Genomic DNA, 57,671 nt, shown 5'->3' with positions numbered 1-57,671 from the left:
TTGCCCGCCGCAAGCGCAAGACTGCGCTGGTGGTGGCCGCCCTGCTCGCCACGCTGAGCCTCACCGCCTGGGCCATCAACCGCGCCGTCAGCCCCAGTGTCGATGCCAGCAACGTCAGCATCGCCACCGTGCGGACCGGCGCCATCGCCAACACCATCAACGCATCCGGCATCGTGATTCCGGTGCACGAGGAACTGGTGTCGAGCCCGATCCAGACGCGCGTATCGAAAGTCCACGCCAAACTCGGCCAGCAGGTCGAGGCCGGCGAGCTGCTGCTGGAACTCGACAATCGCACCATCCAGCTGGCCATCGATTCGCTCAAGGAGCAGCTGGCGCAGCAGGAAAACCGCATCCTCGCGCTGACGCTGGAAATGGACCAGAAGCGCAAGCAGCTGAGCAGCGCCATCGAGCTGCTGGAGCTGGACCTGCAGGCCACCCGCGTCAAGCTGGGCCGCTATCAGACCCTGCGCAAGGCCGGCGGCGTTTCCGCCGAGGACCTGCTGACCGCTGAACTCAATGTCAAGCGCACCGAGATCCAGCTGCGCCAGCACCGCGAGCAGATCGAGGACAGCAAGCGCGTCACCAGCAGCAATATCGAAGGGGCGCGCCTGCAAAAGAGCATCCTGCAAAAGCAGCTGCACGAACAGCAGCAACTGCTGGCGCAAACCCAGGTGCGGGCGCCGTTTGCCGGCATGCTGACCTGGCTGCTGGCCGACGAAGGCGCCAGCGTCAACACCGGCCAGCTGGTGGCCAAGGTCTCCGAGCTGAACAACTACAAGGTGGAAGCCTCGCTGTCCGACTTCCACGCGCGCGCGCTAAGCGCCGGCCAGCAGGTGCTGGTGGAGCAAGGCAATGTCAAGCTGCAGGGCGAGGTGCAAACCGTGCTGCCGGAAATCCAGAACGGCACCGTCAAGCTGCTGGTGACGCTGGCCGAGCCGCACCACAGCATCCTGCGCAACAAGCTGCGGGTGGAGGTCAACATCATCACCGAGCAAAAGCCAAACACCCTGCTGGCCGACAACGGCCCCGCCTTTAACGGCCGCGGCCCGCAGGACATTTTCGTGGTGCGCGACGGCATCGCCCGCAAGACCACGCTCAACATCGGCGCCAGCGATGGCAAGGCCGTCGAGATCCTGTCCGGCGCGCGCGCCGGCGACCAGCTCATCATTTCCGATACCAGCCGCTACAAGGAGCGCGACAGCCTCCGCGTGGCCCAATAACCAGGGAGCCCTCAACCATGATCCGCCTGAACAAAGTCAGCAAAACCTACCAGACCGACAAGGTCGAAACCCTGGCCCTGAAGGACATCGACCTGCATGTCGAGAAAGCCGAATTCGTCAGCATCATGGGCCCCAGCGGCTGCGGCAAGAGCACCCTGCTGAATCTGATCGGCCTGCTCGATGAGCCTGGCTCGGGCTCGATCCAGGTGGCCGGCACGCCGGTGGCCTCGTACAAGGACAAATACGTGGCCAGGCTGCGCAACAACACCTTTGGCTTCATCTTCCAGAGCTTCCACCTGATTAACGACCTGCGCGTGATAGACAACGTCGAACTGCCGCTGTTGTACCGCGACCTCTCCAGCAAGAAGCGCCAGCGGCTGGCGCGCGAGGCGCTGGAAAAAGTCGGTCTCGGCGCGCGCATGGACCACTACCCGAATCAGCTGTCGGGCGGCCAGCAACAGCGCGTGGCGATCGCGCGCGCCATCGTCGGCCAGCCGCAAGTGCTGCTGGCCGACGAACCCACCGGCAACCTGGACAGCAAGATGGGCCAGGAAGTGATGGACATCCTGCTCAAGCTGCACAGCGAAGGCACCACCATCGTCATGGTCACCCACAACGAACAGGAGGCCAGGCAGGCCACCCGCATCGTGCGTGTGTTCGACGGCCAGCTGGTCGCCTGAGGAGCCGCCATGTTCCGCAATTATCTGCTGACCGCATGGAAAGTCTTCATGCGCCGCAAGCTGTTCACCGCGATCAACCTGCTGTGCATCGTGCTGACGCTGGTGGTGCTGATGGTGGTGACCGCCCTGCTGCAAAACACCTTCTACCCCACCGGCGTGGAAGGCAAGAGCGAGCGCTATCTGCAAATGATCATGGTGCAGTCCAGCCACACCGACAAGGGTGGACGGCGCAGCGGCACGCTGGGCTACAAGCTGATCGAGCAGTACCTCAAGCCGCTCAAGCACGCCGAGCTGGTGTCGGCCGCCACTTTCCCGATGTCGGTCTCGGTCTACCAGCAAAACCAGGTCAGCAGCCTGCTGATGCGCCATACCGACGCCGAGTACTGGAAGATCCTCGACTTTACCGTGCTGCAAGGCCGCCTGTACAACGCCGACGACGTGGCGCAAGGCCGCATGGTGGCGGTGCTCAACGCATCCACCGCGCGTCTGCTGTTCCCCGGTCAGCCCTACCTCGGGCAGAAGTTCAGCGCCGGCGGCCAGATCTTCACCGTGATCGGCGTGGTCAAGGATGAGATGCACGTCAACGCCTTTTCCGACATCTGGGCGCCGGTCACCTCGCAGCCCTCCACTGATTACAAGACCAAGCTGTTCGGCGGCTTTGTCGCCATCATGATGGCGCGCTCGCCGGAGGACCTGCCGGCGCTGCGCAAGGAAATCATGGCCGTGGCCAAGACCGTGCAGTATGACGATCCCAGCCTGTTCAACGTCACCCGCATGTGGGGCGACTCCAAGCTGGCCCTGTTCTCGCGCACCCTGCTGAACGACCAGACCGAAGACGGCGGCGCCGCCACGCTGCTGACCTGGATCATGGTGCTGATGCTGCTGTTCATGGCCCTGCCCGCGCTGAACCTGGTCAACCTGAACATCGGCCGCATCCTGGAGCGCAGCAGCGAGATCGGCGTGCGCAAGGCCTTTGGCGCCACCAGCCGCCAGCTGGTCGGCCAGCTGGTGATGGAAAACGTGCTGCTGTGCCTGATCGGCGGCGCCATCGGCCTGGTGCTGGCCGCCGGCGTGCTGTGGTGGCTGGAAGGGTCGGGCCTGATCCCTTACCTGCAGGTGCACCTCAACCTGGCCGTGTTCGGCTACGGCCTGCTGATTACGCTGGTGTTTGGCGTGCTGTCGGGCGTGATCCCGGCCTGGAAAATGTCGCGCCTGGCTCCGGTCCACGCGCTGAAAGGAAATGCATAATGCTGCGCCATTTTTTAAAACTGATCTGGAAGCGCAAGTCCCGCAACATGATGCTGAGCCTGGAGATTTTGCTGGCCTTCCTGGTGGTGTTTGCGATTGCCGCGTTTGGCCTGCGCTACTGGCAGCTGTTCCAGCTGCCGACCGGCCATGGCTGGAAAAACCAGTGGTCGGTCAGCATCCGCGCGGCGCAGGATCTGCCCAACGATCCCGTCATTTTCGAGAACATCCGGCGCAGCCTGCGTGACTTGCCGGAAGTCGAATCGGTGGCTTTCAGCTCGTTCGGCACCTACGAAATGTCGCGCTGGACCGAGGAATATGTTCTGCCCGACGGCAGCCAGCAACTGACCGTGGACGGCATGGGCGTGAGCGACGATTACTTTGCCACCATGGACATGCAGATCGCCCAGGGCCGCTTCTTCTCGAAGATGGACGACAACGCCGATGCCGCGCCGACCGTCATCAACCGCCGCCTGGCCGACAAATGGTTCGCCGGCAAGAATCCGATCGGCCAGGTTTTCGTGGTGAAAAAACGCGACAACACGCAAGGCCAGCGCTACCGCGTGGTCGGCGTGGTGGAGCAGTTCCGCTCGCATGGCGAGCTGATGGACCCGGTCTACTTCATGCTGCCGCGCTGGATACCGGGCGTCGGCGATCAGGCGGCCAACAACATCATGATCAAGGTGAAGCCGGGCACGCCGCGCATGTTTGAAACCCGGCTGAACGCCAGGCTCAAGCAGATCCGCAACGACTGGAACTTTGTCATCACGCCGCAGTCCGATGCGCGCGCCTCCATGCTCAAGACCCAGACCATGCCGCTGGTGATCCTGTCTGTGATTGCCGCCTTCCTGCTGGTGATGGTGGCGTTCGGCCTGTTTGGCGTGCTGTGGCAAAACACCACCCGGCGCATCCCGGAAATCGGCCTGCGCCGCGCGCTCGGCGCCAATGCCGGCGATATTTACCGCCAGATCATCTCCGAGCAATTCCTGCTCAGCAGCGGCGCCATGCTGATCGCGCTGGCGCTGCTGGTGCAGCTGCCGCTGACCGGCGTGTTTGGCGACGATCTGAACTGGGGCGTGTTTTTCGGCGCCACGCTGCTATCGGCAACTGTGATCTATCTGCTATCCTTGCTGTGTTCGCTCTACCCCGGCTGGCGCGCCGCGCGCCTGAGCCCGACCCAGGCGCTGCATTACGAATAAACCATGGACTCCACCCGCAAGCAACGCATTTTAATTATCGACGACGACAGCGCGGTGCAGGTATCGCTGGCCCTGCTGCTCAAGCAGTCCGGCTACGACGCGCTGTGCGCGGACGATCCAAAGCAGGCACTGGCGATGCTGGCCTCGCAGCCGGTCGAGCTGGTGTTACAGGACATGAATTTCTCGCTGCAGACCAGCGGCGAGGAAGGCTTGCAGCTGTTGGCCGACATCCGCACCGCCCAGCCTGCCCTGCCGGTGCTGCTGATGACGGCGTGGGGCTCGATTGCACTGGCGGTGCGCGGCATGCAGGCCGGCGCGGCCAACTTTTTCACCAAGCCCTGGGACAACACGCAGCTGGCGGAATTGATCCGCACCACGCTGGAGGCAGCCGCGCCGGCGGCGCGCTCGTCGCGCCAGGCGCTTGATGCGCAGTTCGATTTCAGCGGCATCGTCGGCGAGCATCCGCGCCTGCTCAAGGTGCTGAGCACCATCGGCCAGGTTGCCAACACGCGCGCCCCGGTGCTGATCCTGGGCGAAAGCGGCTGCGGCAAGGAGCTGATCGCGGACGCCATCCACCGCAACAGCGCGCGCGCCGGCCAGGCCATCGTCAAGATCAATATGGGCGCGATTACGCCCTCCCTGTTTGAAAGCGAAATGTTCGGCCACGTGCGCGGCGCCTTTACCGACGCCAAGAGCGACCGCAAGGGCCACGTCGCCAGCGCCCACGACGGCACGCTGTTCCTGGACGAAATTGGCGAACTGAACCGCTCGGACCAGGTCAAGCTGCTGCGCGTGCTGCAGGACCAGACCTATCAGCCGGTCGGCGCCAGCCGCAGCGAGAAAGCCGATGTGCGCGTGGTGTCAGCCACCAACCGTGAGCTGGCGGAGCTGGTGGCCAGCGGCGAGTTCCGCGAAGACCTGTTTTACCGCCTGAATCTGATCACCATCCGCTTGCCGCCCTTGCGCGAGCGGCGCAGCGATATTCCGCTGCTGGCGCGGCATATCCTCGGCGAGGTGTCGGCCAGTTACGGCCTGCCGGCGGCGACCATCACGCCGCAGGCGCTGGAGTGGCTGAGCGCGCAGCCTTGGCCGGGCAATATCCGCCAGTTGAAGCAGACGCTGGAGCGCACCCTGCTGCTGGTCGGCCGCAGCGAATTGCGGCAGGCCGATTTTATCGCGGTCGAACAGCATGAGCATGGCGGCGGGCCGGGCGCGGCCGGTGCGCGCCTGGGCGTGGACGGCATGACGCTGGAACAGGTTGAGCGCCACATGATCGTGCACGCGCTGGAACAACATCACGGCAACATCTCACGCGTGGCGAAAGCGCTGGGTCTGAGCCGCACCGCGCTGTATCGGCGTCTCGAACGCCATGGCCTCGGCAGCGCGCCCGACGCCACCGACGGCGGCAACCTGGCCCACGCCGCCGGCGCCGCACGCATGGGCGGCGGCTGGCGATGAGCTTGCGGCGGCGGCTGTACGCTTACCTGATCGCCGCCCATCTGCTGTTCCTGGCGATCACCGTGCTGCTGTTCCGCAGCCAGCCGGCGCTGATGCTGGGACTGGAAGCGGCTGTGCTGCTCAGTCTGGCGCTGGGCATCCGCCTGATCCGCCGCGCGCTGGAACCGCTCGGCTACACCCGCCACTTCCACGACCTGCTGCAAGACCAGCAATACGCCGCCCGCCTGCAAACCAGCAACGACGCCGAGCTCAACGAACTGATCCAGCTGTTCAACACCATGCTGGGCGCGCTCTACCAGGAGCGCCTGCAGATCGGCGAACAGCAAGGCTTCCTCGACCGTCTGCTGGAAGCCACGCCCAGCGCCGTCATCGTATTCGACTTCGACAGCCGCATCAGCCTGCTCAACGCCAGCGCCCAGGCCCTGCCCGGTCTGCAGGACGCCAGGGGCAAGACCCTGGCCGAATGTCCGCAAACTGAACTGCTGGCGCAGCTGAACGCCCTGCCGCTGGGCGACTCGCAGCTGCTGGCCGACGCCGACGGCCGGCGCTACCGCGGCCAGCGCGGCCAGTTCTACGACCGCGGCTTCGCCCGCCACTTCCTGCTGATCGAGGAACTGACCGAGGAACTGGAAAGCTCGGAAAAAGCCACTTACGAAAAACTGATCCGCGTGCTCGCGCACGAGGTCAACAACACCGTCGCCGCCACCGGCTCGGTGCTGGATTCGCTGCTCTACTACCGCAGCCAGCTGGCCGAGCGCGACGGCGAGGACTTCAGCACCGCCATCCTGGCCGTGCAGCGCCGCAACGCCAGCCTGGGTGAATTCATCGAGCGCTTCACGCGCGTGGTGAAGATGCCGGCGCCGGAATTGCGGCCCAACGCCGTGCGCGACATCATGGACGACATCCTCTACCTGTACCGCGAACAATGCCGCAGCCGCGGCATCCGCATCGCCTGGGAGCGTTGCGACGCGGTGCCGGCGATTGCCATGGACCGCCAGCTGATGGAGCAGGCGTTGCTGAATGTGGTGAAAAATGCGATGGAGGCGGCCGAGGCCGGCCACGGCGACGACCGGCGCATCGCCTTTGTGCTGGCCAGGGAAGAGGATGGTGTGCGGCTGTCGGTGATCGACAGCGGCAACCTGCTGGGCGAGGTGCCGGCGCGGCAGTTGTTCACGCCCTTCTTCACCACCAAGAAAGGCGGCCAGGGCATCGGCCTGCTGTTCGTGCGCGAGGTGCTGAACCGGCACGGCTTCCACTACCGGCTGGCCGCCACCGGCAACGGCGCGACCAGCTTCGATATCTGGTTCTGATTACTGCACGCGCTGCACTTTCGGATTGCGGTGCGCGCCTTCGATGTCGAGGAAGATCGCGCCCAGCAAACCGCGCTTGACGGTCACTTTCGGATTGTTCAGCTCCACCACGTCCTCGGTATCGTCCACCACTTTCCACACCTGGCCGTTGGCCAGGCGGATGCGCTGGCCGCGCACCCAGCCGTCAAACGGGCCGTTGATGCTGGTCTCGATCGAATTCAGGCGGGCCGATTTCAGGACTTCCGGTTCGCGGCCGAACATGGCCGCCATTTCCGCCTCGGTTGGCGCGGCCACGGTGGTATAAGCCGGCGCGGCGGTGCGCGCAGCGGCCGCTGCCGGGGCCGGCGCGGCCGGATTCACCACGATGGCGTTATAGCAGGCCAGGCGCACCGGGCCGTCTTCCAGTTGGCGGCATTTCAGCAGCGCCGCATCATCGGCCAGCGCCGCCGTTGAAACCAACATCAGGGCAAACAAGACTTTCATCGCGACTCATCCTTAAAGAGTGATACTGCCGCGATTATAGTCAGATTCAGAATTCTTCCCAATCACCTTCGCTTTTGGCCGGGGCGGTGCTGGCCAGGCGCTGCGGTTTGCGCGCCGGCGCTGCCGGCTTGACCGGCGCCAGGCGCGGCTTGGCCGGCGGCGCCGCCACCGCCGGTGCGCTGCTGCGCTGCATGCCATCGATGCGGAACACGCTCACCACGCGCTCCAGGTTGGCCGCCTGGTTCTGCATCGCCTCGGCCGCCGCAGCGGCTTCCTCCACCAGCGCGGCATTCTGTTGCGTCACCGTATCCATTTCGCTGACGGCCTGGTTGATCTGCTCGATGCCGGCGCTTTGCTCGTCGCCGGCGGTGGAAATCTCGGCCATGATGTCGGTCACGCGCTGCACGCTGGCCACCACCTCGTCCATGGTGTGGCCGGCCTGCTCCACCAGCTTGCTGCCGATCTCCACCTTCTCCACCGAGGTGCCGATCAATTCCTTGATCTCCTTGGCAGCCGAAGCCGACCGTTGCGCCAGCGTGCGCACTTCCGACGCCACCACCGCAAAGCCGCGGCCCTGCTCGCCGGCGCGCGCCGCCTCCACGGCGGCGTTCAGCGCCAGGATATTGGTCTGGAAGGCAATGCCGTCGATCACCGAAATAATGTCCACAATCTTGCGCGACGATGCGTTGATGGCGCCCATGGTATCCACCACCTGCGACACCACCGCGCCGCCCTGCTGCGCCACCGCCGACGCCGACTGCGCCAGCTGGTTGGCCTGGCGCGCATTGTCGTTATTGGCGCGCACCGCGCTGGTCAGTTCCTCCATCGAGGACGCGGTCTCCTCCAGCGAGCTGGCCTGCTGCTCGGTGCGCGAGGACAAGTCCTGGTTGCCGCTGGCGATCTGGGTCGAGGCCGAGGCAATGGTTTCAGTACCGGTACGCACCTCGGCCACGATGCGCGCCAGGGCATCGCGCATCATCTTCATGGCGTGCAGCATGCTGTGCTCGTCGTTACTGCGGGTATCGACCACCACCGTCAGGTCGCCGGCGGCGATGCGGCTGGCGATCGTCGCCGCGTAATCGGGTTCGCCGCCCAGCTGGCGCAGCAGGCCGCGGGCAATGCGCACGGCGGCAATCACGCCGACCGCGATCGCCGCGCCGCTCAGCACCAGCATCAGCAGACGCGCGCGCTCATAGGCGGCCTTCGCGGCTGCCGCGTCCATTTCATTGGTCTGTTTTTGCAGCGCCGCGTACTCATCCATCGCGTCCTGCCAGTTCTGGGTGTTGGGGCCGGCCTGCTTCATCAGGATGTCGGTGGCTTCCGCATCATTGTGGGCCAGCGCCAGTTCCAGCACCTTGTCGTTGAGCGGACGCGTCAATTTGGCCTGGGCGGCAATCCGGTCGCGGATTGCCACGCCCTTGGATGTGGCCGGCATGGCAGCCAAGGCTTCCACCGCCTTGTTGTAAACGGCGCGCGCACGGGTGACTTTTTCGATCTCCCGCTGAATGGCGGCAGTGTCGTTCAGCAGCACCACGCTGCGCGTCACGCGCGCCACGATGTGCACCGATTCCGACATATCATTGACCAGCTGGGTCTTGACCGCATTCTCGTTGACGATGCGGTCGAGCTTGGCATGGATCGTGCTCATGTTGAACACGCCGAGCATGGCGACCAGCAACAACAGCACCAACACGAGTCCGAAACCCAGGCTCAGCCGGGTGCCTACTTTCATCGTTGCCATACATGCTCCTTGCAAGTGGAATGCAGGAAATTGTAGCTCGCAACTAGCCGCCTGGCCTCACAAATTTCCGTTAGAAAACAACATACAACACTTTCATATATGAATTCTGTATAGGCATATAGCCAAATATTCGCTAAACCTCCTATGCGGCCCTATAAAATGCACGATCGGTTACAAATAAGTAGTAAAGGGTAAGCAATGACGATAAACGTGATCCTCAATCTGCTGGCGGCGCTGGCCTTCCTCGGCTTGTTGTACGCGCAACAGCGCAGGCATGCGTCGTTTTCGGTGCGCGTATTCACCGGCATGGGGCTGGGCGTGGTGCTGGGCGCGGCGCTGCAAGCGATCTACGGCGCCGGCGCAGCGGACATCAAGACCACCAGCGATTATCTTGACATCGTCGGCAGCGGCTACGTCAAGCTGCTGCAAATGATTGTGATGCCGCTGATTATGGTGTCCATCATTGCCGCCATCCTGAAGCTGAAGGGCATCAATTCGCTCGGCAAGATCAGCGCGCTCACCATCGGCACGCTGATGGCCACCACGCTGATCGCGGCCAGCATCGGCATCCTGATGGCCAAGGCCTTCAGCCTGAGTGCGGTCGGCCTGACCGCCTCGGCCGCCGACATCGCACGCGGCGTCTACCTGCAGGGCAAGGTGGAAGCGGCGCAAGCCATTTCGCTGCCCAGCATGCTGCTGAGCTTTATCCCGGCCAATCCCTTCCTCGACATGACCGGCGGGCGCAAGACGTCCACCATTGCGGTGGTGATTTTCTCGGTGTTCATCGGCATTGCCGCCACCGGCATTCACGACAAGAAACCGGAAATCTTCGCGTCCTTCGAGCGCTTCATCCAGGTGGCGCATGCGATCGTGATGCGCATCGTGACGCTGGTGCTGCGCCTGACGCCGTACGGCGTGTTCGCGCTGATGGCGCAGGTGGTGTCCACCTCCAGCTATACCGACATCCTGCGCCTGGTCGACTTTGTGCTGGCCTCGTACAGCGCGCTGCTGCTGATGTTCGTGGTGCACCTGCTGATCGTGTCCGGCCTCGGCCTGAACCCGCTGCGCTGGACCAAAAAGATCCTGCCGCTGCTGACCTTTGCCTTCACCTCGCGCAGCAGCGCCGGCGCCATTCCAATGAGCGTGCAGACCCAGACCACCCGCCTCGGCACCCCGGAAGGCATCGCCAACTTCGCCGCCTCGTTTGGCGCCACCATCGGCCAGAACGGCTGCGCCGGCATCTACCCGGCCATGCTGGCGGTGATGATCGCGCCGACCGTCGGCGTTGATCCGTTCACCATCGGCTTTATCGCACCGCTGCTGGCCATCATCACGATCGGTTCGGTGGGCGTGGCCGGCGTCGGCGGCGGCGCCACCTTTGCCGCGCTGATCGTGCTGTCGTCGATGAACCTGCCGGTGGCGCTGGCCGGCCTGCTGATTTCAATTGAACCTTTGATTGATATGGGCCGCACCGCGCTCAACGTCAGCGGCTCGGTCACGGCCGGCGCGGTTGCCAGCCGGGTGCTGGGCGAGACCGATCAGGCCGTCTTCAACAGCGACGCCGAGCCGCCGATCGACAGCGACCGCAAAGCTGCCTGACGCCGGGGCGGGAACCGCCGGCGCGCCGGCGCAGTCTAATCATTTCCCTTAACCGAAAGGAAAAATGATGATTATCCTGCCTCATATGACGAAAATCCTGCTGGGCGCGGCGCTGGCCGCGGCGCTGCTGGGGGCTTGCAACAAACGCCCGGCAGACCAGCCGCAATCGCCGGCCACGGCCACGCCGGACAGCACCACCACCCCAGCCACCACGCCCAGCGGCGGCACCGGCGCCACTGACGCCGGCGGTACGGGCACGGGCGCCAGCGGCACCGGCGCGACCGGCACTGGCACCAGCGGCACCAGCGGCACCGGCAACAACACCAACTCGCCGCCGCCCAACCAGCAACAAAACAATCCGCCGCCGACCACGCGCTGAAACGAAAAAAGGGCCCGAAGGCCCTTTGCTGCTACGCGTTCAACACTTAGAACTTGTAGTTATACGAGATACCGATCAGCGACAGGTGGGTCTGGTACAGGCCGCGGGTGGTTTCGCCGTTGCCGGTGCAGCTGGTGGCCAGCGGGTTGCACTGGTTGGTGTAGTTGATCTTGGCATCCTTGAAGTCCAGGAAGCTGTACGCCAGATCGATCGACGAACGTGGGCTCAGTTTCCAGTTGGCGCCGAAGGAATACTGCATGCGGTCGCTGTCCGGCAGTGCCGGATGGGTCAGCTCGGCGCTCTTGACTGGCGACTCGTCGTACGCCACGCCGGCGCGCAAGGTCAGGTTTTCGTTGTAGGCGTAGTTGCCGCCCAGCGAAACGCGCACCGTGTTTTTCCACTGCTGACGGATCACCTCATCGCCTTCGCCGGTGCCCGGGAATTCAATGTGCAGGTCACCCATGCGGTTGTTGCGGGTGAAGGTCACGTCCGCCATGCCGGCCCACTTCGAATTGAACTGGTGGAACACGTTGGCCGACAGGGTTTCCGGCGTGCGCAGACGCACCAGCGCCGCCGAGTTGACCTTGTGCGACGCCGCTTCCAGCACCTTGTTGACGATCGGATCGGTGGTCACTTGCGAGAAGTCCCACACCGTGCTGCCCTTCAGCTGATGCGAGATCGACGAGCGGTAAGCCAGGCCGAAACGGGTGTTCTGGTCCAGCGTGAACAGATAGCCCAGGTTAAAGCCCCAGCCCCAGTCCTGGCCATCGTTGGAGCCGTGCGCGTCGCCGGCGGTGCGCAGCAGCGCCGGATTGCCGCCCAGGGCAGCGATTTGCTTGATCAGTGCCGCGCCTTGCGCAGCGCCGGCACCGCTCGACAGCGCGGCGATCGAACCTGGCACGTCCACCGCCTGGCCCAGCTCGGCCTTCATGTGCTCGGCGTTGATGCCGAAGCCGAAGGCGTGGTGCTCATTCAGCTTCCACGATACCGACGGGTTCAGGGTGATGGCTTCCAGCTTGATGTTGGACAGCGCGTAGCGGCCGTTCCAGGTGTTGCCATAGTCCAGCTTGGCGCCATATGGCACGAACAGGCCCAGACCCACGGCCCACTGGTCATTCAGCTTCTTGCTGACGTACAGCGATGGCGCGGCCACCGCATCCGGTGCATAGTCCTTGGCAGCGGTGCCGCCGGTCGGGGCGCCGGTGAAGTGGGTCGAGCCGGTATCGTTGTAGGTCGAGTGCGGCACCACCACGGTGACGCCGGCGCTGATCTGCGTGCCGTCCAGGCGCGACAGGCCGGCCGGATTGTAGAAGATGGTCGACGCGTCGTTGGCTTCGGCGCCGTTGGCGTCAGCCGTGCCCTGGCCGGCCACGCTCTGCGAGCCGAAGCGGTAGCCCGAGGCTTGTGCGCCGAAGGAGGCTGCGCCCAGGGCGGCAGCAATGATCAGGGAGAGGTATTTGCGCTGCATGATGAAGGTCTCGCTTTATCAGATTTATAAGGGTCCGGTAACCAAAATTGGTACTGGAAGGCCAGCAGCATACACCAAAAAACGCCAAACCGAGCGAACGCTCTGCATTTCATTAATAAAAAAAGGGCCCGAAGGCCCTTTCTTGTGCTTAATTAAAAATACTTTTAAGCAATCTTGCGTTCTGGCTCCTGCGGCGCTGCCGGCGGTTGCTTGCGGCCCGTCAGCTTGCGCACGCCAGCCATGATCAGGCGGTAGATGAAGCGCACGAACACCAGGAACAGGATCGCTTCCACCACGATCGAGGCCACCGCGGCCACCATGCCGAAGCGCTCGGCGCGGCGGTGCATCTTGGCCAGGGCGCTGTCCTTCTTGATCTCGATACTGTCGTAGAAGGTCGGCACCATGAGCAGGGTCAGCAGGGTCGAGGTGATGGTGCCGCCGATAATCGCGATGGCCATCGGACGGTAGAACTCGCCGCCCTCGCCAAGGCCGATGGCCACCGGCAGCATGCCGGCGATCAGCGCAAAGGTGGTCATCAGGATAGGACGCAGACGCATGCGGCCGGCGTACATCAGCGCATCCTCGCGGCCAAAGCCCTCTTCCTCGCGCTTGCGCGCCGCATCCAGCAGCAGGATGGCGTTTTTCGCGACCAGGCCCATCAGCATGATCACACCGATCAGGCTCATCAGGTTGATGGTGCTGTTGGTGGCCAGCAGGCCCAGCACCACACCAATCAGCGACAGCGGCAGCGACAGCATCACCGCGATTGGCGCCGTGAACGAGCCGAACTGCATCACCAGGATCAGGTACATCAGGCCCACGCCAGCCACCAGCGCAATGCCCATGGCGCCAAACACTTCCTGCATGTCCTTGCCGGCGCCGCCCAGCGCCAGGCCATAGCCCGGCGGAAAGTCGATGTCCTTGACCAGCTTCATGGCGTCGGCGGTCACCTCGCCCGGCGAGCGGCCTTCGACGTTGGCGCTGACCGAAATCACGCGCTTGCCATCCTTGTGCTTGATGGTGGACGGGCCTTTGCCCATCGTCACCCGGGCGATCTGGTCCAGCGGCACCATCTGGCTGGTGCCGGAAACGGCGATCGGCAGGCGCTCGATGTTCTCGGCGCTGGTGCGGTCTTCCGGCGCCAGGCGCACCGCCACGTCGCGCGACTCGCCGGTCGGGTCGACCCAGTCGCCCACCTCGATACCGGCAAAGGCCACGCGCAGCGCTTGCGCGGCATCGCCGGCGGCAATGCCCATCGAGTTGGCCAGACCACGATTCAGCTCGATCTGCAGCTCGTCCTTCGGATCCATTTCCGACAGGCCGACGTCCACCGCGCCCGGCACCTTGCGCAGGCGGTCCATGAAGGCATTGGTGATTTCCATCAGCTTGCGCGAATCGGTGCCGGTGAATTCAATCTGCACCGGCTTGCGGGCGCCATTGCTCAGGTCGTCCAGCACGGTGTACTCGGCGCCCACCAGGCCGGCCAGCTTCTCGCGCAATTCCTTGGCGATCTCGATGGCGCCACGCTTGCGCTCGGTCTTCTTGCCGATGTCGACATAAATGCGGCCGCCGCTCAGGTTGACGTAGCTGTTGGTTTCCTTGGTTTCCTTGATGCCGCGGGCAATCACGGCCGCCTTTTCCAGCTTCAGGCGCGAGTATTCCAGCGAGCTCGACGACGGGGTCCGCACATCGATCGCGATGGTGCCCCAGTCCGAGGCCGGCACAAAGCTGGCGCCGCCGTATTTGCCCTGCAGCACCAGCGCGCCGACGAAGGTGGCCACCGCGATCACGCCCATCGAGCGGCGGTGATGCAGCGCCCATTCGATCACATTGCCGTAGCGGTCAGCCTGGTGGTCGAACCAGTGATTGAACTTGGCAAAATACTTTTCCAGCCCCTTGCGCGGCGCGTCGTGGTGGCCCGGCGGGTCGCCCCAGAAGGCCGACAGCATCGGGTCCAGCGTGAACGAGATCAGCAGCGATACCGCCACCGAGCAGGTCACGGTCAGCGCGAACGGACGGAACCATTCGCCGGTGATGCCCGGCATGAACGCCACCGGAATAAACACCGCCATGATGGAGAAGGTGGTGGCCGCCACCGCCATGCCGATCTCGGCCGTGCCTTTCAGCGCGGCGGTGCGGCGGTCGGCCCCCAGCTGCATGTGGCGCACAATGTTTTCGCGCACCACGATGGCATCGTCAATCAGCACGCCAATCGCCAGCGACAGGCCCAGCAGGGTCATGAAGTTCAGCGTGAAGCCGCACAGCCAGACGCCGATGAAGGCCGCCAGCACCGAGGTCGGCAGCGACAGCGCGGTGATCAGGGTCGAGCGCCACGAGTTGAGGAAGGCGTACACCACAAAGATGGTCAGGCCGGCGCCAAACACCAGCGCATGGATCACGTTGTCCAGGCTGCTCTCGGCATTCTCGCCGTCATCCTGGGTGATTTCCAGCTTGGTGCCGGCCGGCATTTCCTTCTGCATTTCCTCGGCCATGGCCTTGATCTTGCGGGCCACCGTCACGGTCGAGGCGTCGCGCGAGCGGGTCACCGAGATGCCGACGTTCGGCTTGCCGGAGCGCACGCTCAGGCTGTTCACCTCGGCAAAGCCGTCCTGGATGGTGGCCACCTGCGACAGGCGCACCAGCTCGTTGCCATTGCGCTTGACCACCACCTGCTGGAACTCTTCCGGACGCTCGATGCGGCCGACCAGGCGGATGCTTTTTTCATCGAGCTCGCCGCGCACCTTGCCGACCGGCGCGTTGGTGTTCTGGTTGCGCAGCGCGTTGACCACGTCGCCAATCGAGACGTTGTACTCGCGCAGCTTCTCGGCCTTCAGCAGCACGCTCAGCTCGCGCTTGAGCGAACCGTCGATGTTGACCGAGGCCACGCCATCGATGCCGCGGAAGCGGTCGGCCAGCTTGTCCTCGGCCAGGCGCGAAATCTCCGCATGGCTTTGCGAGCTGGACGACAGCGCCATCTGCATCACCGGCTGCGCCGACGGGTCGATGCGCACCAGGATCGGCTCGCGCATCTCGGTCGGCAGCTTGTAGCGCACCGCCGCGATGGCATTGCGGATCTCGTCCGAGGCCTCGATCAGGTTCTTGGTAAACGTGAACTTGATGAAGATGCTGGCCGAGCCTTCCGAGGCGGTGCTGTTGGTCTCGGTCACGCCGGTGATCGAGTTCAGCGATTTTTCCAGACGGTTGATGATCTCGCGCTCGACCGTCTCCGGCGAGGCGCCCGGATACGGAATATTGACCACGATGAACGGGACTTCCACGTCCGGGTTCTGGTTGACGCGCAACTTGCTCAGCGCCATCAAGCCCAGGCACATCATCGCGACGATCAGCACGATCGTGGCGATGGGCCGCTTAATACTGAAATCTGACAGGAACATGGCTGTTTATCCTTTTATTTTTCCGCGACCTTGCCTGCCGAGGCCGAAGCCACCGCCTTAGGCGCCGTCAATTCCACTTTCTGGCCATCCTTGAAACCGGAGGCCGGCACGCGCACCACCATGTCGCCGGCCTGCAAGCCGCTCAGCACCTGCAGGCGGCCGCTGCGCTCATCGCGCGCGCCCAGGGTCAGCGGCACCTTGGCCAGCACCCCGCCCTTCACGCGCCAGACATAATTGCTGTCGCCGGCCTGCACCAGCGCCGACGGCGGCACCATCAGCGACGAGGTGGTCTGCGATTCCACCCGGCCTTCGGCATACAGGCCGGCCACGCCCGGACGGGTGGCGTCGGCAAACTCCACCAGCACCTCGACCTGGCGCGTGACCGCGTTGGCGGCCGGGTCCACGCGCTTGATCTTGCCGTTGAAATTCTGGCCCTGGTAACCGTTCACGCGGAACAGCACCGGCTGGCCGACCTTGACCACGCCGATCTTGTCGGCCGAGACCATGCCCTCAAAGCGCATGCTGGTCGGATCGATCACCTTGATCAATTCCTTGCCCACCTGCGCGGTATCGCCGTTGGACACCTTGCGGTCGCTGACGATGCCGTCAAACGGCGCGCGCACCACGGTGCGGGTCAGTTGCTGGCGCGCCGCCACCGAACGCGAACGGGCCGCCGCCAGATCGCTCTGGGCATTGTTGCGGCGCACTTCGGCGTCTTCCATGGCGGTGGTCGAGACCATGCCGGAGGCCAGCAGGGTTTTCTGGCGCTCGTACATGCGCTGGGCCTGGGCCAGCGACTGTTCGGCGGCGCGGGTGGCCTCGTCGGCCGAGGTCAGGCTGTCGCGGATGGCGGTTTCGTCCAGGCGCAGCAGCACATCGCCTTTTTTAACCGTCTCGCCATTTTCCTTGAGTACCTGAACTACAACCGCGCTCACCTCGGCGCGCAGGTCGGCGCGGCGTTCCGGCTGGATCGAGCCGGTGATCACCGGGCCGGAGGCCAGCGCGTCGGACTGGACGGTCAGGGTATCTTCCGGCGACATCTGTAAAGTCACTTTCGGAGCGTCTTTACCTGCGGAAGCAGAGGCCGAAGCGCTGGCTCCGGCTTTTTCAGGCTCCTGGGCTGATTTGCCGCATGCAACCAGGGCAGAGGCAATGGCGAGAGCTAGAAGGGTTTTGCGCAACATAAAGTTCTCCGAGAAAGTGGCACGTGAGGTGCTTTTAGAATTAGCCAGACTACAGGGCGCAGAGTATCCGCGACCAGCGTTGTCAGGTCAATCACAGTGCGACGGACGGTAGAATTTGTGGCTGAAACGCCAAATACGGGGATGAACGGTAAACCGGGGATGTACGGAACCGGACATAATCCGGCCCCAAAGCGGACAGCGCGGACAGTCAGCCGCGGCCGAACACCGCGTTAATGATGTTACCCATCATGATGCCGGTGGTGAGGCCGCCGGCGATTTCCACCAGCGTATGGCCCATGCGCTCGCGCAGCCACTGGTGGCCGCTGTCGTCTTTGGCGATGCGGTTGATGGCGGCGGCCTGCTTGCCGACATGCTGGCGCAGGCTGTTGGCATCGATGATCACGATAAAGCACAGCGTCACCGCCACGCCAAAGGCCGGATGGCCGATGCCCTCGCGCAGCGCGATCAGGGTGGCCATGCTGGACACCACCGCGCTATGGTTGCTCGGGAAGCCGCCGTTGCCGACCAGATTGAAGGCCCACTTGCGCGCCCTGGCGCTGTTAATCAGGAATTTGATCGGCCCCACCGTGATCCAGGTAAGCAGCGGGGTGACGAGATAAGCGATATCCATTCGTGGCAGTCCTATGCATTTTTGTGGCGCCATTATGGCAGACGGCCCCCAGCGGCGGAAGCAAGTAATATAAAATTCAACTTGTTACCATCATTTCAAAAAAGATAACCATGCAGCACTTCCGCGTCTCCTTTGCCGTCACCTTCATCCTTATGGTCCTGGCCGGTTGGTGGGGCTACAACCATGGTGGCGTCAGCGGCCTGGCGCAAGCCTTGTGGATCACCGCCGTGCTGGGCGTGATGGAAGTGTCGCTGTCGTTTGACAACGCGGTGGTCAATGCCTCGGTGCTGCGCCACTGGAACGAATTCTGGCGCAAGCTGTTCCTGACGGTCGGCATCCTGATTGCCGTGTTTGGCATGCGCCTGGTCTTCCCGCTGCTGATCGTCTCCATGGCCACCGGCCTCGGCCTGCTGGAAGTGTGGCACATGGCCACCACCACGCCCGAGGAATATTCACGCTACCTGACCGGCGCCCACGCCGAGGTGGCGGCCTTTGGCGGCGCCTTCCTGCTGCTGGTATTCCTCAACTTCCTGTTCGACGACCAGAAAGAGCTGCACTGGCTGGGCTGGATCGAGGAAAAACTGGGCAAGCACGGCACCGAAAGCCTGGCCGTGCTGCTGGCGCTGGCGGCGGTGTTTGGCTGCGTCTCGCTGGTCGGCGGCGAGGAGCAGTACAAAGTGCTGGTGGCCGGCGTGGTTGGCGTCATCATCTACCTGGCGGTGGGCTGGATCAGCAGCCTGCTGGAAGAGGAGGAACCGGCGGAGGACGACGACGACACCACCGAAGCCGGCGTCGGCCCGGTGGTGGCCACGGTGGCCAGGGGCAGCTTTGGCGGCTTCCTGTACCTGGAAGTGCTGGATGCCTCGTTCAGCTTTGACGGCGTGATCGGCGCCTTTGCCATCACCACCGACGTGGTCATCATCATGCTGGGCCTGGCCATCGGCGCCATGTTCGTGCGCTCGCTGACCGTGTTCCTGGTGCACAAGGGCACGCTGGACGAATACGTCTATCTGGAGCATGGCGCGCACTACGCCATCGGCATCCTGGCCATCATCATGCTGGCCAGCGTGAAATACCATATTCCGGAGTGGTTTACCGGCCTGTCGGGCGTGGCCTTCATTGCCGTCTCGCTGTGGTCATCGGTGCGCCACAAACGCCTGCACGCGGCATGATAAGATACGCAACGTTGCCTAACTCAGAACTGCCATGACCACATCCAAACGCGTATTCCTGTACTGTGTCGGCCTGCTGGCCGTCGCCCTGCTGCTGCTGGCCGCCTACACCTGGGCCATGCTGCACATCTCGTATTCGGAAGGCGAGCGCGCCGGCTACCTGCAGAAATTCTCCACCCGCGGCTGGGTGTGCAAGACCTGGGAAGGCGAAATCCTGCTGACCTCGATGCCGGGCGCGATCCCGGAAAAGTTCGAGTTCAGCGTGCGCGATGAAAAGGTGGCCAAAGACCTGACCGCCGCCACCGGCAAGCGCGTCATCCTCAGCTACGCGCAGCACAAGGGCGTGCCGACCCAGTGCTTCGGAGAAACCGAGTATTACATCACCAAGGTCACAGTCCAGCAGTGAGGCCCGCCACTGCGCAGGCGTCAAGCGCTGTTTTTTGATTTCCGGTAGACTCAGCATTTTGCCGGAACTTCAAATATGCAACGTACCCTGTTCGCCGCTGCGGCGCTGGCCGTGGCGGGCATGACATCGGCGCAGGAAGTGACCGTTTATGGCGGCGCGCTGCGCGTCAAGGAAGCCGACGAAGCCACCTTCAGCGCTGGCGCTTCCTACTCCCATCCCCTCGGCGAGCATTTCGCGCTCAGCCTGGACTACCTGAACGAAGGCCATCCCCTGAGCCACCACCGCGACGGCGTGGCCAGCCAGCTGTGGGTGCGCAGCGGCAGCAATGCGCCGGGCTGGAGTTTCGGCGCCGGCATCGGCCAGTACTATTATTTCGACACCAGCGACCTGCACAGCACGACCGGCGCGCGCTACACCAACGACCACGGCTGGGCCAACATCTACAGCGTGCAGGCGACCTACCACTACCCGGACAGCCGCTGGTACAACCAGCTGCTGGTCACCCGCATCACGCCGTCGGGCAAAGACTCGACCACCTCGCTGATGCTGGGCGTGGGCTACCAGTTCAACGGCGTCAAAGGCGACAAACTGCATCTGGATGGCAGTTCCGCCGATGAAGCGATCACACTGATGGCGGGGCAAGGGATCACCAACAGCCTGCGTTCGGAAACGGCGGCGATCGCCGCGCTGGAATACCGGCGCGCGGTGGGGCGCTATGTGGACTGGACGGTGACGGCGCTATACGAGGGCAACAGCGCGCAGAGCAAGCGCAACGGCGTAGCCACGCAATTGTGGCTGATCCGTTCCCTGAATCAGAAAGTGGAACTGGGCATGGGTGCCGGCCCCTACTTCAACGCCCAGGTGCCGGACGGCGAAGGCCAGCGTTCGCACCGCGCCGGGCTGGTGACGGTAGGCGCGCGCTACCACATCGACCGGCGGGTGGTGGCGGAAGCCACGTGGAACCGCGTGGTGACCGACTACCACCGCGACGCCGACCTCTTCCTGATCGGCCTCGGCTACAGCTTCTAAACTCCGGGGTCAGGTCCGCCATTTCTACACGAACTCAGCCGTAGCGGTCGCTACGGCTGAGTTCGTGTAGAAATGGCGGACCTGACCCCGGAGTTTAGCGGGCGCGCCAGACGGCTTTGCCGGACTCGGCCGGCGCGGCCTGGCGTGCGGCTTCTTTGCGGGCGCGGGCGTCGTCAAGGGTGGCAACCACGGTGCCGCCCTCTGCCGCCAACGCTTCTTCCGCCGCGACTTTGGCCTGGACGGATGCCAGCACTTTCTGCGCGGCCGCCAGGCGCCGGGTTTCCAGTTCCAGCAATTTCTGCTTGGCCGCCGTCATCGCAGCCGTGGTGTCGGCCACCTTGCGCTGCATGGCGGCGTGCGCCTGGGCAGTTTCCAGCAGGGCTTTCTGCGCCGCCGCCTTGTCGGCCACCGCTTGCGCGGCTTCCTGTTCGGCCAGCTCGCGCTGACGCATGGCGTCCGCTTCCGCCTGTTCCTCATCCGCACGCCGACGGGCGCTGGCGGCCACATTCTTCTCCGCTTCCAGACGACCGGCAATCGCCTGCGAGGCACGCATTTCCGAGGCGGTGGTGATGCGCTGCTGCGTCAGCTTCTGGTCGATCAGCGCCAGCGACTTGCGCTCGGTGTCCACGAATTCGCGCTCGGCGGCCAGCAATTCTTCCGCCTTGGCGGCCTTTTCCTGCTCTACGCGGGCGCGCTCGGCATGCACCACGCCCAGCTCCACCGCCAGGTTGGCTTGCGCCGCCAGCGCCTGCGCGGCAATGGCTTTCTGCTCGGCTTCGGCCGACACCTGCGCCGCCATCACGCGCGCCGCTTCCGCTTCCTGATTGGCGGCAGCGCTCAGCCGGTGGTCGGCTTCGCGCTGCTGACGCAAGGCCTCGGTCTGCGCGCGCTCGGCAGCCACGCGCTGTTGCGCGGCTTCGGTGGCCAGTTGCTCGGCTTCCAGTTTTTCTTTGAGGGCGACGATGGCCTGCCGCTCGGCTTCGGCACGCGCCTGCTCGGCTTGCAGCAGCAGCGCCGCTTGTGCAGCGCGCTGCTCCGCCAGCGCGGTGGCGGCCGCTTGCACTTCCACCTGCTGTGCCAGGGTGGCGATTGCTTCCTGCTCGGCGGCGTTCTGGCTGGCCAGCAGCTCCGCGGCGGCACGCGACTTGGCGGCGCGCTCATCGGCCAGCCCGGCCGCGCGTTGTTGTTCCAGCTGGTCGGTGCGGGCCGCTTCGGCCGCGGCTTCATCCGCAGCCTGACGCAGCCTGGCCTGCTCCATGGCTTCGGCTTCGGCTTCTACCTTGGCCAGCGTGGCGATCTCGGCCTCCTCTTCCGCCTGTACGCGGGCCAGCGCCACGGCGCGCAGCTGATTGTCGACTTCGATGCGCGCCTCGGTGGCGGCAATGATGCGGGCGTCCGCTTCGCGGCGCGCCTGCGCCGCGGCGGCGGCCACGGCTTCCATGCGCTCGCGGTGGATTGCGGCATCGCGGATTTCTTTTTCGGTTTGCAGACGCAGGCGCAGCGATTGCGCGGCGCTGCGCTCGGACTCGGCCTTGGCCAGCGCGATCTGCTCGCGTTCCTGTTCCAGGTGCGCCAGCGCACGGGCCTCTTCCAGCGCGCGCACTTCGGCGGCGGAACGGTTGAAGGCCGATTCCAGCGCGATCTGGTCGGCGCGCTCGCGCTGCTTGGTCAGTTCCAGCGCTTCCGCTTCCGCTTCAGCCAGTTGCTGCGCAGTCTGGCGGGCGGCGGCGGCGTGGCGCTCGCGCTCCCGCGCCAGGGTGGCGACGCGGGCGTCGGCCGAGGCGATGCCCACCACTTCTTCCTTGGCCGCCTGCACGGCAGCCACGCGTTCCGCCGCTTGCAGGCGGGCTTGTTCGGTTTGCGCCTGCAGCTCGGCGGCGGCGCGCGACGCTTGCTCGGCCAGTTCCGCCTCGGTGGCGATTTGTTCGTGCGCCCGCTTGCGGCTTTCCTCTTCCGCCCGGGCGCGCTCCTCGGCGGCCTTGCGGATCTGGTTGTCGGCCTCGGCGCGGGCGCGCAGCTCGGCGGTTTCCTGTTTGACGGCATCCAGACGCGCCACGCTGGCCTGGGCGGCCGCGCGCAGCGATTCCAGCCGCTCCTGATTGGCCTTGATGGCCTCCTCGGCCGCCTGCGCATTCTGCAGCGCGACCGCGGCGGCGGCGGCATCCATGGCGGCGCGGTCCTCGGCCAGCGCGCGGGCACGGGCTTCGGCGTGGGCGCGGCTTTCGGCGGCGCACGCGGCCTTGGCTTCAGCTTCCACCCGGGCGATCGCTTCCTGGATGGCTTTCATTTCCATCGCGGCACGCGGCATGGCCGCAGGCTCCTCTGCCTCTTGCAGCGAGACCATGGGAATGGGAAGCAAAGCGTTATCGTTCATGAGAGTACTCGCTAAAGAGGATTTCCGAGCTCTCATTATCACGTGGCAGACAGGCAAGCCGAACCGCAAGAAGAGGCGGAAAAACCCGCCAATTCTGCGATTGCCGCCGCGCCGGCGCCGTCACTCCTGACGCAGCGCCAGTGCCGGCCGCGCGCCCTCCCAACCGCCGCCCAGCGCCCTGAACGCGGCGACGGCGGCGCGGGCGCTCTCGGCCTGCGCCTGGGCACGCGCATCGGTGGCGCGCAGCAGGCTGTCATCGGCCTGCAGCACCTCGATCAGGCTGACCACGCCTTTCTGATAAGCGGCAAACGCGGCGCTGCGGGCGCGGCCGAGCGCCTCCACGCCCTCGCTCAGCGCCGCCGTCTGCTGTTCCCGCCGCACCAGGGCGGAGTAGGCATTTTCCACATCTTCGGCAGCGCGCAGCACGACCAGCCGGTAGGCCGCCAGCGCTTCCGCCTCCTGCCCCCGGGCCTGGCCGATCTGCGCATTGATGCGGCCAAAGTCGAACAGCCGCCAGCGCAGCCCCAGCGCGGCCGAGGCCTGGCTGGCGCCGCCGCTGAACAGATTGCCGCCGGAGACCGTGGTGGCGCTGCCCACCAGGCCGCTCAGCGACAGCTTGGGGTAATACTCGGCAATCGCAACGCCGATGCGCGCATGGGCGGCGGCCAGCCGGCGCTCGGCCACGATCAGGTCCGGACGGCGCCGCAGCAGCTCGCCCGGCGTGCCGGCCGGCGCGATCTGCGGCGCGGCCGGAATCGCCACGGCCTCGGCCAGTTCGCCCCGGTGCGTACCCGGCAGCGTTCCCAGCATCACATCCAGCGCGTTCATGGCCGCATCCAGCCCCGCCTCCAGCACAGGAATCGAGGCGCGCACCTGCGCCAGCGCGCCTTCCGCTTGCCTGAGCTGCAGCTCCGCCGCCAGCCCCTTGCCATACAACAGCTTGACGGTGGACACCAGCTCCTGCTGCGTCTGCACTTGCTGGCGCGCGATCGCCAGACGGCTCTGCAAGCCACGGATGCTGATATAGGTGTCAGCCGTTTGCGCCGCCACCGCCAGGCGCGCGGCCGCCGCCCCCGCCTCCGAGGCCTGATACTCAGCCTGCGCCGCCTCCCGTCCACGGCGCAGCCCGCCGAACAGATCCAGTTCCCAGGCAGCGCCGGCATTCATCTCGTAAGCATTGCCATAACGATCAAAGCCGGGCGTTGCATTCAGCACCTTGCCCAGCGGCGTCTCCACCGACTGATAAGCCCTGGCCGCCTGGCCGGAGACATTCCCGGACGGCAGCAATGCGGCATCCGCCGCGCCCAGCCCGGCCCGGGCCTGGGCCACGCGCGCAGCCGCCTGCGCCAGATCGAGATTTTGTTCAAGCGCGCGCTCGACGTAGCGGCTTAGCAGCGGATCGGCAAACCCGGTCCACCAGACGGCCAGTTCGGCGCTGCCGGCGGCCTGGCGGCGCTCGACCGCAGCCTGGCCCTGGAACCGGTCCGGCATGGCGGTATCAGGGCGCACGTAATCGGGACCGACGGCGCAACCGGTGGCAAAACTGGCAACAATCAGCGCGGCAAAAGTAGATTTTGGCAACATGGGACGCTTTCATTAACGGTGGAATCGGTGACCATAATACCAAATGGTCACAAGTTGTCCAACCCTGGCGTTTTGGCGTATGCTGGCGCCTATGACAAATCCCAGCACCTACCCCACTCCGGCCCGCGGGCCGGCGGACCACGATGTCCGCGACCAGATCCTGGCAGCAGCAACCGAGCATTTCAGCCACTACGGCTATGCCAAAACCACGGTTTCCGACCTGGCCAAGTCGATCGGTTTTTCCAAGGCCTACATTTATAAATTCTTTGAATCCAAGCAGGCCATAGGCGAGGCGATCTGCTCCAACTGCCTGCGCCAGATCCAGGCCGAGGTCAGCGCCGCCGTGGCCGAGACCGACCAGCCGCCAGAGAAGCTGCGGCGCATGTTCAAGGCCTGCACCGAGGCCAGCCTGCGCCTGTTCTTCCAGGACCGCAAACTGTACGAAATTGCCGCCTCGGCCGCCACGGAGCGCTGGCAATCGGTGCTGGCCTACGAAGAAAGCGTGCGCAAGCTGCTGCAGGAAGTGCTGCAGGCCGGCCGCCAGTCCGGCGACTTCGAGCGCAAGACGCCGCTGGATGAAACCGCCATGTCGATCTATCTGGTGATGCGCCCCTACCTCAATCCCTTGCTGCTGCAGTACAGCTTTGACTACACGGAAGACGCCCCGGCACAATTGTCCAGCCTGGTGCTGCGCAGCCTGTCGCCGTGAAACTTGTCGCATGATTGTGACTGTTGACTAAATTGGTCACTGGAACCATAATGAGCACTCCTATCACTTTGCTCATGGGATGCTCATGTTCCGGCGATATCCAACCCCAGTCATTTATGCCCTGCTGCCGCTAACGCTGCTGGCCTGCAGCGAAAAACCCGCCACCGATCCGCGCACCGAGGCGCCGCTGGTGCGCGCCGCCCCGGTCGAACCAGCCGAGGCCGCCTCACGTTCATTCACCGGAACCGTCGCCGCCCGGGTCCAGAGCGACCTCGGTTTCCGCGTTGCCGGCAAGGTGCTGGAACGGCTGGTGGACGCCGGGCAAACCGTCAAGCGCGGCCAGCCCCTGATGCGCATCGATCCGGTCGACCTGAAGCTGGCCGCCCACGCCCAGCAGGAAGCCGTCAGCGCGGCCCGTGCGCGGGCCCGCCAGGCCAGCGAAGACGAGGCGCGCTACCGCGACCTGCGCGGCACCGGCGCCATCTCGGCCTCGGCCTACGACCAGGCCAAGGCCGCCGCCGATGCCGCCAAGGCCCAGCTCAGCGCGGCCGAGGCCCAGGCCGACGTCGCCCGCAACGCCAGCGGCTATGCGCTGCTGGTGGCCGACGGCGATGGCGTGGTGATGGAAACGCTGGCCGAACCCGGCCAGGTGGTCAGCGCCGGCCAGCCGGTGGTGCGCCTGGCCCATGCCGGCCGGCGCGAAGCGCTGGTCCAGCTGCCGGAAACACTGCGTCCCGCCCTCGGCTCCGCCGGCCAGGCCACCTTGTTTGGCAAGGACGATGTCAGCGTGGCCGCCAGGCTGCGCCAACTGTCGGACACCGCCGACCGCCTGACCCGCACCTTCGAGGCGCGCTATGTGCTGGAGGGCGAACTGGCCAACGCGCCGCTGGGCGCCACCGTCACCATTCGCATCCCCGACGGGCCGGCGGCGGCGCCCGGCGGCCTGCAAGTGCCGATCGGCGCCCTGTACGACGCCGGCAAGGGACCGGGCGTGTGGCTGATCAGCGGCAATCCGGCCAAGGTCAGCTGGCGCCCGGTCGCGGTGCAGCAACTCGATGAAGACCGCGCCCGTGTCAGCGGCAACCTGCAACAAGGCGACCGCATCGTCGCGCTGGGCGCCCATCTGCTGCGCGACGGCGCCCCGGTGCGCATTGCCGCCACCGCAGGAGCACGGCCGTGAGCGCGGGCCGTTTCAACCTGTCGGCGCTGGCGGTGCGCGAGCGCGCCGTCACGCTGTTCCTGATCTGCCTGATCTCGCTGGCCGGGGTCCTGTCCTTCTTCAAGCTGGGACGGGCGGAAGATCCGGCCTTCACGGTCAAGGTGATGACCATCGTCACCGCCTGGCCCGGCGCCAGCGCGCAGGAAATGCAGGACCAGGTCGCGGAAAAACTGGAAAAGCGCCTGCAGGAATTGCGCTGGTACGACCGCAGCGAGACCTATACCCGCCCCGGCCTCGCCTTCACCACCCTCACCCTGCTCGACAGCACGCCGCCCTCGGAGGTCAAGGAAGAGTTTTACCAGGCCCGCAAGAAAGTCGGTGACGAAGCCGCCAACCTGCCGGCTGGCGTGATCGGCCCGATGGTCAATGACGAGTATGCCGACGTCACCTTTGCCCTGTTTGCGCTCAAGGCCAGGGGCGAGCAGCAGCGCCTGCTGGTGCGCGACGCCGAAACGCTGCGTCAGCGCCTGCTGCGCGTGGCCGGCGTGAAAAAGGTCAACATCGTTGGCGAGCAATCGGAACGGATTTACATCGAGTTCTCGCACGCACGCCTGGCCACGCTGGGCATCAGCCCCCAGGACGTGTTTGCCGCCCTCAACGGCCAGAACATGCTGACGCCGGCCGGTTCGGTGGAAACCAGGGGCCCGCAAGTCTTCATCCGCCTGGATGGCGCCTTTGACCAGTTGCAGAAGATCCGCGACACGCCAGTCGTGGCGCAAGGCCGCACGCTGAAATTATCCGATGTCGCCACCGTCAAGCGCGGCTACGAAGACCCGGCCACCTTCATGATCCGCAACGGCGGCGAGCCGGCCCTGCTGCTGGGCGTCGTCATGCGCGAGGGCTGGAACGGCCTCGACCTGGGCAAGGCGCTGGACAGCGAAGTCGGCGCCATCAACGCCGAGCTGCCGCTGGGCATAAGCCTGAGCAAGGTGACCGACCAGGCCGTCAATATCAGCTCGGCGGTCGACGAGTTCATGGTCAAATTCTTTGTCGCCCTGCTGGTGGTGATGCTGGTGAGTTTTGTCAGCATGGGCTGGCGCGTCGGCATTGTGGTGGCGGCGGCCGTGCCGCTGACCCTGGCCGTGGTGTTTGTCATCATGGCCGCCACCGGCAAGAATTTCGACCGCATCACCCTCGGCTCGCTGATCCTGGCGCTGGGCCTGCTGGTGGACGACGCCATCATCGCCATCGAGATGATGGTGGTCAAGATGGAGGAAGGCTACGACCGCATTGCCGCCTCCGCCTACGCCTGGAGCCACACGGCGGCGCCCATGCTGTCCGGCACGCTGGTGACAGCGGTCGGCTTCATGCCCAACGGATTTGCCCGCTCCAGCGCCGGCGAGTACACCAGCAATATGTTCTGGATCGTCGGCATCGCGCTGATCGCCTCGTGGGTGGTGGCCGTGGTGTTCACGCCCTACCTGGGCGTCAAGCTGCTGCCGGAAATGAAGGCCGTCGCCGGCGGCCACGAGGCGCTGTACGACACGCCGCGCTACAACCGCTTCCGTCAGGTGCTGGGGCGCGTCATCGCCCGCAAATGGCTGGTGGCCGCTTCCGTGATCGGCTTGTTTGTGGCCGCCATCCTGGGCATGGCGCTGGTCAAGAAGCAGTTTTTCCCGATCTCCGACCGGCCGGAAGTGCTGGTGGAGGTGCAACTGCCATACGGCAGCGCGATTGCGCAAACCAGCGCTGCCGCCGCCAAAGTCGAAGCCTGGCTGAGCAAGCAGCCGGAAGCGAAAATCGTTACCGCCTACATCGGCCAGGGCGCACCGCGCTTTTACCTGGCGATGGGGCCGGAACTGCCCGATCCTTCGTTTGCCAAGATCGTCATCCGCACCGACAGCCAGCACGAGCGCGATGCGCTCAAGCAGCGCCTGCGCGCGGCGGCAGCCGCCGGCCTGGCGCCCGAGGCGCGGGTACGCGTCACCCAGCTGGTGTTCGGCCCGTATTCGCCGTTCCCGGTGGCCTACCGCGTCAGCGGTCCGGACCCGGCGCAACTGCGCGGCATCGCGGACCAGGTGCAACATCTGATGGAAAGCAGCCCGATGATGCGCACTGTGAACACCGACGGCGGCGTCCGCGTCCCCACCCTGCACTTCGTGTTGCAGCAGGACCGCCTGCAGGCGGTGGGACTGAGCACCAGCGCGGTGGCGCAGCAGCTGCAATTCCTGCTCAGCGGCGCGCCCGTCACCAGTGTGCGCGAAGACATCCGCACCGTGCAGGTGGTGGCGCGCTCGGCCGGAGGGGCGCGGCTCGATCCGGCCCGGATCGGCGACTTCACCCTGGCTGGCGCCAACGGCCAGCGCATTCCGCTGTCGCAGGTGGGCAAGGTCGAGGTGCGCATGGAAGAACCGGTGCTGCGCCGGCGCGACCGCCTGCCGACCATCACCGTGCGCGGCGACATTGCCGATGGCTTGCAGCCGCCGGACGTATCAACCGCCATCAGCGCGCAGCTGCAGCCGATCATCGACAAGCTGCCGGCCGGCTACCGCATCGAACAGGCCGGCTCGATCGAGGAGTCGGGCAAGGCGACCAAAGCCATGGCGCCGCTGTTCCCCATCATGCTGGCCATCACCCTGCTGCTGATCATTTTCCAGGTGCGCTCGATTGCGGCAATGGTGATGGTGTTCCTCACCAGCCCGCTGGGCCTGATCGGCGTGGTGCCGACCCTGATCCTGTTCCAGCAGCCGTTTGGCATCAACGCGCTGGTCGGGCTGGTCGCGCTGTCGGGCATCCTGATGCGCAACACGCTGATCCTGATCGGGCAGATCCACCACAACGAGGCCGCCGGGCTGGATCCGTTCCGCGCCGTGGTCGAGGCCACCGTGCAGCGCGCGCGGCCGGTGATCCTGACCGCGCTGGCCGCCATCCTGGCCTTCATTCCGCTGACCCATTCGGTATTCTGGGGCACGCTGGCCTACACCCTGATCGGCGGCACTTTGGCCGGGACGGTACTGACGCTGGTGTTCCTGCCGGCCATGTACTCGATCTGGTTCAAGATCCGGCCGCAGGAGGCCACCACCGCAACGGAGCCTGATGCCGGGCGCGTCGATTACCTGCGAGCTTAAATCTGAAAGGAAATACCATGAGGACATCCCAAGTTGTGCTGGTGACCGGCGTGTCGTCGGGCATCGGGCGGGCGGCGGCCGAACAATTCGCGCAGCGCGGCTGCGAAGTGTTTGGCAGCGTTCGCAATCTTTCCAAGGCCACGCCGATCCGCGGCGTCACGCTGATCGAAATGGACGTGCGCGACACCGCTTCGGTGCAGCGCGCCATTGCCGCCATCATCGGCCGTGCCGGGCGCATCGACGTGCTGGTCAACAATGCCGGCATGAACATGATGGGTGCGGTGGAGGAAACCAGCGTGAGCGAGGCGCAGTCGCTGTTCGACACCAATCTGTTCGGCCTGCTGCGCACCACTCAGGCGGTGTTGCCGCATATGCGCGAACAGCGCGCCGGCCGCATCGTCAACGTCAGCTCCGTGCTGGGTTTCCTGCCGGCGCCTTACATGGGCCTGTATTCGGCGTCCAAGCACGCGGTCGAGGGAGTATCGGAAACGCTGGATCACGAGGTGCGCCAGTTCGGCGTGCGCGTCACGCTGGTCGCGCCCTCCTACACCAGGACCAGCCTGGACAGCAATTCGCCGTCGGCCAGCGCGCCGATCGCCGCTTACGACCGCGAGCGCGGCATTGTCACGCAGGCGGTGGCCGGCAATGTCAGCGGCGCCCCGCAGCCGGACAGCGTGGCCGCCACCATCGTCGAGGCGGCACTGGGCAAATGGCGCATGCGGCGCCAGCCGCCGGGTCAGGCCTCGCTGCTGAGCAAGCTGCGCCGCTTCATGCCGGCCGGACCGGTGGACGCCAGCCTGCGCAAGGGAGTGGGCCTGGTCTGAGCGCTCAGACCGGCAGTGGCGGCTCGTCCATCAGCGCCACCTGCTCGCGCAGCTCCAGCACGCGGTCTTGCCAGTAGCGCTGCGTGTTGAACCAGGGGAAAGCGGCCGGAAACGCCGGGTCGTCCCAGCGCCGCGCCAGCCAGGCCGAATAGTGGATCAGGCGCAGCGTGCGCAGCGCTTCCACCAGGTGCATCTGGCGCGGATTGAATTCGCAGAAGTCTTCGTAGCCGGCCAGGATGTCGCCCATCTGGCGTACCTGCTCGGCGCGCTCGCCGGACAGCATCATCCACAAATCCTGGATCGCCGGCCCCATGCGCGCATCGTCAAAGTCGACGAAATGCGGACCGGCATCGGTCCACAGCACGTTGCCGCCGTGGCAGTCGCCGTGCAGGCGCAGCTGCGGCAGCTCGCCGGCGCGCTCGTAGCAGCGGCGCACGCCGTCCAGCGCCTGCTGGGCGATGCTGGCGTAGGCGGCTTTCAAATCGTCCGGGATGAAGCCGTTGACCTGTAAAAAATCACACGGCTCGGTGCCGAAGGTGTCGATGTCCAGCGCCGGCCGGTGCTGGAAGGCCCTGGCCGCGCCCACCGCGTGGATGCGGCCGATGTAGCGCCCGGTCCACTCCAGCACCGCCGGATCGCCCAGCTCGGGCGCGCGGCCGCCGTGGCGGGTGAACACGGCAAAGCGGAAGCCCTGGTAATGATGCAGTGTGGCGCCGTGCAGGGCCAGCGCCGGCACCACCGGAATCTCGGCGGCGGCCAGCTCCTGGGTGAAGGCGTGCTCTTCCAGGATAGCATCGTCGCTCCAGCGGCCGGGGCGATAGAATTTCACCACCAGCGGCTTGTCGTCTTCAATGCCCACCTGGTAGACGCGGTTTTCATAGCTGTTCAGCGCCAGCAGGCGGCCGTCGCCGCGCAAACCGATGCTGTCGAGGGCGTCGAGCACGCAGTCCGGGCTCAATGCGGAATATGGGTGAGGTACAGTCATAGCGCCATTGTACGGGGCGCGGCGTGTATACTGTCATATTCACCCAAATAAATAGAGCAAGTTATGCAACTCGATCAGCCCCTGAGCGAAAAAGAATTCGACGAACTGGACAGTTTCCTGCTGTCCGACCGCACGCCGGAAGACGCCATGACCATGGACATGCTCCATGGCTACCTGACCGCCATCGCCATCGGCCCGGAACCCATCATGCCGGCAGAATGGCTGAAGAAAGTCTGGGGCAAGGACGACAGCGACGTGCCGAAGTTCAAGCACGAGAAGGAAGAACAGCGCATCATCCACCTCATCATGCGCTTCATGAACGAGGTGCTGGTGACGTTTGAAGTGGCGCCGAAGGAATTCGAGCCGCTGTTCGTCGAGCACGAGCACGAAGGGCAGACCCTGATCAACGCCGAAGCCTGGTGCTGGGGCTTCTGGGAAGGCATGGAACTGCGCCCCGGCTCGTGGGACCCGATCTGGGATTCCGAACAGTCCGACCTGATGCGTCCGATCTACCTGCTGGGCGCCGACGAAATCGAGGAAGAGGAATTGCCGCTGGTGGAAGACCCGGTCAAAGCCCACAAGCTGGCGCTGGAACTGGAAGCCAACCTGCCGAACATCTACAAATTCTGGCTGCCGCGCCGCAAGGCCGGCGTCGAGACCGTCAAGCGCGACGAGCCGAAAGTCGGCCGCAATGACGACTGCCCTTGCGGCAGCGGCAAGAAGTACAAGAAGTGCCACGGCGCCGAATCGGCGGAATGACAGAGGCAGCCGTCTTTCTTCTACAGTAGAATTCAGGCATCTTTTTCAGGATGCCTATGTTCTCCTTCAAGCTCCCCACCACCGCTACCGCCCCGTTCTGCCCCTCCGAGGTCGCCGGCACCGTCTCCGTGCCGGAAAGCGATCCGTTCTGGAAAAAAGTGCTGCGCTTTGCCGGCCCCGGCCTGCTGGTCTCGGTCGGCTACATGGACCCGGGCAACTGGGCCACGGCGATCCAGGGCGGCTCGCAGTTTGGTTATCAACTGCTGTTCGTGGTGGTGCTGTCCAGCCTGGCGGCGATCGTGCTGCAATGCCTGAGCATGCGGCTGGGGATCGTCACCGGCAAGGATCTGGCTGTGCATTGCCGCGAACAGTATCCGCCGGTGGTCGGCAAGACGCTGTGGGGCTTTGCCGAAATCTCCATCATCGCCTGCGACCTGGCCGAGGTGCTGGGCTGCGCGCTGGCGTTCAAGCTGCTGCTGGGCGTGTCGCTGCCGGTGGGCGTGGCGCTGACCGCGCTTGATACCATGATCGTGCTCGGTCTGAAAGGCAAAGGCTTCCGCCAGGTGGAAGCCATCGTGCTGGGCCTGATTTTGACGGTGGCGATCTGCCTGTTCACCGAACTGATTTTCGTCAAGCCGGACTGGCAGGCGGTGGCGGCCGGGCTGGTGCCGTCGATCAGCGCCCTGTCCGCGCGCGAGCCGCTGTACCTGGCCATCGGCATCCTTGGCGCCACCGTGATGCCGCACAACCTCTACCTGCATTCCTCGGTGGTGCAGACGCGCGTGGTCAGCAAGAGCGATCACGCCAGGCGCGAAGCCATCGGCCTGTCGCGCATCGACACCGTGGTATCCCTGCTGCTGGCCCTGCTGATCAACGGCTCCATCCTGGTGCTGGCGGCGGCCGCCTTCCACGAACCCGGCAATGAACGCGTGCTGGACATCGATGAAGCCTACCGCCTGCTGGAGCCGGTGGCCGGCACCGCGCTGGCCGCCGTCCTGTTCGGGCTGGCGTTGCTGGCCTCCGGCCAAAGCTCCACCTTCACCGGCACCATCGCCGGCCAGGTGATCATGGAAGGCTTCCTGAAAATGAAGATCCCCTGCTGGCAGCGGCGCGCCATCACGCGCGGGCTGGCGCTGGTGCCGGCCATGATCGGCGTGCTGACGCTGGGCGAACACTCGGTCGGCAAGCTGCTGGTGCTGAGTCAGGTGGTGCTGAGCATGCAACTGCCCTTCGCCATGTACCCGCTGATCAGCCTGACGTCGCAACGGCGCATCATGGGCAACTTCGTCAACGCCTGGTGGACCACCGCGCTGTCGTGGTTCCTGTTCGCCATCATTTCCAGCGCCAACGCCTGGCTGGTGCTGCAGGCCTTGGCCTGAACCGTTTCATTTGCCTGGTAGCTTGCTCCAGATTAGCCGATTTCGACGATCGCGTAAAATAGACGCCCTCCAAGGAATTGTTTATGTCGAACGAAGTATCGAAGCGGCTGCCGCCGCGCATCATTCTCTCGCCGGAGGAACTGGCCGCCAAAAAGCAGGCACTGGAACAGCGCGACGCGCAGATACGCGGCGTCAGCTCCATCCACGAAATGCGCGAGGCCATCAAACAGGCGTCGCGGGTGCTGCCTGTCTTGACGGAAGTGCCGCGCTTGAAGCTGCGTGATGCAGCCGGCTTCCGCGCGCGCGCCATGCAGGGTTTGCCGTTTCTGGTCGATGGCATCGTTGGCCGCTGGCCGCTGACCCGGCACACGCCTGACATGCTGCGCGACCGCTACGCGCAGCTGCATGTGCGCGCCCGCGTGGGCGATTACATCAACACCGCTTTCGCGCCGGACCGCGCCATGCAGGATATGACCATGGCCGACTATCTCGACCTGGCCGGACGCACCGAGGGCCTGCCGCCCTACCTTGGCAACCTGGAGCTGAAGGAGTTGAACAGCATGTGCCACTGGCCGACCTGGTTCGACAAAATGGGGCCTGCCCGTTTCTGGATCGGCCCGGCCGGCACGGTCACGCCGCTGCATTGCGATTACGACGACAATATCTTCGCCCAGATCTGGGGCACCAAGCGCATCATCCTGTCGCCGCCGCATCACGACGAATTCCTGTATGTGCGTGAAGCCAGCGCCATGTTGTTTGGCTCGCCGTTCGATCCGGAGTCGCCGGACTACGGGCAATTCCCGCTGGCGCGCCAGGCCAGCATGATCGAGGTAACCGTCCATCCCGGCGACATGCTGTACGTGCCGGCCGGCTGGTATCACCAGGTGCGCGCGCTGACGTTCTCGCTGTCCTCCAACCGCTGGGCGCGCGGCGTGCCTTTCGTCATGCGGGCGGCTTGAGCACGAAGGCCGCCACTTCGTCCAGCGTCGGCGCCAGCCAGCGCAGCGGCGCGGCGATGGTCGCCACCAAGGTTGTATGCCGCACCGAGTCGTAATAGTTTTCCTGCACCGGTACCTGCTGCGCGCGCAATAGCGCCGCCAGCTGGCCGGTATTGCGCGCCGGCTCCACCAGTTTGTCCTTGGCCGCCGCGATCAGCAGGGCCGGCGGCGCACCGGCGCGGACGTGGTGGATCGGCTGCGAATCGGTCGGGGTATCGGGGAAGTGAAACACCGGCTTGGTGGTGGGATTCTCAATCGGCAGGAAGTCATACGGGCCGGCCAGGCCGATCCAGCCGCGCAAGCTGGCGGGCCTCATGCCCTGCTCGCCCAGCCAGCGCGGATCGAGCGCCACCATGGCGGCGTTGTAGGCGCCGGCGCTGTGCCCCATCACAAACAACCGCTTCGGATCGCCGCCATAACGCGCCGCCTCGCGCGCCGCCCATGCCACCGCCTGTGCGGCGTCGCGCAGGAAATCGGGATAGCTCACTTCCGGATGCAGGCGGTAATCGGCAATCACCGCGACAATGCCGCGCGACGCCAGTGCACGGCCGACAAAGGCGTAGTCGTCGCGCGCGCCGCCGACCCAGTTGCCGCCATAGAAGAACACCACTACCGGCGCCGGCCCGCGCAGATCGCGCGGCCGGTACACATCGAGCTTGCGGCGCGGCCCCTCGCCGTACGCCACGCCCTCGATGCACTCGGAGGCACCGCCCGGCGACAAGGCGTTGAGCGTCTTCAAAGGCGCGCAGGCGGCCAGCGCCAGCAGCAACAGCGGCACACCAACGGCAAGCAGGCGATAAGGTCGGGCCATGGCAAACACCAGGAATCACAGATGCCCTACTCTATCCCATCAGCAGCCGGGTCTGCGTGCGCCACAGCACCCGCCATGAAAAAAGCCGGCCCCGGCCGGCTTTCATCGCGTGGTCCACAGACGCAGCATAAAGCCGCCGCCCGGCATGCCCCGGCACATCGGGCCGATCGACGATTCCTTTAGCTTGAAGCCGTCGGCGGTCCACAGCCACTGATCGGAAGTCCCGCAATCGGCCAGCCCGCGTCCCTTGGCGAAAGAGCCCAGCACGCCCTTGTCGAAATACGGTTCGGTCAGCATGTCGTCCAGCTTGCCTTCCGCGTTCGGCAGCATGATGCGCACCGCCTTGTACGGCGGCTTGTCGCTCACGCGCCAGATGGCGTAGACCGATTGATAGGCGCCCCGCATGCACTCCTGAAACACCAGCATTTCAGATGCCGACAGGCGGGCGATCTCGCTGTTGCGTCCGGAATCGGCCGGCGGCGCATCGGCCTCGCAGTCGGCATCGCGCAAGGCGTTCAGGATGGCGGGCAGCAGCTTGGCGTCGCTCGCACGCGGCGCGGGAACGGATACGGCACGCAGCAGCGGCGCCGGCAAGGCGGCAGGCACCGCGCTGGCCGGCCTGGCGCCGGGACGCGACAAGGCGGTCACGGTGCCGACACGCCCCTGCAAATCGTCGATCTTGAGCAGCGCGGCCTTCAGGCCGGCCAGCGACAGTTCCCATCGATGCCGCGGATCGGAGACCAGCGCGACCTCCGCATCCTTCAGTGCCGGCAGCAGCAGCGCGACCTGGGCGGCGGTGAGCTCGCCCTGCGCAATGCCGCTGACGACCGTCTTGCCGGCGCGGATGGTGTAGGGACCGGTGTCGTCCTGGTCGAACTGCGCGTCGATGCGGGCGACCACCGCGGCGTTGCCGCCGGCGTCACGCCCCAGCCACAAGGTGACCGGCTGTGCGGCGTCCTCCGCCTGATAGCCGACCGCCTCGCAATGCCGGGTGTTGTCGCAGGCGAGCGCCCAATCCTTGAAGGTGAACTGCTGCGCCTGCGCACTGAATGCGATCAAGACGCCCAGCGCCAGCAGCAGCGGCTTCATCACAGCTTGATGAAGTGCTCGCGGTAGTACTTCAGTTCCTCGATCGACTCGATGATGTCGGCCAGCGCGGTGTGTTTCTGGGCTTTCTTGAAGCCGCTCACCATTTCCGGCTTCCAGCGCTTGCCCAGTTCCTTCAGCGTGGAGACGTCGATGTTCCGGTAGTGGAAGTAGGCTTCCAGCTTCGGCATGTAGCGCACCATGAAGCGGCGGTCCTGGCCGATGGTGTTGCCGCACATTGGCGCTTTGCCCTTCGGTACCCACAGCTTCATGAACTTGATCAGCTCCTCTTCCGCCTCGGCTTCGCTGATGGTGGACGCTTTCACGCGCTCGGTCAGGCCCGAGCGGCCGTGGGTGCCCTTGTTCCAGGCGTCCATCTTGTCCAGGGTTTCGTCCGACTGGTGGATCGCCAGCACCGGGCCTTCGGCCAGCACGTTCAGGTGCATATCGGTGATGACCATGGCCACTTCGATAATACGGTCGGTGTCCGGCTCCAGGCCGGTCATTTCCATGTCCACCCACACCAGGTTGAACTCGTTCTGGCGCGGCGTAGCGGCGGAACCTTCTGGCAAATCAGTAGCTTGTGACATAATTCTCTCTTGGCTAAATTAATCCGAATCCGCCATTTTCTCACAGGCATAGAATGTATTCACTCGCGTTTTCGATTTTGTTCGTATCTTTCATCATTTTGACGCTGCTGGTGCGCTTCTGGCTGGCCTCGCGTCATATCCGCCATGTGCTGGCGCACCGCAGCGCCGTGCCGGCGGAATTCGCTGAAAAGATACCGCTGGCAGCCCACCAGAAGGCCGCCGACTACACCATCGCGCGCACCAGGTTCGGCCTGCTGACGCTGATGGTCAACACCCTGGTGCTGGTCGGCTTCACCCTGCTGGGCGGGCTGCAGTGGCTGTCGCTGCAGATTTTCCAGGTCACCGGCCCCGGCATGACCTACCAGCTGGCGCTGCTGGCGGCCTTCACCCTGATTTCCGGCGCCATCGACCTGCCCTTCGACTACTACAAGCAGTTCAATCTCGAACAACGTTTTGGTTTTAACAAGATGAGCAAGGGCCTGTTCTTTACCGACATGGTCAAGGGCGCGCTGCTGGGCGCGGCCATCGGCCTGCCGCTGCTGTGGGTAGTGCTGACCCTGATGGCCAAGGCCGGCGACCTGTGGTGGCTGTACACCTGGATCGTGTGGAGCGGCTTCCAGCTGCTGATCATGGTGCTGTACCCGACCGTGATCGCACCGCTGTTCAACAAGTTCACGCCGCTGGAAGACCAGTCGCTGAAAGCCCGCATCGAGGGCTTGATGCAGCGCGTCGGTTTCGCCTCCAAGGGCCTGTTCGTGATGGACGGCTCCAGGCGCAGCGCCCACGGCAACGCCTACTTCTCCGGCTTTGGCGCGGCCAAGCGCATCGTGTTCTTCGACACCCTGCTGGCGCGCCTGCAGCCGCAGGAAATCGAGGCGGTGCTGGCGCACGAACTGGGTCACTTCAAGCTCAAGCACATCATCAAGCGCATCGCCATGATGTTTGCCATCTCGCTCGGCTTCCTGGCCCTGCTCGGCTACCTGAAAACCCAGCCATGGTTCTACGACGGCCTGGGCGTCAATCCGGTGCTGCTGCCAGGCCAGGGCAACGACGCCATGGCGCTGCTGCTGTTCATGCTGGTGCTGCCGGTGTTCACCTTCCTGTTCAACCCGCTGACCTCGATCGGTTCGCGCAAGCACGAGTTTGAAGCGGACGCCTTCGCCGCCAAACACACCGATGCGCGCGACCTGGTCTCGGCGCTGGTGAAAATGTACGAGGACAATGCCTCCACGCTGACGCCCGATCCGCTGCATTCGGCGTTTTACGACTCGCACCCGCCGGCCAGCGTGCGCATCCGTCAACTGAATCTGGCGGCGCAAGCATGAGCGACGCATCCAACCAGCAGCGCACCGCCACCATCATTGCCGCCCACGGCCGCCACTATCTGGCGGAATCGGACGGCCTCAAGCTGCAATGCGTCACGCGCGGCAAAAAGACCAATGTGGCTGTGGGCGACATCGTCCACATCACCATGACCTCGCCCGACCAGGGCGTGATCGACCAGATCGAAGAGCGCCAGACCCTGCTGTACCGCTCGGACCAGTACAAGTCGAAACTGCTGGCAGCCAATCTGACCCAGCTGTTCATCGTGGTGGCCACCGAGCCCGGCTTCACCGACGACCTGGTCTCGCGCGCGCTGGTGGCGGCCGAGGCGGCCGGCATCAAGGCCCACCTGATTCTCAACAAGACCGACGTGGCGGAATCGCTGGCGCGCACCCGCGAACGGGTGGCGCCGTATGCCGCGCTGGGCTATCCGGTGCACGAGGTGTCGGCCAAGGCGCGGCCGGACGACACGCTGGCCCTGCTCAAACCGCTGCTGGCCGGGCAATCGTCGATCCTGATCGGCCAGTCCGGCATGGGCAAGTCCTCGCTGATCAACCTGCTGGTGCCGGAAGCCGACATCGCCACCCGCGAAATTTCGGCGGCGCTGGACACCGGCAAGCACACCACCACCTTCACCCGCCTGTACACCCTGCCCGATCTGGGCCCCGGTTCGGCCATCATCGACTCGCCGGGCTTCCAGGAGTTCGGCCTCTACCATCTGAGCGAGGGCATGCTGGAACGCGCGTTCGTCGAGTTTGCGCCTTATCTGGGACACTGCAAGTTCTACAACTGCCGCCACCTGATCGAGCCGCAATGCGCGGTGCTCGCGGCCGTGGAGGAAGGCAAGATCGCCAAAATGCGGCACACGCTGTACGGCCAGCTCTTGCATGAATCTTCACAGACACTGTATTAAACACAAGGTTTTATGTCTATAATGCCTTGAGGCAATTAGCCCGAGGGACCGTGATGGACATGTTTGCGCTCGACGACGCGTTAACCGACTGGGAGGCCGCCCTGGCGTCCCTGCGCGGCCCTGCGCGCTTGCCGATGCTGCTGCCGCTGGCCTGGCACCTGCGCCAGCGCGACACCCCGCGCGCGCTGGCCCTGGCGGCCGAGGGCCTGACCCTGCTGCCGGCGGCCGGCCTGCCGCAACCGGACGCGCAAGCGATTGCCGGCCGTTTCCTGCTGGTGCGGGCCGAAGCCACCTGGCTGTCCGGCAAGCTGGACGCCGCCGACGAGCAGGCCGCCGACGCCGGCATCCGTTTTGCCGCCCTCGACAACCCGCTCGGCCGCGCCGACGCCCACTGGCTGCGCGCCTGGATCGCCATCGATGCCGGCGACCATCCGCGCGCCGAGGCCGAGCTGGAAAAAATGGCCGATGCCGCGCGCGACGCCGGCGACACCCAGCGCAGCGCCATTGCCGACGCCGTCAATGCCCGCTGGAGCGTGCTGCACGACCTGCCCAGCGCGCAGCAGCGCTGGGCGCAGCGTTTCACCCGCGCGGAACAGGACCTGCCGGCGGTGGCCAGCTGGATCTATGATTACTACGGCCTGGCCGCCAGCCAGGCCAGCGATTTCGGCGCCGCCGCCGGCCACTACCTGCGCTGCTACGAAGCCGCGCTGGCCACCGGCCAGCTGCGCATGGCGATCACCGCCGCCATCAACATCGGCCTCGATTTCACCATCCTCAACGACCACCGCACCGCGCTGGAATGGATGGAAAGCGCGCTCGATCTGGCCCGCCCCACCGGCTGGCCGCGCCAGATCGGCGCCTGTCTGATGCACACCGCCGACACCATGCGCCGCCTCGGCCGGCTGGACGCCACCGAGGAGCTGCTGCAGGAAGCGCTGCACATCCTGGCGCCGATGGCCGGCGCGCGCGCCTATGCCACCGCCCTGCACTATCTGGGCGACCTGTCGCTGGACAAGACCGACTACACCGCCGCCCTGGACGCCTTCCGCAAGCTGCAGGCACGCGGCGAGGCCCTGCGCCACGCCGACTTCCAGAGCATCGCCCGGCGCGGCCAGGCGCACGCCCTGTGCTTCCTCGACCGGCCGCAGGAAGCCATGGCCATGGCCGAACAGGCGGCGCAGCTGGCGCAGGAACAGGCCAACCGCCACAACCACGTGGCCGCGCTGCGCGTGATGTCGCTGATCCACCAGCGCCACCGCCTGCCGCCGCCCTCCGGCATGACCGAGCCGAACGCCACCCTGCATTTCCTGCATCAGGCGCTGGCGGTGGCAGGCCACATCAACGGCTATACCCTGCCGGCCGACCTGTATGAGGCGCTGGCGCGCGAATACGCGCACATCGGCGACTATCAGCAGGCCTACGCCTCGGCGCAGCTGGCGGCCGCCGCGCGCGAGAAGACCCATAACCAGGATGCCACCAACCGCGCCATCGCCATGCAGGTGCAGCACCAGACCGAGAACGCGCGCGCCGAGGGCCAGCACCACCGCGAGCTGGCCGCCGCCGAGGCGCGCCGGGTGCAGTTGCTGCAGCAGACCAGTTCCACGCTGGAGCGCCTGTCCGCCATCGGCCAGGAGATCACCACCCACCTCGACGCCGACGCCGTGTTCAAGGCGCTCGACCGCCACGTGCAGGCGCTGCTGCCGGCCGATTCGATGGCGGTTTACCTGTGCGATCCGGGCTGCGATACCATCAGCCGCGCGTTCGGCATGGAAAACGGCCAGCCGCTGGCCAGCAACACCATCGACATCGACAACCCGCGCGCCAACGCCGCCCGCAGCCTGCGCGAGCACAGCGAAATCTACGTGGCGGACGCCGGCCCGGACGACATCTTCCTGGCCCCCGGCACCCAGCTGATGGCCAGCGCCCTGTATGTGCCGCTGCTGGTGGGCGAACGCACGCTGGGCGTGATGACGGTGCAAAGCCGGCAGCCCAACGCCTACGGCGCGCGCGAACGCCTGATTTTCCGCACCCTGTGCGCCTACGGCGCCATCGCGCTGGACAACGCCGAGGCCTACCGCCAGCTGAAGGATGCGCAAACCCAGCTGGTGTCGCAGGAAAAGCTGGCGGCGCTGGGCTCCCTGATGGCCGGCGTGGCGCACGAGCTGAATACGCCGATCGGCAACAGCCTGCTGATCGCCAGCACGCTGATGCAAAAAACCGAGGAACTGGAAGCGCAGATGAACGGCGCCGGCCTGAAACGCTCGGCGCTGGCGGCCTATCTGGAAGACGCGCGCCGCGCGCACGAACTGGTGATGCGCGGCCTGACCAGCGCCGCCAATCTGGTCAACAGCTTCAAGCAGGTGGCGGTCGACCGCACCACCGAGCAGCGGCGCGAGTTCAACCTGTCGCAGGTGTCGCTGGAGGTGATCGCCACCATGATGAACCGCATCCGCGCCTCCAGCCACCGCATCGAGGTCGAGATGCCGGACACCATCGCGCTGGACAGCTATCCCGGCCCCTACGGCCAGGTGATCGCCAACTTGATCAACAACGCCCTGCTGCACGCCTTTACCCGTGAAGGCAGCGGCAGCATGTGGCTGCGCGCCCAGGCGCCGGTCGACGGCCGCGTGCTGGTGACTTTCCGCGACAACGGCAGCGGCATCGCGCCCGAGCACATGTCGCGCATCTTCGACCCGTTCTTTACCACCAAGCTGGGACAGGGCGGCAGCGGGCTGGGACTGTCGATCAGTTACAACATTGTCACTTCGCTCATGGGCGGGCTGATTTCCGTGCACAGCTCGCGCGAAGGCACTACCTTCACGCTGGACCTCCCGCTGACGGCGCCCGAGCACCAGCAGGCGGCCGCCGCGCAGATCTACCACTAGGCCTCAGTGCCCGCTAAGTGCCTGTATAGACAGCATAATCTGCGGTAATTAGCCCGATCCGCCGAATTGCCTTTATAATTGATCGGCTAAGCCGTAGCCATCTGTCAGTTGTCATTATGCCTATCCAAAAACCGATCAAGCATTACCTGCAGTTTTCCGACCTCACGCTGGACGAGTATGAGTACGTGATTGAACGCGCGCATATCATCAAGCGCAAGTTCAAGAACTACGAGATTTATCACCCGATGATCGACCGCACCCTGGTCATGGTGTTCGACAAGAACTCGACCCGTACCCGCCTCTCGTTCGAGGCCGGCATGCACCAGCTGGGCGGCGCCGCCATCTACCTGAACACCCGCGACTCGCAGCTGGGCCGCGGCGAGCCGGTGGAAGACGCCGGCCAGGTCATGTCGCGCATGTGCGACATCATCATGGTGCGCACCTTCGGCCAGGACATCATCGAGCGTTTCGCCGCCAATTCGCGCGTGCCGGTGATTAATGGCCTGACCAACGAACATCACCCGTGCCAGGTGTTTGCCGACATCTTCACCTACATCGAGCACCGCGGCTCGATCACCGGCAAGACCGTGGCCTGGGTCGGCGACGCCAACAACATGCTGTATTCCTGGCTGCAGGCGGCCGAGGTGTTCGGCTTCCACGTCAACGTCTCGACGCCGCACGGCTACGAGATGGATATGTCGCTGGTCTCCACCGACCGCTTCACCTTCTTCGCCAACCCGTCGGACGCCTGCGAAGGCGCGCACCTGGTCAACACCGATGTCTGGACCAGCATGGGCTATGAAGAAGAAAACGCCGCCCGCCTGAAAGCCTTTGACGGCTGGATCGTCGACAGCGCCAAGATGGCGCGCGCCGCGCCGGACGCGCTGTTCATGCACTGCCTGCCGGCCCACCGCGGCGAGGAAGTCTCGGCCGACGTCATCGACGGCCCGCAATCGGTAGTCTGGGATGAAGCGGAAAACCGCCTGCACATTCAAAAAGCGTTGATCGAGTACCTGCTGCTCGGCCGCATCGATACCAAGTAATCACCTAACTGAGATCCATCATGAGCGACATTAAAAAAGTAGTCCTCGCCTACTCGGGCGGCCTCGATACCTCCGTCATCCTGAAATGGCTGCAGGATAACTACCACTGCGAAATCGTCACCTTCACCGCGGACCTGGGCCAGGGCGAAGAGCTGGAACCGGCACGCGCCAAGGCGCTGAAGTTCGGCATCAAGCCTGAAAACATCTACATCGACGACGTGCGCGAAGAATTCGTGCGCGACTTCGTGTTCCCGATGTTCCGCGCCAACACCGTGTACGAAGGCGAATACCTGCTGGGCACCTCGATCGCGCGTCCGCTGATCGCCAAGCGCCTGATCGAGATCGCCAACGAAACCGGCGCCGACGCCATCTCGCACGGCGCCACCGGCAAGGGCAACGACCAGGTGCGCTTCGAGCTGGGCGCCTACGCGCTGAAGCCAGGCGTGAAAGTGATCGCCCCATGGCGCGAATGGGATCTGCTGTCGCGCGAAAAACTGCTGAAGTACGCGGAAGACGCCGGCATCGCCATCGACATGAAACACAAGAACGGCGGCGCGCCGTACTCGATGGACGCCAACCTGCTGCACATCTCGTTCGAAGGCCGCCACCTGGAAAACCCAAGCGCCGAAGCCGAAGAATCGATGTGGCGCTGGACCGTCAGCCCGGAGAAGGCGCCTGACGAAGCCGAATACCTGGACATCGAATACGAAAAAGGCGACATCGTGGCCCTGAACGGCGTGCGCCTGTCGCCAGCCGCGGTGCTGACCGAACTGAATCGCCTGGGCGGCAAGCATGGCATCGGCCGTCTGGACCTGGTGGAAAACCGCTACGTCGGCATGAAGTCGCGCGGCTGCTACGAAACCCCGGGCGGCACCATCATGCTGAAGGCGCACCGCGCCATCGAATCGATCACCCTGGACCGCGAAGTGGCGCACCTGAAGGACGACCTGATGCCGCGCTATGCTTCGCTGATCTACAACGGCTACTGGTGGGCGCCGGAGCGCGTGGCGCTGCAAACCCTGATCGACCACACCCAGCAGACCGTGAACGGCTGGGTGCGCGTCAAGCTGTACAAGGGTAATGTGATCGTGGTGTCGCGCGATTCGAAGACCGACTCCCTGTTTGATACCACCATCGCCACCTTCGACGATGACGGCGGCGCCTACAACCAGGCCGACGCCGGCGGCTTCATCAAGCTGAACGCCCTGCGCATGCGCATCGCCGCCAACGCACGCCTGAAGCGCGGCCAATAAGCCACACCCGCCTCACTGAGGAATGGCCGCTCGCTGAGCGGCCATTTTTTTGATACATTGCTTCAACGTCCTGATCGTCAGTGGAGCAGTCATGCTGAAAAACCTCAGTATCAAGAAAAAACTCGCCGGCGGCTTCGGCGCCATTGTCGCCATCATCGTGGTCCTGCTGGCCACCGCCTACCTCAACTTCACCCGGCTCTCCACCGCCAACGACTGGGACAAGCACACGCTGCGCGTGCTGCTGGAAGCCGGCGAAGTGGAAACCGCGCTGATACAGGTGCAGAACTCCACCCGCGGCTTCATGCTGACCGGCGAGGAAAGCATCACCAAACCAATTCCCATCGAAGAAGAAAAAGTACGCCACCACCTGGCCGAGATCAAGCGCCTCACCGCCGACAATCCCGCCCAGCAGGAGCGCCTGAAACAGGTGGCGCCGTTGATCCAGAACTGGCTCGACAACGTGATCCATCCGCTGCTGGAAAAGCGCCGCGCGCTGAACAAGCAGGTTGGCGTGTCGCAGCAGGTGGCCACGGCGGCCGACGTGCTGAATGGCGCAAAAACCATCGCCGAAGTGCGCCGCATCATCCGCGAGCTTTGCGACGAGGAAGACCGCCTGCTGGCGGCGCGCAGCCAGGCTTCCGCCAACCTGTCGCAAACCATGATGCTGCTGCTGATCGTGGGCGGCGCCGTGTGCACCGCGCTGGCCCTCGGCATCGGCGGGCTGCTGTCGGCGGCCCTGGCCGGGCCGCTGGTGCGCCTGAGTGCCACGGTGGACCGCATCGCCCGCGGCGAACAAGGCGCGCGCGTGGAAGTCAGCTCGGGCGATGAACTGGGCCAGGTGTCCGGCGCTTTCAATTTGATGGCGCAGGCGATAGAGGATAGTCTGGCCAAGGAGCAGGCGGCCTCCAACCTGCTCAAGTCCAAGGTCGACTCCCTGCTGGGCGTGGTGACCAAGGCCGCCGCCGGCGATTTGACCGGCCAGATCGAGGTGCGCGGCGAGGATGCCATTGGCCGCCTGGCCGATGGGCTGGACCGCATGTTCGACAACCTGCGCACCTTGCTGAACGACGTGCAGAAGGCCGGCATCCAGGTCACCACCTCGGCCACTGAAATTGCCGCCTCGGCCAAGCAGCAGGAAGCCACCGGCGTCGAGCAGGCCCAGACCAGCGTCGAGATCCTCGCCACCACCAAGGAAATTTCGGCCAATATCTCGCACCTGGTCAAGACCATGGAGGAAGCCACCTCGGTGGCCGACTACACCACCCACGCCACCGCCGATGCGCAGGGCAACCTGAAACGCATGGACGGCACCATGCAGAACATGGTGGCCGCCACCGACTCGATCAACGCCAAGCTGGCGGCATTATCGGAAAAAGCTTCCAACATCAACAGCGTTCTGATTACAATCACCAAAGTGGCTGACCAGACCAACATCCTGTCGCTCAACGCCGCCATCGAGGCTGAAAAGGCCGGTGAGGCGGGACGCGGCTTCTCCGTGGTCGCCACTGAGATCCGCAGGCTGGCAGACCAAACCTCCGTCTCCACCTGGGACATCGAACAAATGCTCAAGGAAATGCAGTCCGCCGTCTCCGCCAGCGTGATGGGCATGGATAAATTCTCCGAAGAGATCCGCCGCAGCGTGGGCGAAGTGCGCCAGGTGACCAATCAACTGTCCGGCGTGATGGACCAGGTACAAAAGCTGGCGCCGCAATTCGATCAGGTGCTGCAGGGCATGCAGTCGCAGGCCGTCGGCGCCGCCCAGATCAACGAAACCATGATGCAGCTGAACGACGCCACCCAGCAAACCGTGGAGTCGCTTAAATCAACCAGCGAGGCAGTACACCAGCTGCAGTATGCGGCCGGCGGACTGCAGAGCAGCGTCGCCTCGTTTTCGGTGGCGGCCTGAATACCATAAAAATGGCCGGTATGGGACAATGCCGCGTGCAACCTGGTAGCCGCCAGTCGTGGAGAAAAAATGTTTAAAGACCTGAGCATCAAGAACAAGCTGTACCTCAGTTTCAGCGCCATCCTCGCCATCATCCTGGTGCTGCTATCGATTGCCTACAACCGCTTTAACAGCCTGTCGGACGCCAATGCGTGGGACCGGCACTCGATGGACGTGATCCAGGCCATCGACGTGCTGCGCAACGACCTGCTGCAGGTGCAGGTGGAAGCGCGCGGCTACTACCTGACCGGCACCACGCAGCGCCTTGAACGCGCGCGCAAGGAGCTGACCGACCTGCCGGCCTCCCTGACCGAGCTGCAAAAGCTGACCGCTGATAATCCGGCACAGGTGGCGCGTTTCAGGAAGCTGGAAGAGATGATCAAGGTATGGAGCAGCGATGTGATCGACTCGCAGCTCAAGCTGCGCCAGGAGATGGGCGACAAGCCAGGCGCCGCCGACGCCATGGGACGCACGCCGCAGTTGTCCGGCACCGTTATCTCGGTGATCGGCGAAATCTACAAATTCATGAACGAGGCGGCAGCGGAAGAAAAGCGCCTGCTGGCTGAACGCTCGGCGGCCTCCGAACGCCTGCAGGAGACCATGCGCATGGTGCTGACCGGCGGTGGCCTGGTATGCCTGGTGCTGTCGATGGGGATAGCGTGGCTGCTGGTGCGCTCGCTGCTGGCGCCCCTGAATAATCTGACGCAGGCGGTCGGCCAGATCGCCGCTGGCGACCAGTCGGCGCGCGCACAGGTATTGTCGGGCGATGAACTGGGCCAGGTCACGGAAGAGTTCAACCGCATGGCGCAAGCCATCCAGGACAACCAGGCCAACGAACTGGCGGCCACCAACCAGTTGCGCGCCAAGGTCGACTCGCTGCTGGGCGTGGTGTCGAAAGCCGCTTCGGGCGACCTGACCGGCAAGATCGAAGTGCAAGGCGAAGACGCCATCGGCAAGCTGGCCAAGGGCCTGGACCGCATGTTTGAGAACCTGCGCGCGCTACTGAACAATGTGCAGAAGGCCGGCATCCAGGTCACCACCTCCGCCACCGAAATCGCGGCGTCGGCCAAGCAGCAGGAAGCCACCGGCATAGAACAGGCGCAGACCAGCGTCGAGATCCTCAGCACCACCAAGGAAATCTCGGCCAACACCTCGCAGCTCCTGAAGACCATGGAGGAAGCCACCGCCGTGGCGGACTACACCACCAGCGCCACCGCCGATGCGCAGAACAACCTGAAACGCATGGACAGCACCATGCAGCACATGGTGGCGGCGACCGATTCGATCAACGCCAAGCTGGCGGCGCTGTCGGAAAAGGCGTCCAATATCAACAGCGTGCTGACCACCATCACCAAGGTGGCCGACCAGACCAACATCCTGTCGCTCAACGCCGCCATCGAAGCCGAGAAGGCCGGCGAGGCGGGACGCGGCTTCTCGGTGGTGGCGACCGAGATCCGCCGCCTGGCCGACCAGACCTCGGTGTCCACCTGGGATATCGAGCAGATGCTGAAAGAGATGCAGTCGGCGGTTTCCGCCAGCGTGATGGGCATGGATAAATTCTCCGAGGAGATCCGCCGCAGCGTGGGCGAAGTGCGCGCCGTCACCGACCAGCTGTCGGGCGTGATGGATCAGGTGCAGAAACTGGCGCCGCAGTTCGACGTGGTGCTGCAGGGGATGCAGTCGCAGGCGGTGGGCGCGGAGCAGATCACCGCCACCATGATGCAGCTGAACGACGCCACCCAGCAGACGGTGGAATCGCTCAAGGCCACCAGCGAGGCGGTGCATCAGCTGCAGTACGCGGCCGGCGACCTGCAGACCAGCGTCGCCAACTTTGCCGTGGCGGTGTAAGGCGGAGCGGACATGAAACTTCTCGTCTTCCACATCGGCGCCGATCGTTACGGCTTGCGCCTGCGCGATGTGGTGCGCGTGCTGCCGCTGCTGGAGCTCAAACAGGTGCCGCTGGCGCCCGGCACGGTGGCCGGCCTGATGGATCTGCATGGGGCCTCGGTGCCGGTGATCGACTTGTGCCGCGCCGCCGGCCTGCCGCGCGGCGAAGACCATTTCGACACGCGCATCATCGTTACCGACTACGTGACGCCTGAAGGCACGCATCATCCGCTCGGCCTGCGCGCCGAACGCGTGCAAGGCGTGCAGGACGTGCGCGAGGAGCTGCTGCTCGACAGCGGCGTGCAGGCCGCGCCCTTCCTCGGACAGGTGGTCAGCGATGCCCACGGCATGCTGCAACTGGTGGAACTGCAGCACTTGCTGCCGCCAGAGCTGCGCGCCCTGCTGTTCCAGCCGGCGGATAGCGCATCATGACGCCGGCTCAAGCCATGCTGCGCGAAGCCACCGGCCTGAACTTGTCCAGATCGGTGGTGGAGCGTGCCGTCAAGAGCCGCATGGAGCGCACCGCCGCCACCGATCACGACGCCTACCTGCAGCACATGACGCCGGAAGAACTGACCGCGCTGGTGGAACTGGTGGTGGTGCCGGAATCCTGGTTCTACCGCGATGCGCAGGCGTTCAACGCCATGACCGAATTTGTGCGCGCCCGCCTGGCGGCAAACAGCGACCGGCTGGTGCGCATCCTGTCGATTCCCTGCGCCGGCGGCGAGGAACCGTACACCATCGCGATGGCGCTGAGCGATGCCGGCATCCCGCCGCATAATTTCATGATCGACGCTTACGACATCAGCCCGGCCTGCGTGGAGCGCGCCAGGAGCGGCATCTACGGTCGCAACGCCTTCCGCGCGCAGGACCTGTCGTTCCGCGACGCGCACTTCACCAGCGCCGGCGATGGCGACTACCGCATCAACGACGCCATACGCAAGCAGGTGCGCTTCAAGCAGGGCAACCTGCTGGAGTTTGACCTGAGCGCGCGCAGCGGCTATTACGACGTGATTTTTTGCCGCAATCTGCTGATTTATTTCGACAAGCCGACCACCAAGGCCGCCATCGCCAAGCTGGATGCGCTGCTGATGGATGACGGGCAGCTGTTTGCCGGCTATGCCGAGGTGCCTTCATTCTGCCGCCACGGTTTCTCGCCGCTGTCGTACAACCAGGCCTTCGGCCTGCAGAAGGAAGCCGCCGCACCGGCGCGCAAGCCGCTGCATGCGCCGCGCGTGACGGCCAAGCCGGCGCCGCCGCGCGCGGCCCGCAGCATCGCTTCGCCGCCGTCGCTGCCGCCCGCCATCGCGCCGGCGCCGGTCAGCGCAAGCCGCAGCCGCGCCGCCGCACCAGTCACCGCCGGCCGCACAGCCGGCGCGCCGGCCAGCATACCGGCCGCCGACCTGCTGGCCGAAGCGCGCCGCCTGGCCGATCTGGGCGACGTCAAGGCCGCGGAAAACGCCTGCCGCGACCATCTGGCCCAGCATCCCGAAGCGGCCGAAGCCTACTTCATCCTCGGGCTGCTGAACGAATTGACCAACAAGCCGCAGATGGCGGCGGACTACTGGAAGCGCTGCATCTATCTTCAGCCCGACCACTACCAGGCCCTGTGCCATCTGGCGCTGCTGGCCGAAGCCAACAACGACGCTGCCGGCGCCGCCGCGCTCAAGGCGCGCGCCGCCCGCATCTACCAACGCCAGCAGGCATCTGAAGACGCTAAGCCATGAGCACAACCATCCTCGAAGCCTGCTGGAACCAGATCGGCGTGAACGGCGATCAAAGCTGCGACAAGCTGCAGCAGCATGTCCACTGCCGCAATTGCGAGGTATATGCCGCCGCCGCGCAGCAAAACCTGCAGCGCCCCGTGGGCAACGACTATCAGAAAGACTGGGCTGCGCATTTCCGCCAGCCCGCCAGCGACAACCAGCAGCTGGACGCCTCCTGCCTGGTGTTCCGCATCGGCCGTGAGTGGCTGTCGCTGCCGACCCGCATGTTCGTCTCGGTGGCGCCGGTGGCCAAGCCGCATCGCCTGCCGCACCGCACTGCGCGCGGCTTGAGCGGCATCGTCAACGTTGGCGGCACGCTGTATCCGTGCATGTCGCTGGCCGACCTGCTGGGCATCGATGAAAGCGAGGGCAAAGCCGTCACCCATCGCCATACCTTCGCGCGCCTGCTGCTGGCGCAATGGGAAGACCAGGCTTACGCGCTGCCGGTGGCCGACCTTCACGGCCTGCTACGCTACGCCAGCGCCAGCGTGCAGGCGCCGGCCGCTACCATCAACAAAGGCTTGTCCCGCTTCCTCTCCGGCGTGATATCGCACCAGGACATGCGTATCGGCGTGCTGGATGAAGCGCTGATCGGCTACCAACTCGCGAGAACCTTACGATGAGCGTCGATAACAACGGAGACCTGAGCCAGTTCTCCATGCTGGACCTGTTCCGCATGGAGGCAGACAGCCAGACGCAAATCCTGACCGATGGTCTGCTGGCCATGGAGCGCCTGAAGGATGACGCCAGCGCGGTGGAATCGATGATGCGCGCGGCGCACTCGATCAAGGGCGCGGCCGCCATCGTCGGGCTGGAAGTGGTGGTGCAGCTGGCGCACGGCATGGAAGACGCGTTCATCGCCGCGCAAAACGGCAAGCTGGCGCTGACGCCCAACCGCGTCGACGTGCTGCTGGCCGGCGTCGACCTGATCCTGCAGGCATCGCGCCTGCAGGACAGCGGTGTGGATGCGTGGCTGGCAGAGAACAGCGAGCAAATCAAAAAGACGCTGAACGCCATCACCACCATCGCTTTCCTGCCGGAGCCGGTCGGTTTGCCGCCAGCCGTCGTTCCGGCGGACGCCGGAACCCATAGAACGCCGGAGGGCACGCTCAGCATGGATTCCGGCCTGCGCCGGAATGACGGCGAGACGCCAATGCCGGCGCCCGCCCCCGCGCCTGAAGATGCCCACGAACGCCGCGCCCCGGCGCCCATGAAGCACGCGCACAATTTCGACAAGCTGCTGTCGCTGGCCAGCGAATCGCGCATCAACGCGCACCAGATGCATCCCTTCATCCAGAACATGCAGCGCTTCAAACGCAACCAGAGCAGCCTGTTCTCGCTGATCGAGCAACTGCACGAAGCCATCTCCAACAGCAGCGACGCCAGCCTGAAAGAAAAGTCCCTGCTGGCGCTGCAAAAGACGCACCCGCTCAAGCAGTTCGTGCTGGAGCACATTGCCGACATCGAAGCCTATGAACGCCGCCTGCTGGGCGTCTCGCAATCAATGGTGGACGAAGTGCTGACCATGCGCATGCGCCCCTTCCGCGACGGCGTGCAGCACTTCCCGCGCATGGTGCGCGACCTGGCGCGCAGCCTGGGCAAGGACGTGCGCCTGCAGATCATAGGCGAAGACACCCTGGTCGACCGCGACATCCTGGCCAAAATCGAAAGCCCGATCAACCACATGCTGCGCAACGCCATCGACCACGGCATGGACAGCGCCGCCGACCGCATCGCCGCCGGCAAGCCGGGCACCGGCACCATTGTGCTGGAAGCCAGGCACCGCGCCGGCATGCTCAGCATCGAAATCGGCGACGACGGCAAAGGCGTCGATCTGGAGAAAATCCGCGCCCGCGTGATCGAGCGCAAAATGGCGCCGGCGCAGATGGCGGCCTCCATGTCGCAGGCGGAGCTGATGGAGTTCTTGTTCCTGCCGGCCTTCAGTCTGAAGGACAACATCACCGAAATATCCGGCCGCGGCGTCGGACTGGACATCGTGCATGAAACCATCCGTTCGCAAAACGGCACCGTGCGCAACGAATCCGAACTGGGCGTCGGCTTCCGCACCTACATCACCCTGCCGCTGACGCAATCGATCGTGCGCGCGCTGGTGGTGGAGGTCAAGGGCGAAGCGTACGCCGTGCCCATAGTGCAGGTCGAGCGCGTGCTCAAGGTCGAGCAAGCGGCGATCCATACGCTGGAGAGCAAACAGTTCTTCGATTTCGGCGGCGAGCACCTTGGCCTGGTCTCGGCCTCGCAAGTGCTGGAACTGGGCGACACCGATGCCGGCAGCGCCGAGCTGTCGGTGGTGGTGATCGGCGCCGGCACGCGCCGCTACGCCTTGGTGGTGGACGCCATCTGCGGCGAACAAAGCCTGGCGGTGCAGGCCATCGATCCGATTTTCGGCAAGATGCGCGACATCTCGGCCGCCGCCCTGCTCGACAACGGCGAACCGGTGCTGATCCTCGACGTGCCCGACCTGCTGCTGTCGATCGACAAGCTGCTGCACGAGGGCGGCCTGCACCAGCTGGCCAAGTCCGACGCCGCCGAACGCCGCAAGACCAAGCGCATCCTGGTGGTCGACGATTCGCTCACCGTGCGCGAAATGGAGCGCAAGCTGCTGCTCAGCCGCGGCTTCCTGGTCGACATCGCCATCGACGGCATCGATGGCTGGAACGTGGTGCGCAGCGGCGACTACGACCTGGTGATCACCGACGTCGACATGCCGCGCATGGACGGTATCGAATTGGTCACATTGATTAAAAAAGATATACACCTGCACAAGCTCCCTGTCATGATAGTCTCTTACAAAGATCGGCCGGAAGACCGCGCACGCGGCCTGTCAGCCGGCGCCGACTATTATCTGACCAAGGGCAGCTTCCACGACGAGACGCTGCTCGATGCCGTCAACGATTTAATTGGGGATGCCCGTAGATGAAGATCGCCATCGCCAACGATTCCGCCATGGCCGCCGAAGCGCTGCGGCGCGTGGTTGCCAGCACCGCCGAACACCAGGTGCTGTGGATCGCGCGCACTGGCGCGGAAGCGGTGCGCATGTGCGCGGAAAACCGTCCCGACCTGGTGCTGATGGACCTCAACATGCCGGAACTGGACGGGGTGGAAGCCACGCGTCAGATCATGGAACAAAGCCCGTGCGCCATCCTGGTGGTCACCGGCCGCCCGCAGGACAACGTCAACCAGGTGTTCCGCGCGCTGGGCGCCGGCGCATTGGACGTGACGGCCACGCCGGTGCTGCAGGGCCAGCCGGGCGGCGACGCCGAGCTGCTGGCCAAGATCCGCACCATGGACAAGCTGATACGCCACAGCGGCGGCAACCAGGCCATGCTGCCCAAGAGCGCCGCCAACGGCAACGGCCATGGCGCCGACGCCCAGGGCGCGGAAAAAGTCACCGCCCTGCTGGCGATCGGCGCCTCCACCGGCGGCCCGGTGGCGATCTCCAAGCTGCTGGCCGGCTGGAAGCCGCCGCGCGGCTGCGCCATCGTGGTGGTGCAGCACATCGACCAGCACTTTGCCGACAATTTCGCCCGCTGGCTCGGCGAGCAGCTGGAGATGCCGGCGCGCGCCGCCGAGGAAGGCGATGAGCTGGTGGCCGGCGCCGTGCTGATCGCCAAGAGCAACGACCACCTGACGCTGGATCAAAACCTGCGCTTGCGTTACGATAGTCATCCGAAGGATTACGCTTACCGGCCGTCGGTGGACGTGTTCTTCCACTGCGTGGCGCAGCACTGGAAAGGCGAGGCCGTGGGTGTGCTGCTGACCGGCATGGGCCGCGATGGCGCCGAAGGCCTGCTGGCCATGCGCCGCGCCGGCCAGACCACCATCGCCCAGGACCAGGCCAGCAGCGCCGTGTATGGCATGCCGCGCGCGGCCGCCGAGCTGGATGCCGCGCAGATGATACTGCCGCTGGCAAAGATCGGCGCGGTCTTGCGCAGCACCTTGGGCGGGCGTAGTTAAAAATAACTTAAGAGAATCCTGATGTCCGAAGCACAAGTGTACGCAGCAGATCAAGAGCCAGGCCTGACCGTCTTCAAAGTCCGCGTGCTGCTGGTAGACGACCAGTTGATCATCGTGGAAGCCGTGCGGCGCATGCTGAGCGACCAGCCGGACATCGAATTCCACTACGTGACCGACGCCACCAGATCGCTGGAGACCGCGCTGCAGTTGCAGCCGACCGTGATCCTGCAGGATCTGGTGATGCCCACCATCGACGGCTTCGGCCAGATCGCCCAGTACCGCAACGAGGAAGGCCTGCGCCACGTGCCGGTGATCGTGCTGTCGGCCAAGGAAGACCCCAAGCTCAAGGCGCACAGCTTCGCCATGGGCGCCAACGATTACATGGTCAAGCTGCCGGACAAGCTGGAACTGCTGGCGCGCGTGCGCTACCACTCCGGCGCCCATATCAGCCGCCTGCAGCGCGACCAGGCCTTCCGCTTCCTGCGCGAGAGCCAGAAGCAGCTGGCCGACGCCAACATCGAGCTGCAAAAGCTGGCCGCGCTGGACGGCCTGACCGGCATCGCCAACCGCCGCCGCTTCGACGACACCATGCGCCTTGAATGGCAGCGCGGCCAGCGCGACAAGAAGCCCCTGACGCTGCTGATGTGCGACGTCGACTTCTTCAAACTGTATAACGACAGCTTCGGCCACCTGGCGGGCGATTTGTGCCTGAAAAAAGTGGCGGCCGTGTTAACCGAACATCTGAAGCGCCCGGCCGACCTGGCTGCGCGCTACGGCGGCGAGGAATTCGCCATTATCCTGCCGGAGACACCACTGACTGGGGCACTGATCGTGGCCGAGTCGTGCCGCCGCCATCTGGAACAGCTCGCGATTGAAAATCCGCAGGCGACCACCGAACTCTCAAGCGTGACCATGTCGATCGGCGTGGCCAGCGTGGTGCCGTCGCCAGCGGGCAGCGTCGATGAGCTGATCCGGCTCGCCGACCGGGCCCTGTACGCCGCCAAGCACGGTGGCCGCAACCGCGTGGTCAGCGCGGACGACCTGCCCGGTCTTACCTCATCGAACCAAGGAAAAACAGCAGCATGAGTGCTCAAATCGATCAAGTCAGCGTCGTCAAGAAATCGAATATCTACTTCGACGGCAAATGCGTCTCGCACACCATCATCCTGGCGGACGGCAGCAAGAAGTCCGTGGGCGTGATCTTCCCGTCCAGCCTGACCTTCAACACCGGCGCGCCGGAAATCATGGAAATCACCGGCGGCGTGTGCAAGGTGCGTCTGGACGGCGCTAGCGCATGGCAGACCTACAGCGCCGGCCAGGAGTTCAAGGTGCCGGGCAACAGCAAGTTCGATATCGAAACGCTGGAAACCCTCGATTACGTTTGCCACTTCGGCTAAACTGAAAAGCAGACCAAGGTCTGCTTTTTTTATGACGATGATCCCAACTCACAAACTACTGGCCATTATCGAGGCGCAGGTGCACCTGGTAGGACTGGGCAATGACCTGAGCGCGGTGATGGATGCCGCCTCCGCCAAGGCGGTCGAGCTGACCGGCGCCGATGGCGCCGTGGTCGAGTTGCTGGAGGACGATTCCATCGTCTACCGCTCGGCCAGCGGCCTGGCCGAGGCACAACTGGGCTTGCGCATGCCGGTGGCGAACAGCCTGTCGGGCCGTGTGCTCACCAGCCGCACGGCCGCGCTGTGCACCGACAGCGAAAGCGACGACCGCGTCAACCGCGCCGCCTGCCGCAAGGTCGGCCTGCGCGCCATGGTGATCGTGCCGCTGATCGCCGGTGACGACGCCATCGCCGTCATGAAGCTGGTGTGGAAGGAGCCGCGCGGGTTCAATGAATACGAGGTGGAGATCGCCCAGCTGCTGGCCAATATGACCGCCATGCTGATGCAGCGCGCCACGCAGGAAGGTCCGAATGTGCTCAGGCGGCGCATGACGCTGGACGAAGCCAGCGGCACCGCCAACCGTTCCTTCTTCTACGAGCAGCTGCAGGCCAGGCTGGCGGCCGCGCAGGCCGGCAACGGCCACCTGGGGGTGGCGGTGATCCGGCTGGACGGCATCGACAAGCTGCCGGAGGCGCTGGCCGATATCTCGCGCCGCATCGAGCGCGAATGCCGCGCCGGCGATCTGGTGGCGCGCATCGGCCACGATGAATTCGGCGTGATCCTCAACATGGCCTCGCGCCGCTCCATCGTCACCAGCCAGCTGCATCGCATCAGCCTTTCCGTGACCGGCGAATCGCTGCCCGGCATCAGCGACGCCGCGCTGCGCGCCGCCTGTCATACCGGCAGCTCGCTGTATCCGGACGACGCCCGCAGCGCGATTGAACTGGTGCAGGCCGCCCGGCCTTAAACGAAGACCGGCTCCGGCTCCAGCAACACGCCATAGCGCGCCTGCACGTCGGCCTGGATGGCCTGGGCCAGCGCCACCACATCAGCGCCGCTGGCGCCGCCATTATTCACCAGCACCAGCGCCTGTTTGGGATAGACGCCGGCCGCGCCCAGGCTCCTGCCCTTCCAGCCGCATTGATCGATCAGCCAGCCGGCGGCCAGCTTCTCGCTGCCGTCGGGTTGCGCGTGGTGCACCAGGTCCGGAAAACGCGCCAGCAGCGCCGCGCATTGCGCGCCCGGCACCACCGGATTTTTAAAGAAGCTGCCGGCATTGCCGACTACTGCGGGATCGGGCAGCTTGCGGCGGCGGATCGCAATCACGGCATCGGCTATCTTGCGCGGCGAGGTCAGGTCCGGCTCGGCCGCCAGTTCGGCGTAACGCAGGTTGGGGGTCCATTCCTTGGGCAGCGCAAAGGTCACGTCGAGAATGATCAGATGGCGGCCCTCGTGCTTGAACATGCTGTCGCGATAGCCGAAGCGGCACGCGGCCGCATCCATCACGCGCGTTTCGCCGCGGGCGGGATCAAACACCGTCACGCTGTGGAAGACGTCTTTCATCTCCAGTCCATACGCGCCGATATTCTGGATCGGCGCCGCCCCTACCGTGCCGGGGATCAGCGACAGATTTTCCAAACCGCCCAGACCTTGCGCGATCGTCCACTGCACAAACGCATGCCAGTTTTCACCGGCGGCGGCACGCACAAAATGGTGCTGATTATCGCCGCCGATAATCTCTTTTCCCTCCAGTCCGATATGCAGAACCAGGCCATCAAAATCACCGGTCAATAGCACATTACTGCCGCCGCCCAAAATCAGCTTCGGCAAAGCAGCCCAAGCGCCATCAGCATAAACGCCGAGCAGTTGCTCTTTTTTAGTCACGCGCAAATACGCCCGCGCGGTGGCGGCAATGCCAAAAGTATTCAGCGGCTGGAGGGGAAATTGATATAGAACAGGAGACGAGGCGGGCATGAGGGGAAATAACCAATAAATTTAGTCGATTATAGAGCGAAACAAGCAAAAAACCAGCGCCGATATGGCTGCGAAAAGCAGGATGTCCGTTAAAATGGCAGTCTTTGATGCAGCAAGATAAAGGAAATAGTTATGCCCTCGTTTGATGTAGTTTTGGAAGCCGACATGATCGAAGTAAAGAATGCCGTTGAGCAATCCCAAAAGGAGATCGCCACGCGCTTTGACTTCAAGGGCACCGGCGCCGCCGTCGAACAAAAAGAGCGCGAGCTGACCATTACCGCCGATTCCGACTTCCAGCTGCAGCAGGTCCGCGACGTGCTGATCG

At 64.9% G+C, this 57,671-nt stretch carries 47 protein-coding genes (1 of these 47 running past the window's edge); 34 read left to right on the top strand and 13 right to left on the bottom strand.

Annotated features, from left to right (window positions below):
- The 6 genes in view from ABDW57_RS25580 to ABDW57_RS25555 are tightly spaced (at most 17 nt apart) and all read left to right on the top strand, a layout consistent with a single transcriptional unit that may run on beyond the window.
- Positions 1–1,220 carry the 3' portion of an HlyD family efflux transporter periplasmic adaptor subunit gene (locus ABDW57_RS25580; protein WP_343732964.1) on the top strand. 28 nt of this gene lie to the left of the window's left edge, so the window shows 1,220 of its 1,248 coding nt (coding positions 29–1,248); its start codon lies beyond the left edge, outside the window; it ends in the stop codon at positions 1,218–1,220.
- A 17-nt stretch (positions 1,221–1,237) separates the two neighbouring features.
- Positions 1,238–1,900, top strand: coding sequence for an ABC transporter ATP-binding protein (locus ABDW57_RS25575; RefSeq protein ID WP_343732963.1), 663 nt, complete (start codon positions 1,238–1,240; stop codon positions 1,898–1,900).
- A 9-nt stretch (positions 1,901–1,909) separates the two neighbouring features.
- Positions 1,910–3,148 carry an ABC transporter permease gene (locus ABDW57_RS25570; RefSeq protein WP_343732962.1) on the top strand — a complete coding sequence of 413 codons (1,239 nt, stop codon included), beginning with the start codon at positions 1,910–1,912 and terminating at the stop codon, positions 3,146–3,148.
- Positions 3,148–4,344 (top strand): ABC transporter permease, encoded by a 1,197-nt coding sequence (locus ABDW57_RS25565; RefSeq protein ID WP_343732961.1) that lies wholly within the window; start codon positions 3,148–3,150, stop codon positions 4,342–4,344. The genes ABDW57_RS25570 and ABDW57_RS25565 overlap by 1 nt, the downstream gene beginning before the upstream one ends.
- A 3-nt stretch (positions 4,345–4,347) precedes the next feature.
- Positions 4,348–5,802 (top strand): sigma-54 dependent transcriptional regulator, encoded by a 1,455-nt coding sequence (locus tag ABDW57_RS25560; protein WP_343732960.1) that lies wholly within the window; start codon positions 4,348–4,350, stop codon positions 5,800–5,802.
- Entirely contained in the window at positions 5,799–7,112 is a 1,314-nt protein-coding gene (locus tag ABDW57_RS25555) for an ATP-binding protein (protein WP_343732959.1), read from the top strand. Before ABDW57_RS25560 ends, ABDW57_RS25555 begins: the two co-directional genes overlap by 4 nt.
- Here the strand turns inward: ABDW57_RS25555 and ABDW57_RS25550 are convergent, their stop codons facing one another.
- Positions 7,113–7,595, bottom strand: a complete 483-nt coding sequence (locus ABDW57_RS25550; RefSeq protein WP_343732958.1) for a hypothetical protein — start codon at positions 7,593–7,595, stop codon at positions 7,113–7,115. It lies immediately after the preceding gene.
- Between the two features lie 46 nt (positions 7,596–7,641).
- A complete protein-coding gene (locus ABDW57_RS25545; RefSeq protein WP_343732987.1) occupies positions 7,642–9,327 on the bottom strand; it encodes a methyl-accepting chemotaxis protein in 1,686 nt (561 codons plus the stop codon).
- A 207-nt stretch (positions 9,328–9,534) separates the two neighbouring features.
- Here ABDW57_RS25545 and ABDW57_RS25540 point away from each other — a divergent pair, with 207 nt between their 5' ends.
- Complete coding sequence (locus ABDW57_RS25540; protein ID WP_343732957.1) at positions 9,535–10,935, top strand: cation:dicarboxylase symporter family transporter; 1,401 nt, start codon at positions 9,535–9,537, stop codon at positions 10,933–10,935.
- A gap of 64 nt (positions 10,936–10,999) precedes the next feature.
- Positions 11,000–11,314, top strand: a complete 315-nt coding sequence (locus ABDW57_RS25535) for a hypothetical protein (protein WP_343732956.1) — start codon at positions 11,000–11,002, stop codon at positions 11,312–11,314.
- A gap of 46 nt (positions 11,315–11,360) precedes the next feature.
- On the opposite strand, the gene ABDW57_RS25530 is transcribed toward ABDW57_RS25535, so the two are convergent.
- The 4 genes from ABDW57_RS25530 to ABDW57_RS25515 form a co-directional block, all read right to left on the bottom strand.
- Positions 11,361–12,782 (bottom strand): OmpP1/FadL family transporter, encoded by a 1,422-nt coding sequence (locus ABDW57_RS25530; protein ID WP_343732955.1) that lies wholly within the window; start codon positions 12,780–12,782, stop codon positions 11,361–11,363.
- Between the two features lie 164 nt (positions 12,783–12,946).
- A complete protein-coding gene (locus tag ABDW57_RS25525) occupies positions 12,947–16,177 on the bottom strand; it encodes an efflux RND transporter permease subunit (protein ID WP_343732954.1) in 3,231 nt (1,076 codons plus the stop codon).
- Between the two features lie 14 nt (positions 16,178–16,191).
- Complete coding sequence (locus tag ABDW57_RS25520) at positions 16,192–17,361, bottom strand: efflux RND transporter periplasmic adaptor subunit (protein WP_343732953.1); 1,170 nt, start codon at positions 17,359–17,361, stop codon at positions 16,192–16,194.
- Between the two features lie 208 nt (positions 17,362–17,569).
- Positions 17,570–17,992: a divergent PAP2 family protein gene (locus ABDW57_RS25515; protein ID WP_343732952.1), complete on the bottom strand. Its 423-nt coding sequence runs from the start codon at positions 17,990–17,992 to the stop codon at positions 17,570–17,572.
- A gap of 110 nt (positions 17,993–18,102) precedes the next feature.
- Here ABDW57_RS25515 and ABDW57_RS25510 point away from each other — a divergent pair, with 110 nt between their 5' ends.
- The 3 genes from ABDW57_RS25510 to ABDW57_RS25500 all read left to right on the top strand — a co-directional run bounded on the left by ABDW57_RS25510 (position 18,103) and on the right by ABDW57_RS25500 (position 20,599).
- The gene (locus ABDW57_RS25510; protein ID WP_343732951.1) at positions 18,103–19,164 is read left to right on the top strand and encodes a DUF475 domain-containing protein; all 1,062 of its coding nucleotides are present in this window, start codon (positions 18,103–18,105) and stop codon (positions 19,162–19,164) included.
- Positions 19,165–19,198: 34 nt separating this feature from the next.
- Positions 19,199–19,570, top strand: coding sequence for a hypothetical protein (locus ABDW57_RS25505; protein ID WP_343732950.1), 372 nt, complete (start codon positions 19,199–19,201; stop codon positions 19,568–19,570).
- A gap of 75 nt (positions 19,571–19,645) precedes the next feature.
- The gene (locus ABDW57_RS25500) at positions 19,646–20,599 is read left to right on the top strand and encodes a hypothetical protein (RefSeq protein WP_343732949.1); all 954 of its coding nucleotides are present in this window, start codon (positions 19,646–19,648) and stop codon (positions 20,597–20,599) included.
- Positions 20,600–20,693: 94 nt separating this feature from the next.
- Here ABDW57_RS25500 and ABDW57_RS25495 read toward each other — a convergent pair whose 3' ends face one another.
- Complete coding sequence (locus ABDW57_RS25495) at positions 20,694–22,973, bottom strand: hypothetical protein (protein ID WP_343732948.1); 2,280 nt, start codon at positions 22,971–22,973, stop codon at positions 20,694–20,696.
- A 120-nt stretch (positions 22,974–23,093) separates the two neighbouring features.
- Entirely contained in the window at positions 23,094–24,557 is a 1,464-nt protein-coding gene (locus tag ABDW57_RS25490; protein WP_343732947.1) for an efflux transporter outer membrane subunit, read from the bottom strand.
- Between the two features lie 91 nt (positions 24,558–24,648).
- On the opposite strand from ABDW57_RS25490, the gene ABDW57_RS25485 reads away from it, so the two are divergent.
- From ABDW57_RS25485 to ABDW57_RS25470, 4 genes are all read left to right on the top strand, one after another.
- Positions 24,649–25,266, top strand: a complete 618-nt coding sequence (locus ABDW57_RS25485; RefSeq protein WP_343732946.1) for a TetR/AcrR family transcriptional regulator — start codon at positions 24,649–24,651, stop codon at positions 25,264–25,266.
- 85 nt (positions 25,267–25,351) lie between these two features.
- Positions 25,352–26,446, top strand: a complete 1,095-nt coding sequence (locus tag ABDW57_RS25480; RefSeq protein ID WP_343732945.1) for an efflux RND transporter periplasmic adaptor subunit — start codon at positions 25,352–25,354, stop codon at positions 26,444–26,446.
- A complete protein-coding gene (locus ABDW57_RS25475) occupies positions 26,443–29,553 on the top strand; it encodes an efflux RND transporter permease subunit (RefSeq protein WP_343732944.1) in 3,111 nt (1,036 codons plus the stop codon). The genes ABDW57_RS25480 and ABDW57_RS25475 overlap by 4 nt, the downstream gene beginning before the upstream one ends.
- Positions 29,554–29,570: 17 nt before the next feature.
- Positions 29,571–30,377, top strand: coding sequence for an oxidoreductase (locus ABDW57_RS25470; RefSeq protein ID WP_343732943.1), 807 nt, complete (start codon positions 29,571–29,573; stop codon positions 30,375–30,377).
- A gap of 4 nt (positions 30,378–30,381) precedes the next feature.
- Here ABDW57_RS25470 and ABDW57_RS25465 read toward each other — a convergent pair whose 3' ends face one another.
- Positions 30,382–31,362, bottom strand: coding sequence for a serine/threonine protein kinase (locus ABDW57_RS25465; RefSeq protein ID WP_343732942.1), 981 nt, complete (start codon positions 31,360–31,362; stop codon positions 30,382–30,384).
- A 63-nt stretch (positions 31,363–31,425) separates the two neighbouring features.
- Between ABDW57_RS25465 and ABDW57_RS25460 the strand changes: the two genes are divergently transcribed.
- The 3 genes from ABDW57_RS25460 (at position 31,426) to ABDW57_RS25450 (ending at position 34,459) form a co-directional block, all read left to right on the top strand.
- On the top strand, positions 31,426–32,121 hold the full coding sequence (locus ABDW57_RS25460; RefSeq protein WP_343732941.1) for a UPF0149 family protein: 696 nt from the start codon (positions 31,426–31,428) through the stop codon (positions 32,119–32,121).
- Positions 32,122–32,171: 50 nt separating this feature from the next.
- A complete protein-coding gene (locus ABDW57_RS25455; protein ID WP_343732940.1) occupies positions 32,172–33,500 on the top strand; it encodes an Nramp family divalent metal transporter in 1,329 nt (442 codons plus the stop codon).
- Between the two features lie 83 nt (positions 33,501–33,583).
- Complete coding sequence (locus tag ABDW57_RS25450; protein ID WP_343732939.1) at positions 33,584–34,459, top strand: cupin-like domain-containing protein; 876 nt, start codon at positions 33,584–33,586, stop codon at positions 34,457–34,459.
- Here the strand turns inward: ABDW57_RS25450 and ABDW57_RS25445 are convergent.
- The 3 genes from ABDW57_RS25445 to orn all read right to left on the bottom strand — a co-directional run bounded on the left by ABDW57_RS25445 (position 34,443) and on the right by orn (position 36,985).
- A complete protein-coding gene (locus ABDW57_RS25445; RefSeq protein ID WP_343732938.1) occupies positions 34,443–35,309 on the bottom strand; it encodes an alpha/beta hydrolase in 867 nt (288 codons plus the stop codon). The genes ABDW57_RS25450 and ABDW57_RS25445 overlap by 17 nt on opposite strands.
- Positions 35,310–35,411: 102 nt before the next feature.
- On the bottom strand, positions 35,412–36,398 hold the full coding sequence (locus ABDW57_RS25440; protein WP_343732937.1) for a DUF1176 domain-containing protein: 987 nt from the start codon (positions 36,396–36,398) through the stop codon (positions 35,412–35,414).
- Complete coding sequence (gene orn, locus ABDW57_RS25435) at positions 36,398–36,985, bottom strand: oligoribonuclease (protein ID WP_343732936.1); 588 nt, start codon at positions 36,983–36,985, stop codon at positions 36,398–36,400. The genes ABDW57_RS25440 and orn overlap by 1 nt, the downstream gene beginning before the upstream one ends.
- 53 nt (positions 36,986–37,038) lie before the next feature.
- Between orn and ABDW57_RS25430 the strand changes: the two genes are divergently transcribed.
- From ABDW57_RS25430 to ABDW57_RS25360, 15 genes are all read left to right on the top strand, one after another.
- Positions 37,039–38,310 carry a M48 family metallopeptidase gene (locus ABDW57_RS25430; RefSeq protein ID WP_343732935.1) on the top strand — a complete coding sequence of 424 codons (1,272 nt, stop codon included), beginning with the start codon at positions 37,039–37,041 and terminating at the stop codon, positions 38,308–38,310.
- Positions 38,307–39,221, top strand: a complete 915-nt coding sequence (gene rsgA / locus ABDW57_RS25425) for a ribosome small subunit-dependent GTPase A (RefSeq protein ID WP_343732934.1) — start codon at positions 38,307–38,309, stop codon at positions 39,219–39,221. Before ABDW57_RS25430 ends, rsgA begins: the two co-directional genes overlap by 4 nt.
- 53 nt (positions 39,222–39,274) lie before the next feature.
- A complete protein-coding gene (locus ABDW57_RS25420; protein ID WP_343732986.1) occupies positions 39,275–42,106 on the top strand; it encodes an ATP-binding protein in 2,832 nt (943 codons plus the stop codon).
- A gap of 116 nt (positions 42,107–42,222) precedes the next feature.
- Complete coding sequence (argF, locus tag ABDW57_RS25415; RefSeq protein ID WP_343732933.1) at positions 42,223–43,149, top strand: ornithine carbamoyltransferase; 927 nt, start codon at positions 42,223–42,225, stop codon at positions 43,147–43,149.
- Between the two features lie 20 nt (positions 43,150–43,169).
- Positions 43,170–44,402 (top strand): argininosuccinate synthase, encoded by a 1,233-nt coding sequence (locus ABDW57_RS25410; protein WP_343732932.1) that lies wholly within the window; start codon positions 43,170–43,172, stop codon positions 44,400–44,402.
- 91 nt (positions 44,403–44,493) lie between these two features.
- On the top strand, positions 44,494–46,308 hold the full coding sequence (locus ABDW57_RS25405) for a methyl-accepting chemotaxis protein (protein ID WP_343732931.1): 1,815 nt from the start codon (positions 44,494–44,496) through the stop codon (positions 46,306–46,308).
- A gap of 69 nt (positions 46,309–46,377) precedes the next feature.
- Positions 46,378–48,195: a methyl-accepting chemotaxis protein gene (locus ABDW57_RS25400; protein WP_343732930.1), complete on the top strand. Its 1,818-nt coding sequence runs from the start codon at positions 46,378–46,380 to the stop codon at positions 48,193–48,195.
- A gap of 12 nt (positions 48,196–48,207) precedes the next feature.
- Positions 48,208–48,666 (top strand): chemotaxis protein CheW, encoded by a 459-nt coding sequence (locus ABDW57_RS25395; RefSeq protein ID WP_343732929.1) that lies wholly within the window; start codon positions 48,208–48,210, stop codon positions 48,664–48,666.
- A complete protein-coding gene (locus tag ABDW57_RS25390; RefSeq protein WP_343732928.1) occupies positions 48,663–49,961 on the top strand; it encodes a CheR family methyltransferase in 1,299 nt (432 codons plus the stop codon). Before ABDW57_RS25395 ends, ABDW57_RS25390 begins: the two co-directional genes overlap by 4 nt.
- Positions 49,958–50,623 (top strand): chemotaxis protein CheW, encoded by a 666-nt coding sequence (locus tag ABDW57_RS25385; protein WP_343732927.1) that lies wholly within the window; start codon positions 49,958–49,960, stop codon positions 50,621–50,623. Before ABDW57_RS25390 ends, ABDW57_RS25385 begins: the two co-directional genes overlap by 4 nt.
- A complete protein-coding gene (locus tag ABDW57_RS25380; protein ID WP_343732926.1) occupies positions 50,620–52,938 on the top strand; it encodes a hybrid sensor histidine kinase/response regulator in 2,319 nt (772 codons plus the stop codon). Before ABDW57_RS25385 ends, ABDW57_RS25380 begins: the two co-directional genes overlap by 4 nt.
- A complete protein-coding gene (gene cheB, locus ABDW57_RS25375) occupies positions 52,935–53,975 on the top strand; it encodes a chemotaxis-specific protein-glutamate methyltransferase CheB (protein ID WP_343732925.1) in 1,041 nt (346 codons plus the stop codon). Before ABDW57_RS25380 ends, cheB begins: the two co-directional genes overlap by 4 nt.
- A gap of 21 nt (positions 53,976–53,996) precedes the next feature.
- Positions 53,997–55,061: a diguanylate cyclase gene (locus tag ABDW57_RS25370; protein ID WP_343732924.1), complete on the top strand. Its 1,065-nt coding sequence runs from the start codon at positions 53,997–53,999 to the stop codon at positions 55,059–55,061.
- Positions 55,058–55,372 carry a pyrimidine/purine nucleoside phosphorylase gene (locus tag ABDW57_RS25365; protein ID WP_343732923.1) on the top strand — a complete coding sequence of 105 codons (315 nt, stop codon included), beginning with the start codon at positions 55,058–55,060 and terminating at the stop codon, positions 55,370–55,372. Before ABDW57_RS25370 ends, ABDW57_RS25365 begins: the two co-directional genes overlap by 4 nt.
- 31 nt (positions 55,373–55,403) lie before the next feature.
- On the top strand, positions 55,404–56,339 hold the full coding sequence (locus ABDW57_RS25360; protein WP_343732922.1) for a GAF domain-containing protein: 936 nt from the start codon (positions 55,404–55,406) through the stop codon (positions 56,337–56,339).
- Here ABDW57_RS25360 and murB read toward each other — a convergent pair.
- Positions 56,336–57,346 carry a UDP-N-acetylmuramate dehydrogenase gene (gene murB / locus ABDW57_RS25355; RefSeq protein WP_343732921.1) on the bottom strand — a complete coding sequence of 337 codons (1,011 nt, stop codon included), beginning with the start codon at positions 57,344–57,346 and terminating at the stop codon, positions 56,336–56,338. The two genes, ABDW57_RS25360 and murB, sit on opposite strands and share 4 nt — an antisense overlap.
- Positions 57,347–57,478: 132 nt before the next feature.
- On the opposite strand from murB, the gene ABDW57_RS25350 reads away from it, so the two are divergent.
- The coding region (locus tag ABDW57_RS25350) for a DUF520 family protein (RefSeq protein ID WP_343732920.1) at positions 57,479–57,671 on the top strand (193 nt) is incomplete at its 3' end.

This window comes from Duganella sp. (assembly GCF_039595735.1).
Classification (GTDB): Bacteria; Pseudomonadota; Gammaproteobacteria; order Burkholderiales; family Burkholderiaceae_D; genus Rugamonas.
This window is presented reverse-complemented; position numbering and strand designations above follow the sequence as displayed.

Bases quoted from the DNA above. Each gene is read 5' to 3' on its own strand.
- ABDW57_RS25565 (WP_343732961.1), top strand. From the start codon at position 3,148: ATGCTGCGCCATTTTTTAAAACTGATCTGGAAGCGCAAGTCCCGCAAC.
- ABDW57_RS25560 (WP_343732960.1), top strand. From the start codon at position 4,348: ATGGACTCCACCCGCAAGCAACGCATTTTAATTATCGACGACGACAGC.
- ABDW57_RS25385 (WP_343732927.1), top strand. From the start codon at position 49,958: ATGAGCACAACCATCCTCGAAGCCTGCTGGAACCAGATCGGCGTGAAC.
- ABDW57_RS25515 (WP_343732952.1), bottom strand. From the start codon at position 17,992: ATGGATATCGCTTATCTCGTCACCCCGCTGCTTACCTGGATCACGGTG.
- ABDW57_RS25525 (WP_343732954.1), bottom strand. From the start codon at position 16,177: ATGTTCCTGTCAGATTTCAGTATTAAGCGGCCCATCGCCACGATCGTG.
- ABDW57_RS25540 (WP_343732957.1), top strand. From the start codon at position 9,535: ATGACGATAAACGTGATCCTCAATCTGCTGGCGGCGCTGGCCTTCCTC.
- argF (WP_343732933.1), top strand. From the start codon at position 42,223: ATGCCTATCCAAAAACCGATCAAGCATTACCTGCAGTTTTCCGACCTC.
- ABDW57_RS25550 (WP_343732958.1), bottom strand. From the start codon at position 7,595: ATGAAAGTCTTGTTTGCCCTGATGTTGGTTTCAACGGCGGCGCTGGCC.
- rsgA (WP_343732934.1), top strand. From the start codon at position 38,307: ATGAGCGACGCATCCAACCAGCAGCGCACCGCCACCATCATTGCCGCC.
- ABDW57_RS25495 (WP_343732948.1), bottom strand. From the start codon at position 22,973: ATGAACGATAACGCTTTGCTTCCCATTCCCATGGTCTCGCTGCAAGAG.
- ABDW57_RS25450 (WP_343732939.1), top strand. From the start codon at position 33,584: ATGTCGAACGAAGTATCGAAGCGGCTGCCGCCGCGCATCATTCTCTCG.
- ABDW57_RS25445 (WP_343732938.1), bottom strand. From the start codon at position 35,309: ATGGCCCGACCTTATCGCCTGCTTGCCGTTGGTGTGCCGCTGTTGCTG.
- ABDW57_RS25535 (WP_343732956.1), top strand. From the start codon at position 11,000: ATGATGATTATCCTGCCTCATATGACGAAAATCCTGCTGGGCGCGGCG.
- ABDW57_RS25405 (WP_343732931.1), top strand. From the start codon at position 44,494: ATGCTGAAAAACCTCAGTATCAAGAAAAAACTCGCCGGCGGCTTCGGC.
- ABDW57_RS25440 (WP_343732937.1), bottom strand. From the start codon at position 36,398: ATGAAGCCGCTGCTGCTGGCGCTGGGCGTCTTGATCGCATTCAGTGCG.
- orn (WP_343732936.1), bottom strand. From the start codon at position 36,985: ATGTCACAAGCTACTGATTTGCCAGAAGGTTCCGCCGCTACGCCGCGC.
- ABDW57_RS25370 (WP_343732924.1), top strand. From the start codon at position 53,997: ATGTCCGAAGCACAAGTGTACGCAGCAGATCAAGAGCCAGGCCTGACC.
- ABDW57_RS25420 (WP_343732986.1), top strand. From the start codon at position 39,275: ATGGACATGTTTGCGCTCGACGACGCGTTAACCGACTGGGAGGCCGCC.
- ABDW57_RS25380 (WP_343732926.1), top strand. From the start codon at position 50,620: ATGAGCGTCGATAACAACGGAGACCTGAGCCAGTTCTCCATGCTGGAC.
- ABDW57_RS25480 (WP_343732945.1), top strand. From the start codon at position 25,352: ATGTTCCGGCGATATCCAACCCCAGTCATTTATGCCCTGCTGCCGCTA.
- ABDW57_RS25455 (WP_343732940.1), top strand. From the start codon at position 32,172: ATGCCTATGTTCTCCTTCAAGCTCCCCACCACCGCTACCGCCCCGTTC.
- ABDW57_RS25360 (WP_343732922.1), top strand. From the start codon at position 55,404: ATGACGATGATCCCAACTCACAAACTACTGGCCATTATCGAGGCGCAG.
- ABDW57_RS25465 (WP_343732942.1), bottom strand. From the start codon at position 31,362: ATGACTGTACCTCACCCATATTCCGCATTGAGCCCGGACTGCGTGCTC.
- ABDW57_RS25390 (WP_343732928.1), top strand. From the start codon at position 48,663: ATGACGCCGGCTCAAGCCATGCTGCGCGAAGCCACCGGCCTGAACTTG.
- ABDW57_RS25470 (WP_343732943.1), top strand. From the start codon at position 29,571: ATGAGGACATCCCAAGTTGTGCTGGTGACCGGCGTGTCGTCGGGCATC.
- ABDW57_RS25500 (WP_343732949.1), top strand. From the start codon at position 19,646: ATGCAACGTACCCTGTTCGCCGCTGCGGCGCTGGCCGTGGCGGGCATG.
- ABDW57_RS25545 (WP_343732987.1), bottom strand. From the start codon at position 9,327: ATGAAAGTAGGCACCCGGCTGAGCCTGGGTTTCGGACTCGTGTTGGTG.
- ABDW57_RS25485 (WP_343732946.1), top strand. From the start codon at position 24,649: ATGACAAATCCCAGCACCTACCCCACTCCGGCCCGCGGGCCGGCGGAC.
- ABDW57_RS25430 (WP_343732935.1), top strand. From the start codon at position 37,039: ATGTATTCACTCGCGTTTTCGATTTTGTTCGTATCTTTCATCATTTTG.
- ABDW57_RS25505 (WP_343732950.1), top strand. From the start codon at position 19,199: ATGACCACATCCAAACGCGTATTCCTGTACTGTGTCGGCCTGCTGGCC.
- ABDW57_RS25460 (WP_343732941.1), top strand. From the start codon at position 31,426: ATGCAACTCGATCAGCCCCTGAGCGAAAAAGAATTCGACGAACTGGAC.
- cheB (WP_343732925.1), top strand. From the start codon at position 52,935: ATGAAGATCGCCATCGCCAACGATTCCGCCATGGCCGCCGAAGCGCTG.
- ABDW57_RS25365 (WP_343732923.1), top strand. From the start codon at position 55,058: ATGAGTGCTCAAATCGATCAAGTCAGCGTCGTCAAGAAATCGAATATC.
- ABDW57_RS25490 (WP_343732947.1), bottom strand. From the start codon at position 24,557: ATGTTGCCAAAATCTACTTTTGCCGCGCTGATTGTTGCCAGTTTTGCC.
- ABDW57_RS25395 (WP_343732929.1), top strand. From the start codon at position 48,208: ATGAAACTTCTCGTCTTCCACATCGGCGCCGATCGTTACGGCTTGCGC.
- ABDW57_RS25570 (WP_343732962.1), top strand. From the start codon at position 1,910: ATGTTCCGCAATTATCTGCTGACCGCATGGAAAGTCTTCATGCGCCGC.
- ABDW57_RS25520 (WP_343732953.1), bottom strand. From the start codon at position 17,361: ATGTTGCGCAAAACCCTTCTAGCTCTCGCCATTGCCTCTGCCCTGGTT.
- murB (WP_343732921.1), bottom strand. From the start codon at position 57,346: ATGCCCGCCTCGTCTCCTGTTCTATATCAATTTCCCCTCCAGCCGCTG.
- ABDW57_RS25400 (WP_343732930.1), top strand. From the start codon at position 46,378: ATGTTTAAAGACCTGAGCATCAAGAACAAGCTGTACCTCAGTTTCAGC.
- ABDW57_RS25410 (WP_343732932.1), top strand. From the start codon at position 43,170: ATGAGCGACATTAAAAAAGTAGTCCTCGCCTACTCGGGCGGCCTCGAT.
- ABDW57_RS25575 (WP_343732963.1), top strand. From the start codon at position 1,238: ATGATCCGCCTGAACAAAGTCAGCAAAACCTACCAGACCGACAAGGTC.
- ABDW57_RS25510 (WP_343732951.1), top strand. From the start codon at position 18,103: ATGCAGCACTTCCGCGTCTCCTTTGCCGTCACCTTCATCCTTATGGTC.
- ABDW57_RS25530 (WP_343732955.1), bottom strand. From the start codon at position 12,782: ATGCAGCGCAAATACCTCTCCCTGATCATTGCTGCCGCCCTGGGCGCA.
- ABDW57_RS25555 (WP_343732959.1), top strand. From the start codon at position 5,799: ATGAGCTTGCGGCGGCGGCTGTACGCTTACCTGATCGCCGCCCATCTG.